A 57,671-nucleotide genomic window follows, 5' to 3' on the forward strand; every position below is an offset into this window, starting at 1 on the left:
TTTATTTGTCCTTATTTGCAACAAAAACTTTATAATTATCAAGCTATGAATAAATATAAAAAAATCTTATTGTCAATTAGTTTTGGATCGATTTTATCAACAGTTTTAGTATCAGCTGCATGCTCAAAAACCAGTCCAGAAAAACAACTTGAAAATCCAATCGAAAATACTAATAAACCAAATGAAGAAAAACAACCTGAAAACCCAACTGAAACCATTTCTGAAAATAAAGATAAAGAAAACGAATCAACTAAAGATACAAATAATGATAACAACACAAAAGTTAATAACTCAGAAAATTCAACATCAAACAATGAAAAATCAAATACAGTCACTCCCGAAAACAAAGCTACTTTATTAAGTGATCGTAAACAATTTTACGATTTGTATTTACACTATAGAAAAGAAGTGCAAGCAAATGCTTTCTTTGATCAAGAGTGATGAAACTCTTTTGCTACTCAAAAATATCCTCTTGATTTAATTAAAGATCAATCTAAAAAAATGCTCGCAATTAAAAGTTTTATTTTGGACTATCCAAATATTAATATAACAAATGACAAAGAATACGAAAACTCAGCAATGTTTACTTTTGAAACTTTATACATCAATTCAACAGAAGCGGTTCTTGAACTTTTAAAATACAGAAGCTACTATTATTTAGAAATGGATAAAATGCTAAAAAATAGCTCTATTTCTTTAGATGAGTTTAAAAAAGAAATATTCCAGTATTTACCTTCTACTCCTTCAACAGCAAAAATTGCTCTAGAAAAATTTAAAACATTTGAAGGTGAAAAAAAACAAAAATTAATTGGTTATTTCAATATGTTTAAAATTAATTTAGATTTAGTCACTAAAATGCTAAAAAATCACGTGTTAGAAGTGTCTAAGTTAGATCCGAGAGTTAGAAGGGCGATAGGTTTTGGAACTGAAAGTGATTTAACTGCTTATAAATTGCTGTTTAAAGCTTATTTCGAAGCTCTTAAGCATTACTCAGAATTGATAAAAAGTTTAAATTAAAAATGGCGCTTTGCCATTTTATTTATAACTTTCTTGGTATTCGTTTAATTTAAATTCGCTCGGATTGAAATCTTTTAGTTTATTGTAATCATATCCTTTAAATCCCTTTAAATGAGAAGATATATTTGAAATTATGACTTTATTTCTTTTTAAATCGACTAAATCTAAGATTATGTCAAGAGTGCCTAATTGCGAATTGTCAGCGTTAAAGCTTTTAAGTTTTAGCATCATCGGAGTAAATCCATTTTGATTTTCATACTCAAATAGATATGAATTAATTAAAACGGAAACTTGCAATAAAATTCAATTAATTGGATTCTCTTCTAAAAATGAATTTTCTAATTGTTGTGGTTCAAATTCTGACATTTTCATACCGTTTCAAATATTTAAATTATCCTTATTTTGAAAAATAAAATAATTTAAAATTTGTTGAAGATTGTTATTAATGAATTCTTCTAACTTCAAAGATGATTTAATTTGCATTTTGTTTTCTGATTCAAATAAATCATATTTTGATAAAGTAAAATCAAATGACTTATTAAAATCAAGATTATTTTGAATATAAAATCCGTTTAATACATGTTTATGTTTACTGAAATCAATTGAATATCATTTAAATTTTTGATTGTCTTTTTCAACAATTAAGGGAGCTACAATTCCTGAATTTTTTAATGGTAGATCATGTAGTGACGAAAAAGTATCCTCTCAATTTACTTTGAAATCATTTGTAATTTGAATGTATTTATTTAAATAATTAAGTAAAACAAACAACCCCTTTATTGAAATTTTTTTTAAAATACTTGAATTTTCAATAATATCTTCAAATGAGGACACCAGTAAAGGGTTACTTTTTAAAGAAAAATCAGCATCTTTGAATTTTTCATTAAATAAAATTTCATTATCAGTTATTTCAAGCTCAAAATTCCGATTTCAAGTTTTTCTACGATTATAATTTTTAAAATCCGGCAAAACAAATTTAATTTGCTCTCAATTTTTGTAGATAGGTCTATTTTCAGAATCCAGTAAGTTAATAGAAACGGTTTGATCATCATGAAAGTTTAAATATGCTTGTGAAAAATTGGGAATATCAAAAGCTTTCAAATAAAAAGTCATCAATTTATTTCAATAATTTTGTTGCTCAATATTTTGTTTAAATGCAATAAATCTTATATCGGTTAAATCTATTAAATTTGGAATTGAATTTTTGAATAAATCTAAATTAACATAAATATCAAATAATGCATATTGCAAATTCGGAATAAATTCTTGAGATTTAAATTTGTTTGCTTTTATTTGTTTTAAATAACTTTTAGAAAATAAAGTTTTAAGCTCTTGAAGATCAATTGTGTTTTTTGAATAAAAATCTTCTATATTTTGATTTACTAGTCCTATTGAAGAATCATTTTTTTGCTTTAGTAAATCAGAATTTTGCTTAGGATTACTGTGAATATCGTCTTGAAAGAAAAACATATTGTTATCTAATAAATAATTTAATTGATTTTTATTAGATGTTCAATCAAAAAGTTCGGTTAAATATTTATTTTCTTTGTTGTTGGTTTGATAACAAGATACCACCATTAAAGGTGTTATGGCAGGCAAACACACACTTATAAATCATTTAAATTTCATATATTCCTTATCGGTAATATTATAGCAACAATTATTTTTCATCTCTTCATAAAAGCATAAAAAAAGATGCTTGAAGCATCACTATATATTAATAATGGTGCGCGAGGAGGGACTCGAACCCTCATGCCGGAGGCACTAGAGCCTAAATCTAGCGTGTCTGCCAATTTCACCACCCGCGCGGTAAAAAATTTATAAAAAAAGGCACTTTATTGCCTGGTGCCGTCTATAGGACTCGAACCTACGACCTACTGATTACAAGTCAGTTGCTCTACCAACTGAGCTAAGACGGCAATGGTGGAGAATAAGGGACTCGAACCCATGACATTCGCCTTGTAAGGGCGACGCTCTCCCAACTGAGCTAATTCTCCATAAATGGCAGTCTGTACGGGGATCGAACCCGTGTATGCATGGATGAAAACCATGTGTGTTAACCGCTTCACCAACAGACCATAATGGCGCCGATTATTGGGATTGAACCAACGACCAACTGGTTAACAGCCAGCTGCTCTACCGCTGAGCTAAATCGGCAAATACATTCAGCTTACTAATTATAACAATAAAATTAGTTTTACAAAATATTTTTAATAATATTTTTTTGGTTCTTGTACAACGCCCGTCGATTTCGTTGCTGTATTATTATAATACAAATTAAAAAAATATCCAAAATTATTTTAAGAAAATTTAAATTTGTAAATATGGCAATAATTCTTAATTATTTTTTTGCTGTTTCTGTTTTGTAAATTTGTATCAAATTATATGTTTTATTATTTTAGACATAGTGTTAAGATATAAATAATATTTTATATTCAAGGAGGTCAAATGACAATTAAAGGTATAGGAGCTTCACAAGGTGTTGCAATTGCAAAAGTGTTTAAAATTGAAGAAATACATTTAAATTACAACAAATCAACAACAAATGCTGAAGCATCATTGAAAAAATACGAACAAGCTAGAATTCGTGTTATTGAAAAAATTCAAAAAGCTAAAGAACTTTCTAAAGATCCAGAACACGCTGGAATTTTCGATGCTCATTTAAATTTTGTAACTGACGAGTATGCGATCACAACTATTAGCGATTTAATAAAAAATGAAAATTATTCTGCTGAATATGCCGTTGAAACTTTTTACAATCAATTTGCTGAAATGCTTTCTGGTTTAGATGAATATATGAGAGAAAGAGTTGCTGATGTTTATGATGTTTCTAAAAAATTAATTTATGCAATTGCAGGAATTGAAGAACACGATTTAACTTCTATTAATGAAGAAGTTATTATTGTCGCTGAAGATTTATCTCCTTCTCAGACTGTTCAATTAAATAAACAATTTGTTAAAGGTTTCATTACTAATATCGGAGGGACAACCTCACATACCGCAATTATGGCTCGTAGTTTAGGAATTCCTTCTGTTGTAGGAACAAACGTTATCATGGATAAGGTTCAAAATAACGATTTAGTTGCTTTAGATGGAAGCAAAGGGATTGTGGTAGTTTCACCTACTGAAGAAGAAATTCAACAATTTAAAGAAGCAAAAGTAAAATATGAAGAATATCTTGAAAGATTGTCTAAATTAAAAGGACAACCTTCAGTGAGTGTTGATGGACATCATATTGAAATTGCGGCTAATATTGGTACACCAAAAGATTTAGAGTCAGTTTTAAACAACGATGCTGAAGGTATTGGACTTTTTAGATCTGAATTTTTATATATGGATAATGAAAATTGACCAACTGAAGAAGAACAATTTGAAGCTTATAAAAAAGTTGTTCAAGGGATGAATGGAAAAAGAGTTGTAATTAGAACTCTTGATATTGGTGGAGACAAAACCTTAAAATACTTTAAATTCCCAACTGAAATGAACCCATTTTTGGGATATAGAGCAATTAGATTTTGTTTGCAAAATCCAGAAATTTTTAAAACTCAACTTAGAGCTTTAATTAGAGCAAGTGAATATGGTAAAGTTGCTATTATGTTCCCAATGATTACTAATGTTCAAGAATTTTTAGATGCTAAACAAATGTATTATCAAGCTTATGATGAAGTTTATGCAACTAACAAAAATATTGCATCAAAAGATCAAATAGAAGTTGGATTAATGATGGAAACACCAGCTGCTGCAGTTTTATCAGATCAATTCTGTAAATACGCTGATTTTGTGTCAATTGGTACAAATGACTTAATTCAATATTCAATGGCAGCTGATAGAATGAATGAAAATATTTCATATCTTTACCAACCACTTAACCCTTCAATTTTAAGATTGATCAAAATGGTTATTGATGGAGCCCACAAACATAATAAGTGAGCTGGTATGTGTGGAGAAATGGCCGGTGACTCAAGAGCATTGCCTTTATTGCTTGGACTTGGTCTTGATGAATTTTCAATGTCTGCTTCAAGTGTGCTTCAAAGTAGAGAATTAGCAAGAACTTTAAGTTATGAACAAATGCAAAAAGTAGCTCTTAAAGCTATTGAATTAGATACTCAAGAAGAGGTTTTAGAATTATTAAACCAATCATTACAAAAATAGGCAAGTCCTATTTTTTGTTTTATAATTTCAATAATGAAAACATCCTTTACTAAAATAATTAAACAAGAAATAGTTAATGTTAAAAAACCAAAGGAAATTGATTCTTTTTTGAGTGGTTTTTTATTAACTGCTGTTGATTTTGACACCGACGAAGAGTTTGTGAATTTTGAATTAAAAAATCCAGTTTTTAGAAATGAAGTTCTAAGAATGTTTAAACGCTTAAAACTTGATTATTTTTCAGAAGGTGAAAGTAAAAGTAAATTCAAAATTCACGTTTTTGAAGCTTTTCCTAATGGAATTGACGATATAGCAGATTTAATTATAGAAAATGATCTAACTAAATTATTTGCTGGATTTTTCTTTGGAGGAGGAACGATTTCAAACATCGAATCCAAATCATATTTTTTAGATCTAACAGCTAAAAACAAATTTGTGTTAGACATTGTTCAAGAACTTCTTAACAGTTATGAGTTTGGATTCAAGTACAAATTCAAAAATAATAAACACACTTTATATATTCGAAGTATAGATAAGATTATTGAGTTTTTATCTGCTATTGAAGCTAAAAAAGCTTACTTTGAATTTTTAGATTTAAAGATTAAAAGAGATATGCAAAACATGGTTAATCGAATAAATAATTTAGATTATGCGAATATGAAAAAAGTAGCCACCTCTTCTATTAATTATGTTGAGTTAATCAATTATGTTTATAAACACAATTTAGAATCTAATTTTAGTGAAAATGAATTGGTTTTTCATCGTTTAAGACTAGAAAATCCCGGATTATCTCTTAGTAATTTAGTTCATATTTTAGAAAATGAACATAATATTTACATAACCAAAGCCGGATTGAATCATTGAAATAGAAAACTTAAAAAAATCGTTGAATTACATCTTGGAAATGACAAAAAACAATAAAAAAAGCCCTTAATTTATCTTTGTTTAAAAAATAGTTTTTTAGTATAATAAAAGAAACAATTTATAGCTTTAATGAGGAAATTATGAATGAAAAATTAAAAAAATATGAAAGTGCTTATGATTTTCATAAAAAGAAAAAAGTAGAAAATCCAGTTCTTCAAAAATACACAAGATGAGAATTAATTAAAAAACTTAAATATGTAAATCCTTATTTTGTTGAAGAAGCAGAGCAAGAACAAGAAACTGTACAAGAGAAGAAAAAATTAAGCAGAGTTTGATGAATTATTTTAATCATAATTGTTATCATTTTACTTATTTTACTTGCAATTTTAATTGCTTACTTAGCAGATTTCTTCATTTATAAAGATACCGATCTTGATGGATTATTATTAACAAAAGCTCAAAGATATCACGGAGTTCTTTGAAGACACTTCTAATAATTTTCAAAGCAGAATTTTCTGCTTTTTTATTTTGCAAAAAGCATCAAAAAAATCAGCTGATCAGGCTGATTTTAATTATTATGCTAAACCTTTATTTTTTAATGTTTTAATAGTTTTAGCTGAAACTCTAAGTGTTTGTTTACGTCCGTCGATAACAACTTTAATTTTTTGTAAGTTCACGTTGAATTTACGTTTTGAAGCGTTCATTGCGTGTGAACGTGTGTTACCTGACAAAGGACCTTTACCGGTTAAAGCGTCTCTTCTTGCCATAAATATTCCTTTCTAATTAGCTAATTATGTAAATAAATAAGTAAAATTATTATACTAAAAAAACATAAAAACGAAATATTTTTTATTAGCCCCAAATAAGGAATGGTTTAATTAGTTTTTTGTGCAAAAAGACCGGCTTTAAAATTGTTTTGCTATAATTAAAAAATAATAATACTTATTAAATTTCATTAAATAATATTTTTTAAGGAGACTGATGCATCAAGTTAATATATTTGCTCTTGGTGGGCAAGACGAAAACGGAAAAAACTGTTATATTTTTGAACACAACAATGATATTTTTATTATCAACGCTGGTGTAAAAGTACCGATTAACTCAAGTAATGGGGTTGATGCTTTAATTCCGGATTTTTCATATTTAGAAAAATATAAAAAGAGAATTAAAGGAATTTTTATTACTGACATTAAAAACGAAAGTTTTAGTGCTTTACCATGATTGGTTATGAAAATTCCTGGTATTAAAATTTATACTAGTGCGTTTAATAAAATTTTAATTATTGACCGTTTACAAAAATACAAAATTGACGAAAAAGATTACAAAATTGAAGTTATTAATAACGAAATTTCTTTTGAAAATTTAAAAGTTAAACCTATTAAATTGGCTGGTAGCATTCCGGAATCTTTGGGGTATAACTTTGAAACTTCCTCTGGAAGCTATTTATTTATGTTTAACTTTGTTGAAGGAAATTTAGGACTATATGGAAATTTAAACTTTCAAGATTTAGCTTCGCAACTACAAAACACCCAAGTGAACGCTCTTGTTTGCGACGCTGGTAAAAGCAACGCTAAAGGAAGAGCTATTGACAAGTTAGATTTACCAATATTTATTAAGGATGTATTTTACAAAGCAAGCGATGATGAAAGAATTATTATTGGTGCTTACGACGAAGATATGGTTCAATTACAGCAAATTTTAAATTTGGCCATTGAAACAAAAAGACCACTATGTGCATATGGTAAAACTTATGGACAATTAATTTATTTAATTAGCAAAATATCAAAAGACTATCCTCTTCCACAAATGTTTGATTACCGCCAAATTAGCAAATACAAAAATGCAATTGTGCTTGTAACAGGATCACTTGAAAGATTGTTTTTAAGATTTGTTCGTATTACTGGTAAACGTGATGTTTATTTAAAATTAAAAAATACCGATAATGTAATTATGATGGCTCACCCAGTTAATGGTTTGGAGTCTTTTGCGGCTGCAACAATGGATGAAATTGCAAAAATTACTTCAAAAATTTATGATATTAGTGAAAGTCAGTTTTATAAACACAATCCAACTAAAGAAGATATTGCTAATTTAGTTGAGGCTTTAAAACCAAAATATTTAATTCCAGCCCAAGGTCTTTATCGTTACTTAGTAGATGCGGCTAATTACATAAATGATGATGCCGATTTATCAAAACACACTAAAACCTTAATGCTATTAAACGGAAAGATAGCGCATTTTGTTGATGATCGTTTATTTAGTCAAAACGGGAAAATCAACGAGGTAGGAGATACCATTATTGATGGTTTTGGAATTGGAGATATTTCTTCAGAAGTAATTGCCGAAAGAGAATCTCTAGGTAGAGAGGGAGTAGTTATTATCAACTTACTTTATTCAGCAAAACAAAAAAGAATTGTTAGTGAACTTTTTATTGATTACATTGGAGTAATTGATGAAAATGATAAACCAGAAATAGATGCATTAATAAAATCGGTGTTAATTAATGTTTTAGAAACCAAAGAGTTTACTTCAATGAAAGATCTTAATGAAAAAGTAAGAAAAACTATTCGTAAGAAAATTTATAAACTAACTGAAAAAGACCCTATGGTTGTCTTAGGAATTAACAACATTTAATTATGAGCAAACAAAAATTATCTAAACATAAAATTCATTCACTTTTAAATTTATCTTGAATTGAAACCAATCCTAATGACGTAGTGTTTATTAACTCTCTAAAACGGAAAATTTTACTTATTGTATTGCCGATAACATCGGCGATTTTACTTTTGTTTACTTTAATAACATTAATTGCTAATAACTCGCATTTAAATGTATTTTATAAATACACATTCAATATTACTCTGGGTAATTTGGTATTTATTTTGCCATTGTTTTTAATGCTTTGATGGGCATTGTTGCTAGTTGAAAAAAAATGATACAATCATTCTTTTAGTTGGTTTGACAAAACCATCAAATTTTCATATGAGAATTTCAAAAAACAACTGCTAAAAGTTTTATTTTATGCTTTCGTAGTCATTGTATTAATTGATCATATTAGCTTATATTTTGCTAATGATATTTATCAAAGTTTTGAATTTCAATTTAGCAATACCAAAAATCTTTTCAATGGTGGTTTTTGAAAAAACACTGCTCTAAATGAATATTCAGAATTTAACTTCAAACATGTAGGTTTTATCATTGAGCCTCTTTTTAATTTATTGTATTTGCTTGGATTTTCTTCTCTTTTTCCTATTATTGCTTGTATTGTTTTAATTGTGATTTTCGCTTTAGATGTTTATTATGTTAATATCATAAAAAGACCTTTGGTTAAATTAACAAAATTATCACTACCTGAATTTATTCAAAAGGTTAAAAATCAAGAACAATGCGTTGTTTATGGTCAATCATTAAAAAAATATCTTGACTTTCTATTTGCAAGTGCTAGAGCTTTAAAAATAACTTACCAAAGTCTTTCAATAAGTAATTTAGAAAAATTAATTTTTAAATCACTAGAAAATACTCAGAATGCATCTAAAATAATTACTCAAATAAATAAAGAGTCACAAATAAATAAAAATCATTTAAAAGAGGAAAATAAATTCACTCAAGAACCTCAAGTTACTCAAGAAAACTCTCAAAATTTAAAACTAAATCACCAAAACAACATAAAATCAGTTTTTGATACAGCAGAATTTAGTTATTCTGATACTAAAATAAAAGTTCCTCAAGAAAACAATCTTGCTTCTTCACAAGTTGAGTATAATTTAGAAGAAAAAACAAAAAGTAGAAAATTTAGCGAAAAAAGTCATGAAATTGATGATTTTTCGCCAATTTGAGAGGATAAATAATGAAAAAAATGCTTTGAAAAGATGCTGAAGAACTAATTTATCAAAACAGCAAAAATAATTTGATTTTTTTAGCTTTTACTGTTAATTGATGTGGTGATTGCAAAATGATGGCTCCTTTAATTAATCGTTTAGCCGCTAAATATGAAGATAATAAAAAAATTACTTTCATTGAAGTAGATGCTGAAGAAGCTAATTTATTAAGAGACCCAGATACCAAATGAAAAGTTCTAAAAGTCCCAACATTCATTTTACTTCAAGGAACTACCATTACCGAAAAAGGCTATGAGTACATTCCAGAAGAGATTTTAGTGGAGTGAATAGAAAAAAGATTATCAGTTGTTCAATAAGAGCAACTTTTCTTTTTTTCTATTATATATAAGAGCCGATTTTAAATAAAATTTGCCTGATACGCAAAAAAGCGGGGTATTTTCAAAAATGGTGAGTTTTTTGTTTTGATTTTTTATTTTTCTCTTTATAATTTAAAAGCAACTATAACTATGATCTATAAGGTTGTCAATGTATCAACGTTGTCAAGGATGCATTGAGTTTTTATAGGGAGTTAAGTTCAATAAAAAGAACAAAGGAGACAACATGAGTAAATTAAACATCAAGGTTAAGGGATTTGACCACGCTCTTGTTGATGATGCTGCTAAAAAAATCTATCAAACAGCAAAATCAGTAAATGCAAAAGTTAGTGGACCAATTCCTCTTCCTACAAAAAGAGATGAAATTACCATCTTAAGATCAGTTCACGTTAACAAAAAATCTCGTGAACAATTCGAAAGTAGAACACACCAAAGACTTGTTGTAGTTTCAGGTGCTACTGAAGAATTTACAGACAAATTAAACAGACTCGAACTTCCATATGGAGTTGCAGTTCAAGTTAAAGTTTCAAAATAAATCAAAACTATTTTAAGGAGAAAACATGAAAGGAATCTTAGGCCGTAAAGTTGGAATGACCCAGATTTACACTGACCAAGGAAAATCAATTCCAGTTACTGTAATCGAAGTTCAACCAAATGTTGTATCAAAAGTCTTAACACAAGATAAAGACGGTTACGTTGCAACACAACTTGCTACAGTTGAAAAGAAAGCTTCACGTGTTAACAAACCTGATGCTGGACAATTCAAAAAAGCCGATACAACACCTAAGCGCTACGTAAAAGAAGTTCGTAACATGTCAGGATACGAACTTGGACAAACAGTTACAGCTGACATTTTCAAAGCTGGGGAACTTGTAGACATTACAGGAACTTCAAAAGGAAAAGGGTTTGCTGGAACCATTAAAAGACACAACCAACACATTGGACCTAAATCACACGGTGGAGGTGGAGGTAGTCAACCAGTTAGACAAACAGGATCTCTTGGGGATATTTCAGGAAACCGTGTTTACAAAGGTATGACAATGCCAGGGCACCTAGGTAATGTTAAAACAACTGTTCAAAACTTAGAAGTTGTTAAAGTTGATGTTAAAAACAATTTATTGTTAATTAAAGGTTCAATTCCAGGACCTAAAAAATCACTTGTTGTTGTTAAAGAAGCTGTTAAAGGACTTCCAAGTAAAGAAGCAACAGTTCTTGTTGATGTTAAAGAAGTTGTTCTTATGAACGAACTTGTTGAAAAAGCTAAAAAATACCACATTGAAGTTACAGTTGGTATGCATTCAAGCGAACTTGCACAATTAATTGCTGATGCTGAAGCAAAAGAAGAAGGAGATAAATAATTATGGCTCAAGTAAAATCAACAGCTAAAAAAGCTTCTTCAAACAAAGTTGCAGTAGCAAAAGACTCTCAAGTACAAAAAGTACAATTTGAAGCTAAATTACCAGCAAACTTATTTGCAAGCGAAAAAATTTATGAACAAGCTATTTTCGACACAATTCTTTCAGATAGAGCATCAAGAAGACAAGGAACACACCAAGTTAAAAACCGTGCTGAAGTTTCAGGTTCAGGTAAAAAACCTTGAAGACAAAAAGGAACTGGTAGAGCACGTCACAGCTCAATGCGTTCACCAATTTGAGTAGGTGGAGGTAGAGCTTTTGGACCTCAATCAGAGAAAAATTATTCACTTAAAGTTAACAAAAAAGTTAGATACAATGCATTTGTTTCTGCGCTTACACTTTTAGCTCAAGACAAAGCGGTTCTTGTAGATGACTTAAAATTAGAAGCTATTTCTACTAAAGCATTAAATGAGAAACTTGCTCAATTAAATGTAAACAACTTAAAACGTGTTCTTGTTGTAACAGAAGATGTTGTTGTTTATAAATCAGCTAAAAACTTACCAAATGTTCAAACTTCAAAAGCTAACTCACTTAGTGTTGAAGAACTTGTTGGTGCAGATGTTATGATTCTTTCACAAGAAAGTTTATCTATTTTAGAAGGGAAGGCTAAATAATGGAATTAACAAAAGTTATTAAAGCTCCTGTTTTAACTGAAAAAACATATCAACAAATGGCAAATGGAGTTTATACATTTAGAGTTGATTATCACGCAAACAAATTTCAAATTGCAAACGCAGTTGAACAAATTTTCCAAGTTAAAGTAGAAAAAGTAAACACAATTAAAGTGGATAAAAAACCTAAAAACGTTGGACGTTTCCACGGATTTACAAACAGATACAAAAAAGCTATGGTGACCCTAGTAGCTGGTCAAGAAATTAACTTCTTCCCTAATGAAGATGTTAAAAATGATAAAGACCAAGCTTCAAAAGAAGAAAAAAGAACAATGGCTTCAGATGTTGAAAAACGTGTTGCTGCAAAACTTGCATCAAAAAAACAAACAGCTACAAAATCAGCAACATCAACTGCTAAAGTATCAACACACAGAAAAGTTGGTGGTGGAGAATAATTCTCTTTATCAATTTAATATAAATTACAAAATAATTAATATAAGCGGAAATATGCTTGCTTAAAAGAAAGATCCGCAACTATTTTTAAGCAAAGGAGAAATGACATGGCTATTAAAAAACACAAGCCAACTACCAATGGTAGAAGAAACATGTCTTCTCTTGATTTTAAACAAAATTTATCTGGACACGCTCCTGAAAAATCACTTCTTGTGATTTTAAAAAATAATGCAGGACGTAACAACCAAGGTAAAATCACTGTTAGACATCACGGAGGACGTGTAAAAAGATTCTACAGATTAGTAGACTTTAAACGTAATAAAGACAATATTCCAGCTGTTGTTAAAACAATTGAATATGATCCAAACAGATCAGCAAACATTTGTTTACTTGCATATGCAGATGGAGAAAAAAGATACATTATTGCTCCTAAAGGAATTAAATTAGGACAAAAAGTTATTTCAGGAGAAAAAGTGGATATCGTTGTTGGAAACGCACTTCCACTTGCAAATATTCCTGAAGGTACATTCGTACACAATGTTGAAATGCAACCTGGTGGAGGAGCTGTTATTGCTCGTTCAGCTGGAACTTCAGCACAAATTCTTGGTAAAGATGACGATGGTAAATATGTTGTTTTAAGATTAAAATCTGGAGAAACACGTCGTATTTTAGCTCGTTGTCGTGCAACAATTGGTTTTGTTGGAAATGAAGAACACTTACTTGTTAATGTTGGTAAAGCCGGAATTAATAGACACAAAGGAATCAGACCTACAGTTCGTGGTTCAGTTATGAACCCTGTAGACCACCCACATGGAGGGGGAGAAGGTAAACAACCAGTTGGACGTAAAGCTCCTCTTACACCATGAGGTAAAAAAGCTCTTGGAGTTAAAACAAGAAAAACTAAAAAATCTTCAAATAAACTTATTTTAAGAAGAAGAAAGGATGCTAAATAATGGCACGTAGTCTTAAAAAAGGTCCATTCGCAGATGAGCACTTACTTAAAAAAGTAGATGCAATTCTTGAAGGTAAAGCACCTAAAAAACCAATCAAAACTTGATCAAGACGTTCAACTATTTTCCCAAGTTTTGTTGGTTTAACATTTGCAGTTCACAACGGTAAAGTATTTAATGAAGTTTATGTAACAGATGACATGGTTGGTCACAAACTTGGAGAATTCTCTCCAACAAGAACCTTCTCAGGTCATGGTGCAGATAAAGGTAAGAAAAAATAATGCAACAAGCTAAAGCACACGTTAAATTACAAAGAGTTAGCGTTTCAAAAGCTAAACTTGTAGCAAATCTTTTCCGTGGAAAAGATGTTAAAGTAGCTCTTGCTATCTTACACAACACAAGCAAAAAATCTGCTCCAATCTTCCTAAAATTACTTAACTCAGCAATTGCAAACGCTACAAACAACCATGGAATGGATGCATCTAAATTATTCGTTAAAGAAGTTTATGTAAATGAAGGTCCAACACTTAAAAGATTCCAACCAAGAAGCCAAGGTAGAGCATATTCTATCTTTAAACGTACATCAAACTTATCAATTACATTAGAGGAGAGAAACTAATGGGACAAAAGGTTAATCCAAATGGATTCCGTTACGGAGTTACAAAATCACACAATTCAACATGATTTGCTGATAAAGCAGACTTTGGAAACCGTCTTGTTGAAGATGCTAAAATCTATAAATTCTTTGATAAATATGTACGTGAATATCAACTTGGAAAAGTAAATGTTCAAAGAAACCAAAAAAATAAAGTAAATGTTGTGCTTCACACAGCTAAACCTGCTGTTATGTTAGGAACAGAAGGTAAAAACATCCAAGAATTAACTTTAAAACTTAAAAAAGCACTTGCAAATAAAAACCTTGATGTTAATTTACAAGTTGTAGAACTTAAAAATCCAGATCTTAACGCAAGATTACTTGCTGAAATGATCGCGCAAAAATTAGAAAACCGTGAAAGCTTCCGTTCAGCTCAAAAAATTGCTATCAGAAGCGCAATGCGTAATGGAGCAAAAGGAATTAAAACTGCTGTTTCAGGACGTCTAAACGGTGTTGATATGGCTCGTACTGAAGGATATTCAGAAGGAGAAATGAAACTTCATACTCTTAGACAAAATGTTGATTACGCTACCGCAACAGCTAGAACAACTTACGGTGCTATCGGAGTTAAAGTTTGAGTATCATTAGGTGAAATTTTGGAAGGAGAAAATAAATAATGCTTCAACCAAAAAGAACAAAATACAGAAAACCTTTTTTAGTTAAACACGACAAACGTAAAGCTACAAAAGGAAACACAGTAGCATTTGGAGAATTTGGTCTTCAAGCTGTTACAAGTGCATGAGTTGATGCTCGTCAAATCGAATCAGCTCGTATTGCTGCTACAAGAAGCATGGGACGTGAAGGGGATGTTATTATTCGTATCTTCCCACATTTCTCAAAAACTTCTAAACCTATTGGAGTACGTATGGGATCAGGGAAAGGTGCTCCAGAAAAATGATACACAGCTGTTAAAGTAAACACTGTTATGTTTGAAGTTGCAGGAGTTTCTGAAGAAGTTGCTCGTGAAGCTTTAAGACTTGCTGGTCACAAATTACCTGTTAAATGAAGAATTATTACAAGAAACCAAGAAGGGAATAACTAATGCTATACAAAGATTTATTAAACAAATCAGTTGAAGAACTTCAAGCTTTAGCTAGAGATCTTAAAGCTGAACTTTGAACAATTAGATTCCAAAACACAACAGGTTCTCTTGATCAAACACACAAGATTGATGCTATCAAAAAAGATATCGCTAGAGTGCTTACTGCACTTAATGCTAAAGGAGCTAAATAATTATGCAAAGAAACACAAGAAAAACTTTAGTTGGTACAGTTGTTTCAGCTCACAAAACACCTAAAACAATTATTGTTGCTGTTGACACATACAAAAAACACCCATTATACGCTAAACGTTTTAAATCAACCAAACGTTTTGCTGTACATGATGAAAATGAAGTTGCTAACTTAAACGACTCAGTAGTAATTATGGAAACTCGTCCACTTTCAAAAACCAAACACTTTAGACTTGTTTCAGTTAAACAAGTTGCAAATGAAGGAGACAAATAATGTTATTGGAACTTTCAAAAGCAAACGTTGCTGATAACTCAGGAGCCAAAGAAATCGGTGTTATCCGTGTTTTAGGTGGTTCAAAGAAAAAAGTGGCAAAAATTGGTGATGTAGTAGTATGTTCAGTTAAAAAAGCAATTCCAAATGGTGGAGTTAAACAAGGTCAAGTTGTAAAGGCAGTTATTGTTCGTTCACGTTATGGTATTTCAAGAGAAAACGGATCATACATTCGTTTTGACGATAACGCTGTAGTACTTTTAAAAGAAGATGGAACACCAAGAGGAACACGTGTTTTCGGGCCAGTTGCTCGTGAAATTCGTGAAAAATATCCTAAAATCGTTTCTCTTGCACCTGAAGTTTTATAATAAGGAGTTTTTATGAAAGTAAAATTCAAGAAAAATGATGAAGTTATTGTAATTGCAGGTAAAGAAAAAGGAAAAACAGGAACCATCTTAAGAGTACTTCATGACAAAAACGCAGTTATTGTTAAAGACTTAAATATCGTAACCAAACACAACAAACCTTCACAACAAAACCAAGATGGTACTATCACAACTAAAGAAGCTCCAATTCACGCTTCAAACGTAGCATATCTTGTTAAAAAAGAAACAAAAGATAAACCAGCAGAATATTCAAAACTTGGATACAAAGTTGACAAAAACGGTAAAAAAGTAAGAGTAGTAAGAAAAACTAAGAAGGAAATTTAATTATGTTAAAGAATGTTTATTTAGAAAAAGCAGTTCCTGCACTTAAAGAAAAATTTAATTACTCTTCATCAATGCAAGTTCCAAGAATTGAAAAAGTCGTTCTTAACATGACAGCCGGAAAAGAAGTTTCAAACTCAAAAGCAATTGAAGAAGTTTTAAATGAACTTACATTAATTGCAGGTCAAAAGCCATTTCAAACTAGAGCTAAGAAATCAAACGCTTCATGAAAACTTCGTGAAGGAATGCCTATGGGAGGTAAAGTAACTCTTCGTAGAGACAGAATGTGAGAATTCTTAGACAAACTTATTAATGTAGCAATGCCACGTATTCGTGATTTCCGTGGTGCTAATCCTAAAGCATTTGATGGAAGAGGAACATTTGCTCTTGGTATTAAAGAGGAAATTATCTTCCCAGAAATTGAATTTGACAAAATTCGTCGTATTAAAGGACTTGATGTCATTGTTGTAACAACCGCAAAAACTGATAAAGAAGCTAAAGCCTTACTTGAATTAATTGGTGTTCCATTTGAGAAAAAAGGAGATAAATAATGGCAAGAAAAGCACTTATTGAAAAAGCTAAACGTCACCCTAAATTCTCAACTCGTGCATACACACGTTGTGAGTTATGTGGACGTCCACATGCGGTTTTAAGAAAATATAAAATATGTCGTATCTGTTTTAGAAACCTTGCACACGAAGGTAAAATTCCAGGTATCAAGAAAGCGAGCTGATAATTATGTTTATTACAGATCCTATTTCAGATTTAATTGTTCGTATTAAAAATGCGAATGCAAGAAAACACAAAACCGTAGAAATTCCTTTCTCAAATAAAAAAGAAGCAATCGTTAAATTAATTCAAGAAGAAGGTTATGTTTCATCTTATTCAGTTGAAGGTGAAGGAATCAACAAAAAACTTGTTGTTGCTCTTAAATACAAAGGTTCACAATCAGCAATTATCGGAATTAAAAGAGTTTCAAAACCTGGGCTTAAGGTTTATGTAAAATCTTCAGAAATTCCTACCATTTTATCAGGATACGGAACAGTTATTATTTCAACTTCAAAAGGATTAATGACTGGTAAAGAAGCTAAGAAAGAAAATGTTGGTGGCGAAGTCGTTGCCTACATTTGATAGGAGATTGTTATGTCACGTGTTGGAAATCGTATTTTAACAATTCCTGCTGGAACTACTGTTACCGTTGAAGGAACCAAAGTTACTGTTTCAGGTAAATTAGGAACTCTTTCAAGAGAATTTAGTTCAAAAATCGCCGTGTCTGTAGAAGATGGGAAAGTAACCACAGTTAGAGCAAACGAAGAAAAAACAACTAAACAATTACACGGAACAACTAACGCTCATATTGCAAATATGATCACAGGTGTTTCACAAGGTTTCAAAAAAGAATTAGAAATTAAAGGGGTTGGGTACAAAGCTGTTTTAAAAGGAAGCGAATTAGTAATTTCAGCTGGATACAGTCACGATGTTACTTTAGCTGTTCCTTCAGATGTTACCGTTACATTAGCTAAACCTACTGAAGTGGCAATTTCAGGAATTGACAAACAAAGTGTTGGTTCATTTGCTGCTATTGTTAGAGCTGTGAGAAAACCAAGTGTTTACTCAGGTAAAGGTATTTCATACAAAGGCGAAAAACTTAGACGTAAAGAAGGGAAAACATCTTCTAAATAATTTAGAAGGTAGGTGAAAATTATGGCAAAATTATCAAGAAATGATGCTAGAAAAGTTAAACACGTTCGTATTCGTCAAAGTGTTAGCGGTACAGCACAAAAACCTCGTTTAAGCGTATTTAAGTCACACCAAAACTTTTACGCTCAACTTATTGATGATTCAAAAGGAGTTACACTTGCTAGTGTTTCAACACTTAAAGATTCAACATACGGTGGTAATGTAAAAGCTGCCGCAGAACTTGGAGCTAAAATGGGAGATGCAATTGTTGCTCTTGGAGTAAAAGAACTTGTATTTGATCGTTCAGGTTACATTTACCACGGAAGAGTAAAAGCTTTTGCTGATGCTGTTAGAGAAAAAGGAGTTAAATTCTAATGGAAAATCAAAAAGAACAAAAACAAGTAGCAGGGACAAAAGAAGTTAAAGCTGTTCGTCCAAGAAGTGAAAAGGCTGCACTTCCTGTAGAAGAAAGAAGAAACTTCAGAAACCCTAAAGCTAAAACTGACAAACGTCCTAACAGAGAAGATCGTCCAAGAAGAGCAAGAGGATTTGACCAACAAGTTTCTGAATATTCAGAAAAAGTTGTTCACATTGCTAGAGTTACTAAAGTTGTTAAAGGTGGAAGAAGATTCAGTTTTAGTGCATTTGTAGTTGTAGGGAACAAAAAAGGAAGTGTCGGATTTGGACACGGTAAAGCAAATGAAGTTCCTGATGCAATTAAAAAAGCTATTAAAGATGCACAAAACAACTTAATTGATGTACCTCTTGTAAATGGAACTGTTCCTCACGAAATTCAAGCTAAATTCCTTGCTTCTAGAGTTATGTTAAAACCAGCTCCTAAAGGGAAAGGACTTATTGCTTCAGGAACTGTTCGTGCTGTAACTGAACTTGCAGGATACACTGACATTGTTACAAAAACATACGGTTCACGTTCAAAAGCAAACACTGTTAAAGCAACATTAAAAGCTCTTTCTCAACTTAGAACTGTTGAACAAATTGCAGAAATTAGAAATAAAGACGTAAAGGATTTAATTTAATCATATGGCAATTACATTACATACATTAAAAGCAACCGAAGGTTCACGTAAAGACAAACACCGTAAAGGTCGTGGACATGCTGCTGGTAAAGGAAAACAAGCTGGTAAAGGACAATCTGGACAAAACAAACGTAAAGGACACAGATTAGGATTTGAAGGGGGTCAAACTCCTTGATTCCGTAGAATCGGAAAACGTGGATTTACCAATGTAAATCACCTTGAATTCCAAGTAGTAAATCTTAAAGACCTTGAAGCAAGATATGAAAATGGTCAAGAAGTAACAATTGAATCATTATTTGCAAACAACCTTGTAAAAAGAACCCTTCCTATTAAAGTTTTAGGAAATGGAACCTTAACTAAAAAATTAGTTGTTAGAGTTCACAGAGTATCAGAATCTGCTAGAAAAGCTATTGAAGCTGCTGGCGGAGAAGTTCAAGACTTATAATTCAATTTCTAATACAGCTCCGGCTGTATTTTTTTATACAATTGAAGTACACTATATTTTAAGACTAGTATATCCATTAATTTCACAGAACAGATTAATGATAATGTTTCCTTGTTTTACTATACATCATATATATATATATATAAGATTATGAATTACAATTTATTTGATATAAACAATAAAATATTAGGAGAACAAATGAAAAGTAAAAAAATCATCATGTCTTTAGGGACAATTACTGCTTCATCTTTAGGTTTAATTGCTGTTTCATGCGGTAAACAAACTACTGAACAAAAACAACAAAGCTTTCTTGCTAACAATGATGTAAATCTTTCAAGAGCAAAACTAAAAGCTTACTTTAAAACTTATTTTGAATTAACTGTTGAATTAAAAGATAAACCTCAAGAACTCGCTAAAGTAATGAAACACTTTGCTGATTACAGTGTTGCTTTATTAGGAACAATTGGACAAAACCCTTCGAGATCTTCAGATATTGTATATGCCTTTAAATCTATTGATGAAGTAGCAAATGTTGATGCAAGTATTAAAGAAAGTGTTCAAAACGCAATAAAACTTGCAGAAGCATCAAATAGAAATTAATTAAAAGAATAAGATTTATTTTTCCTTTAGATCCAATTCGTATCACAACACGGTTCTTCAAAAGAAGAATCGTTTTTTTAATGTTTATTCTTGTATTTTGAAAATTGATTTTAGTAAAAAACTCAAATATTTTATTTAGTTGTAATAAGGCATTTTGCTTTTAAGTATATCTATTATTGCTATTGGATTAAGTAGTAAGATAATTTTATTTTTTATTTTCAAAAAACTCCAAGACATTAAGAAATAATTAAGAGTAAAATATATATGATAATAAAATTGCATAGGAGAAAAATGAAAAGCAAAAAATTTATCATGTCTTTAGGGACAATTACTGCTTCATCTTTAGGTTTAATTGCTGTTTCATGCGGTAAACAAACTACTGAACAAAAACAACAAAGCTTTCTTGCTAACAATGATGTAAATCTTTCAAGAGAAAAACTAAAAGCTTACTTTAAAACTTATTTTGAATTAACTGTTGAATTAAAAGATAAACCTCAAGAACTTGAAAAAGTAATGGCGCACTTTGCAGAATACGAAATTTCCTTAGGAAATTCGTATATGACAAACCCTTCAAGGGTATCAGATTTAATATATGCTCTTAAGTCTGTTGAAGAAGTACCCAATGTTGATGAAAACATAAAAACAAGTGTTCAACAATTGATTAAACTTACCGAAATACCAAAACTAAGCTAATTCCAAATCATTAGAACAAGGACAAGATTATTCTTGTCTTTTTTTATGAAAAAACACCTCAACAATGTTAAGGTGTTTTGATCATTTGTTATTTATCCTTGTTTTTTTGTTTAGTGTAAACGTAAATTTTTTCTGCTAATTCTTCTTTTGTTAGCTTGTCATATCCATAAATTCCAAGAATTTGAGCCATTTTGTGAAGCTGCGAATTTTTAAGTTGTAATAATTTGTTAATTTGTTGTTCTTTTTCCAATTCTTGTGGAGTTTTGCTTTGAGTTGTATTTGCTTGAGAATTGTCGGTTGCTTGTTTTGAATTTTCATAGAAAGTTTGAGGATTCATACCAGTGAAAGGATATCCAAATGGTGAACCTGACTCGGATTGTTGATTCATTTTCGAAAATTCTTCAAAGAACTTTTGTGAAGCTTCAACTCTGAATGCTCTAGCAAAAGCGCCTTTAATAACGAATAAATGTCAAGAAACAAAAATAACTGTAATTAAACTAAATAATAACATTGCAATCATTAGAGCAAAAATCGGAACGAATGGCACTTCAGTTACAATTTTTCCTAAAACAGCTAATCTAGTCATTCAACTAAAAGAAATTATTGAACTAACTCCAATAGCGATATTACTGGTTGAAAGTCTCATTAAATTATTTTCTTTATAGCTTAAATAAACTGAACGAGCAAAAAAGATATTTGTTGCCAATAAAAATGCAGTTGGTCATATATTACTTCAAAATAATTCTTGTCAGGCTTTATTTGAGGCTGCCTGAAGGTTTTCTTTAATACCATTGGCGACCAAAATTTGTGAGAATTGATCAATTATTTGGGTTCTGTAAACAATTGATAAAATGTTAATAGTAGCTGAGACTAAAAACAAAATAAAAATAGCAATTCCGTTTAAAATAATAAATTTTCTGAATTTAGATTCTTTAGCTCAAAGCTCAGAAATGGAATTTATATTTCTAAAACTACGATCGTATATTCCGAACATTTTACTCCTTAATAAATAGTTGACTATAATCATAATCAGCTACATCAAACTCTTTGGGTGGTTGAGCAAACAACACGATTTTTTCTTGTGTTATTGGATGCACAAATGATAACTTATAAGCATGCAACCTTTGATTGAAATCATCGACCTTTTTCCCATAAACCGGGTCACCATACACTGGATTTTTAATATAAGCTAAGTGAACTCTAATTTGATGAGTTCTTCCAGTTTCTAATGTGCATTTTACTAATGTTTTAGGTAAACCATCAACGTAAAAAGTATTTAACATTTCAACATGAGTGATTGCGTGTTTTGAATTATTATTAGTCACACACATCATTTGACGATTTTTGACATCCCGACCAATAGGGAGGTCTAATTTTAATTTTTTATCTTCAAGTACACCATCAACAATGGCTACATATTCTCTAGAAATATCATGGGTTTTAAAATTGTCAGATAATAATTTGTGAATTTCATTGTTTTTAGCAATAATTAACAATCCACTAGTGTCTTTGTCAATTCTATGCACAATTCCAGGCCTTAAAAGACCGTTTTCATTAGATAAATTGTTTTTAAAATGGTACAGTAAACCATTTACTAATGTTTGATCTAAGTGACCAGGCGCTGGATGAACAATTAACCCAGAGGGTTTATTAATTACAAATAAGTGTTCATCTTCATAGATGATATCAATATCCATTTGTTGAGGCTCAAGCTTGATTTCTTTATCTAATAGCTTAACTATTTTAATATCTTGCCCTTCACGAACAATGTATTTAGGCTTAATTACGTTGTTCCCATTCACATAAACTGCTCTTTGTTCAATTAGTTGCTTTATATCATTACGTGAAATCTCAGTATGAGTGCTAATGTATTTGTCAATTCTTTCTTTATATGTTACTTTTAGTTCTATCATGTTATGCTAATTATACCGATTTTGCAAAATAAAAAAGAAAATTTAGCAAAATAATAAAGACTTTGCTAAATTTAAGAATGTTAAATTTTAAACGAGTTTTAAGGCAAATTTAACTATTTTTTATACTAAAAAAATAAGGGAAAGTGCTTTAGTTTTGATTAAAAAAATTTAACTTTATGCGGGCGTTAAAATGTTATTAATTTATAATTAAACTATCAAGAAAATGAACATAAGGGAGTGTAAGGTGAATTCAAAAGACAGAAAAAATATTCTTAAAAATATTGAGGTATGAAAAAATAGATTACTTGACTTAAGTATGAAAAGTCAATCTATTAATTACCGTAAAACCAAATCTCAAACTGTGGAAATTATTAACCCAAACATTGAGGTGTTTTTAAACAGATTATATGGACTTAAAAACCTTCAATTTGCTAGTTTATTTGGTAATGTAGCTGATGATTTTGAAGTAGAAGTTCAACCAAAAAGAGTTAAAGGTAAAAGGGTTTCTTTTGGGATTGAACTTGAACAAAAAGATAAATATTTCAAAAGCGAAATCACACCTTTAATTAATGCTTTTACAAAAAAATATAAAGGAAACTACTTGTTTTCAAATTTATATGATGCAGTCCAAAATCGTAATCTTTCTAACTTAATGAAAAAGTCTAATCTTTTTAAAGAAGAAAACGGTATTAACGTTTTATATTTTGCTGTTGGTTTTTTAGAATGATATGAAAATGCAGAATCAGAAGATAAACACGTTGCAACTATTTTGTTTATTCCGGTTGAGTTATCTAAAGACGCTTACAACGCACCTTATAAAATTAATTTTTTAGATGATGAATTTTTACTTAATGAATCATTTATTCAAAAATTAATTAACGATTACAACGTTGATTTAAACTTTAAATTTGAAAATGATAAATCAAATTACGATCTTTACAAAGATTATAAAAATTTCATTAACACACAAATTTCAAAAGTAAACGACAAACGTTGAAAAGTTATTGATGAAATTGATTTAGGAATTTTCTCATTCTCAAGAATTAACATGGTTAAAGATCTTGAAGAAAATACAGAAAAAGTAATTAACAATCAGTTTGTTCAATTAATCTCTGGAGTTGAAAGTCCAGTAGAAAACATTAAATTTACCGATGCTGATATTGATGATGTTGTTAATCCTGCTGAATACTTCCATACCTATAATGCTGACTCTTCTCAAGAAATTGCCATCCAAGCAGCTGTTGATGGTAAAAGTTTTGTGTTGCAAGGTCCTCCAGGAACAGGGAAATCACAAACAATTACCAACATTATTACTGAATTAATTGCCAGAGGTAAAAAAGTGTTGTTTGTAGCCGAAAAACAAGCTGCTTTAGAAGTGGTATATAACAACTTAAAGAGAATCGGTTTAAATGATTTTGTTTTACCAATTCACAACACCAAGTTGGATAAAAAAGTTGTTTTACACGAACTAGCTTCTACACTTGAAAAAGGACAAAACAGCATTTCTATTGAAGACAATTTCCATAAAGATGCCATTAATAAATTTACAATTTCACACCAAGAACTTCTTAATTATCCTCAAGGTTTACAAAATATTTTCCAACCAATTAATAAATCAATTTATCAACTTTATGGAGCATTTTTAAAATATGCTAAACATCCAGAGATTATGTTTGATATTCAAAACGTCGAAGAAGTTTCTGAACAAGAATTGCTCAAAAGAAGAAAATTGATTGATTCATTCCATAATGCTTTAAATATTAACGATTTTGATATTTCCAAAAATGATTGATATGGTTTAGTTTATGAAGAAATGTCATTAGAAAAAAGAGAAAAAACCGTTGCAAACTTAATGAAGTTGCAACAAAAAATGCATGAAGCTCTTAATTTTGCTAATGATTATCCTTTCTTAAAAATAAAACAAGATATTTTCTTAAAAAGCGCAACCATCTATAAACAAGTGCTTGATCATTTGACTGTTATTCCTTCAATTAATTCGACCATTATTGATAACCCTAACATTGAAATTGATGCAGTGCATTACAAAACATTAGTGGAAATTAGAGGAGAAATTGAACAATTAAAAGGCAAAATCAAAAATAAATATAACCTTAAAGTTGTGGACTTAAATGTAGAAGAGTATAAAAATGACTTAACTCAACTTAACAGCGCTTTTAAAAGAGGAGTATCTCCACTTTATAAAAAGATCAAAAACAAAGTATCTTTATACAAAATTACAGCTGAGAAACTTACTTACGAAGAATTATTGAATTTATTTAATGTAATTAGCGAAATTCAAGAAAAAGAAAAAGAATTTGACAGTGTTGGTAAACTTGTTAGCTATAGAGTGCCACTTAATGAATTTTCATTCTTAAAAAATACTCATTTATACATTGATTGATTTAACACTTTTAAACAATTAACTTATTATTTAGATTGAGATAAAAATTATATTTATCACTTACTTTCATTTGCATTACTTCAAAAAGACAAAGCTAAAGAATTAGCGCAACAATATGGTGCTATTTTTGAAAAAATGCAAAAATATTTAAGCATTCTTAAAAGCGATTTTGACAATGAATTATTTAACGCTGATTTATATACTTTCGCAGAGTTAGATAATCGCTTAACTCGGGCAATTGCAAACAATGAACACTTAACTACAATGCTTGAGTTTAATCGTGTGTATAAATTGATGAAAGAAAACAATCTCCAAGAATACGCTAACGCTTTAATTGAACGTAATATTAAGCAAGATTATTTTGGAATTTACTTAAGAAGATTTTACTTATTATTAATTGAAAAATACCAAAGTGAATTATTCCCTGACTTTAATGGTGAAGTTATGGACTCAATTAGAAAGACTTTTGCTGAATCGGATGCTATTATTCAATCTATGGCAAAAACTAAAGTGGAAATGTCAATTATTGAAAAAATCCCTAACTACAACAGTATTGAAGGACTTAACTCAGAAGTTTCTATTTTAAGAACAGAAGCTAATAAATCAAGAAAAATCATGCCATTTAGATTACTGTTTGACAAAATTCCAACATTAATCACTAAATTAAAACCTTGTTTAATGATGTCGCCTTTATCTGTATCATCATTGCTTAAAAATTCAAACCTAGAATTTGATGTTGTTATTTTCGATGAGGCTTCACAGGTACGTCCTGAAAATGCTATTGGAGCTTTATCAAGAGCAAATCAATTTATTATCGCCGGTGATAAAGAACAACTTCCTCCAACTGACTTCTTTGCTCATTTTGATGAGGATGATAGCATTGAAGATAATGCTTGAGATACAACAGCATTTGACTCTATTTTAGAAGTGGCTAATATTGTGCTACCAACTATTAAATTAAAATGACACTACAGAAGTAAATTCGATGAACTTATTCAACCTTCAAACAAAGAAATTTACAATGATTTAGTTACCTTCCCAGCCTCAAAAATTCCTGCTAAATTTGAAGGGGTATCTCACGAATATGTTAAAGGTCAATTTATTGATTCAGTTAACCAAGTTGAAGCTGACAAAGTAGTTGAACTTGTTGTTGAAATCATCCGTAAATATGGTACTAGAAGAACAATTGGTGTTGTAACATTTAACACTCAACAACGTGATTTAATTGAAAGAAAAATTAATTTACTCAGACGTAAGACAACAGAATTTGAACATTTCTTTAATGCTTATGAAATTGAAAAATTCTTTGTTAAAAACATAGAAACTGTTCAAGGAGACGAAAGAGATATTATCATCTTATCAGTTGGATATGGTCCAAACGCTAAAGGAATTATGTCAATGAACTTTGGACCACTTAACCAACAAAATGGGTACAGACGTTTAAATGTTGCTGTAACTCGTGCTAAAACAGCTGTAATTGTGGTTTCTTCATTTAATGAATCTGATATTGATTTATCTAGAACTAACGCTCGGGGAGTTAAATTCTTGAAAAATTACATCGCTTATGCATCTAATCCAGGCAAATTCAGACTTGAAGCCCCACAATATGTATCTGAATTTGAATCTCCATTTGAAGATGATGTGTACAATGAGTTAAAAGCTCTTGGATACAACGTTCACAAACGTATTGGTTCTTCAGGATATAAAATTGATTTAGCCATTATGCATCCTAAAAAGCCAGGACATTACATTTTAGGTATTGAGTGTGATGGTTCTGTATATAAAACTTCTAAATCAACTCGTGACCGTGATATTTTACGCCAAAGAGTTCTTGAAGGAAGAAACTGAAGTATTTATCGTTTATGATCTGCAGATTGATACAAAAACAAAACCAAACAAATCCAAAAACTTACTCAATTCATCGATCATATTATCATTAACAAAATCGAACTTAAATCAACACTACAAAATGCTGATCCACTAAAAATTGATATTCCAGTCGAAGTGCAAGAAAAACAAATTGAAAAAGTCGTTTTTGATGCCTATCCAAATTATGAAGCTCTTTACCGTCGGATTCAATCAAGTTCTCCAATTAATGAAAGTGCATTTATTTGAGCAATTATTAGTGAACTTAGTCCAATACATTATGACGAATTGAAAAAATTTGTACCTCGTATTTTCAACCGTAAAACATTCACCAATCTTCTTAAACAAGAGTTTGATGATATTTTGACTAACTTATCACAAAAAGATTTTATTGATTTTGAAGGTGATTTCATTGTGGCTCGTGATCAAATAATTGAATTTAGAGAACATACAAAAGATTCAACCAAACGTGATTTTGGAAGAATCCATCAAAAAGAAGCTGAATACTTTATTGAAACATTTATTGCTAAAACTAAAACATTAAGCGTTAATGATGCTATGTTGACATTTAGTAATTATTGTGGATTCAACAGCATTACTCCAATTTCAAGTGATTTGATTTTAAAAGCAATTGACTCACTTGTAAATAAAGATTTAATTTATGTAGATCAAGATGTTATTTATTTAAAATCAGCTCAACAACAATAGTAATTCAACAGGTATAATGCCTGTTGTTTTTTATGGGAAAATTTTTCAAAAAAACAAAGATTTTTCACTGTATCAACGCACTAAAAAACAAAACAATGTAAAATTAAAATATACTAATTAAACATGAAAAAAAGGAGGAATATTTATGTTAATTGGAAATTCAAAAGTAGCAAAAGATGCTATCGAAAAATATGATTCAATTGTTATTTTTCACCACATCCGTCCTGATGGAGATTGTTTAGGTTCTCAACATGGACTTGCTGAATTAATCAAAACAAATTACCCAAACAAAAAAGTCTATTGTGTGGGAGATAATGTTGGTGTGCTTGATTTTATGAGCTATAACTTCACCAATGAAGAAGATATTGATTACAATAATTCATTAGCTATTGTTGTTGATGCTTCTTCTGGAGATAGAATCGAAAAAGCACATTTACTTTATGAAAATAGAACTACTGCTAAATTAAGAATTGACCATCACCCAAATGATAGTGATATTAAATACGATTATTTATGAGTTGATGAACACTATGTTGCTGCAGCGGAAATGATTGCGATGTTAGCTTATGAATCAAAATGAGAAGTAACTCAAAAAGCATCAGAATATGTGTATTTAGGAATTAATACTGATTCAGGAAGATTTTTATATCCAGATACCAGTGCTAGAACTCACAAGTTAGTAGCGTTTTTAATGGAAAATGGTTTCCATCCACAAAATATCTTAAGAGAACTTTCAAAACGAACATTTAAAGGAATTAAATTTGTCGGAGAAATTCTTAGTGGATTCAAAAAACAAGGAAGAGTTCTTTACTACGAAATTACTTCTGAAGTATTAGCTAAACATAACCTAACTTCTCTTGAAGCAGCAATGTATGTAAATGAATTAGCAAACATTGAGGATAATTCATGTTGAGCATTATTTGTTCAATTAGAAGATGGAAAAGTAAGAGGAAGACTTCGTTCAAATGGCCCACTTGTAAATAAAGTAGCTAAAGAATACAATGGTGGAGGTCACGATAATGCCGCTGGAATTACTGTTGACTCTTGAGAAGAAGTGCCTGGCGTATTAGAAAGATTAAATCAAGAAATTCAAACTTACGAAAGCGAAAAAAAATAATGCAAATTGGTACATTAAAAGAAGCTTTCAAAGTTATTTTAGAGCACGATTCAATTGTTATTTTTCACCACATCCGTCCTGATGGAGATTGTTTAGGTTCTCAACATGGACTTGCTGAATTAATCAAAACTAATTACCCAAACAAAAAAGTATATTGTGTTGGTGATGCAAAAGGTTCTTTTAGTTTCTTAAACATTAAAATGAATGAATATCCTAGTGATGAGATCTTAGCTAATTCTTTAGCTGTTGTGGTAGATGCCAACTATAAAGAAAGAATTGAAGCTAGAGAATTATTAGATAAAAATCTTTTTAAAGCTGTTTTAAGAATTGATCACCACCCTAATGAAGATGATTTAGGTGAAGAAACTATTAGATGAGTTGACAGTTCATATGTAGCAGCAGATGAGATGATAACTCATATTGCTAAAGATCAAAACTTAGTTGTTTCACCAAGAGCAGCGTTATTCTTATATTTAGGAATGAACACTGATTCAGGTAGATTTTTATATAACAACACTAGTGCAAGAACACTTGAATTAGCAGCCTTTTTATACAATAATGGTTTAGATGCTGATTTTATTCATTCAAATTTAGCTAAAACATCTTTACAAGATTTACAGTTTCAAGCTTGATTAACTTCAACTCTTAAAACCAGAGATGGGGTAGCATATATTCAAAATTCTTACGCTGATACAATTGCACGTGGTAAAACTCCACAAACTTCAGTTAGACCTAACTTAATTGCCAACATTGAAGGATATCCAATATGAGTGCAATTCACTGAAGAAGAAACCGGTAAAATTCGTGTTGAGTTCCGTTCAAATGGACCGATTGTAAGAAATGTAGCCGTTAAATGAAACGGAGGAGGACACGAAAGAGCTTCCGGATGTATGATTGATTCTTTTGATAATGTTGAAGCGGTTATTGATGATTGTGCTGAAGAAGTAAAACGTTATTATCAAAAATAATTTATGATGTTTTGAAAAGATACAAAAGGTACTTTAGAAGTTATTACAGGACCAATGTTTGCGGGCAAAAGTGCAGAATTAATTAAAAGATTAACTATTTTAAAAATCGCTCAAGTAAAGTTTTTGGTATTTAAACCAGAATTTGATACTCGTTTTGGAGATGATGTTATTGTTAGTCGCACTGGTTCAAATCTTAAAGCCATATCACTAAAACAACCTTCTGATGTTTGAGAATATCTAACCAAAGATATAAAGGCAGTAGCTTTTGATGAAGTTCACTTTTTTGATGAATCTATTTTTGAAGTCATCAATCAATTAATCTCCAAAGGAGTTAGAGTTATTGTTTCAGGATTAGATATGGATTTCGCAGGCAAAAGTTTTGCTATAACTGCCGAATTACTCGCACAGGCCGATTATGTTTCAAAACTTAAGGCAGTTTGTATGAAATGTTACGAACAAGCTTCTTTATCTTATCGTAAGGTAAAGTCGCAAGAACGCCATCTTTTAGGCGATTCTGAATATGAAGCAAGATGCCGCCAATGTCATAGAGTTAAATAATACAAAAACACAACGCTGAGTTGTGTTTTTGTTATTTATATCCAAATTTAGCTAGTTCTTTTTCGTTATCGTTTCATTTATTAGCGATTTTTACTTTTAAATTCAAAATAACTCTAGTATTAAATTGTTTCATCATTTTGTATCTAGCATTCTGTCCAATTTGTTTAATTTTTGACGCCTTAGCTCCAATAACCATTCCTTTTTGAGAAGGTTTTTTCACGTAAATAATTGCTTCAATTTCGATTAAATCTTCTGATTCTATGAATTCATTAACCTCAATGGCAATTGAGTGTGGCAATTCTTCATATAAAGAGTTAATAGCTGATTCTCTGATAATTTCTTTAGCTAAAAAACGCATTGATTTATCTGTAATGTAATCTTCATCATACTGAGGTTCTCCCTCGTATGTATATGATTTTATTAACTCAATCAAATCATTTACTGATTTAGGATATTTAACTGAAACAGAAGTAATTTCAGTGAAATTATATTCTTGTAGCTCTTGAATTTTTTCAAGCATTTTTTGTGGTTGTTTGTGATATTTGTCAATTTTAGTAATTACTGCAACTTTATTTTTAGCACGAGAGATTTTTTCTAAAATCATTTTATCTCCAGGACCGATTTTTTCATCAATTGGAGTTAAAAATAAAACGACATCAATATCTTTGACAGTGCTGTAAGCGTTCTTGTTTAAAATTTCTCCAAGCTTGTTTTCTGGTTTATGAATACCAGGGGTATCAGTAAAAATAATTTGATAATCTTCATCGGTATATACACCAGTAATTTGATCTCTTGTTGTTTGAGCGACATCAGTCACAATTGATACATCATAATCTAATATAGAGTTCATTAAACTGCTTTTACCCACATTTGGACGACCAATAAATGAAGCAAAACAAATTTTCATTATTTAATATCACTTTCTAAAATGCTATATGGGACAAGCTCTTCCACTGTGTTTACTCTAACTTGAGTTCCATCGTTTGAGTATTGATAAACTTTAGCATTTGCAGGCATAAATTCAGTCATAACTTGTCTACAACCAGCACAAGGACTTATAATACCTTCTTTTTTACTAATAATGTGAATTTCTTTAAAAGTACCTACTTTTCCACCATAAGCAACAGAACCAAATAATGCACTTCTTTCGGCACATAATCCTGAAGGATAAGCGGCATTTTCAACATTAACACCGTAATATTCTTTATCATTTTCATCAATAGCACAAGCAGCTACTTGAAAATTTGAATATGGAGCATAAGCTTTTTTTAATAATTCCTTTAATTTTAAAATATTCATACATCCTACTTTCTAGTTATTTTTAAGGGTTTAAAAATTTTATCAACAATTTGATTCATGATAATTCTTTCATCTTCTTGTTCGTGATCGTATCCAGCTAAATGAACTAAACCATGAGTAAAAAGATAACAAAATTCACGTTTAATTGAGTGGTTGAATTCTTCTGCTTGTTCAAGCATTTTATCATAGCAAATTACTAACTCACCAAGCAATAAAAAGGGCATTTGTTGATATAAATGTGGATCTTGAGTTCCAAAAGATAATATGTCAGTAACGTAATCTTTATTGCGATACTCTTTGTTCAATTGCTTGATTTTACGCTTTGATACGATTTTTACATCAACGATAATTGGTTTTTTGATTTTGAAATACTTAGCGAAGTTTTGCACTATTTCATACATTTCCTTTTCAAAATCAATTTCATGTTTTGTTTTATTTTCAAAAGAAATTTCATGTTCAATAAGTTTCATAAAACAATTATAAACTTTTATAAAAAATGTATTTTAAAATGTATTTGAGAAAGGTCGTAAAATCACTACTATAAGTGCATTGAATTTCGAAGATGTTCTTTTCTTTTAATTTAACTAGTAGCTCAGGAGAAGTGATTTTTATGTGTGAGTCTTGCAATTGGTATTTGAGTGTGTAATTTTGAATCTCACCATCAATGCTAATCTGTACATGTGAACCTTGGGTGAAAGTATTTTTATCATATTCTATTAGGTACATTGTTTCATACTCTCGTTTGATCAAACCCTTATGATAGTCTTGTATTGGATAAAACATTAATACATACACAAAAAAAGCGACCGTACATATAAGAAACAATAAAAATGTTCCTTTTTTAATGTTGATAAAAACTTCCTTCAAGGTGTACCTCCTTTGAATGATCAAATAAGTAATTTTGATTATGGCTAACTTCAATAATCAAAGAATTCAATAATATATTTTGACTTAATTGTTTAACTTCTTTAAATAGATCAGGACTTAGATTATCAAAGGCTTCATCAAAAACAACTAAAGAGTATCTTTTTTCAAAGCTTTTGAGAAAATTGACAATTTGTTTTTCACCGTTTGAAAGATCTGAGACATTTTTGCTGTATATTGATTTTATTTTTTGAGGTAGTTTCTGTAAATTTAATTTTTCAGATATTTCAAATAAATGAGTTGTGTTCAAATCTTGCAAATACTCTGAAACTTTTATATTGCGCAAATTTAACTCCCCAGATAAATAAAGTGAGGCTCTTTTATATGCAATACACTCTGTTGGTTGGATTGTTTCGTCGTTTACTTTAAAAAGACCATTTTGATGCTTTAAATTACCTGTCAAAATACCACATAAAGTAGTTTTTCCGCTTCCATTTTCACCGGTTAAATGTGTATTTTGATCTATTATCAAGTTTTGAATATTTAGATTTTTATTATTACTATTTTGAATATATGAAAAATCTAAATAGGACAATTGAATTTCTTTTATTTCAATTGTATTATGAGTGCACATGTAATTCGAAGAGGATAAATTAAAGGAGAAAAAACCCAAAAGTTGTTTTGCAATTTTAAATTGATTGTATAAGTTCAACATTGGTCAGAAACTTTTTGTTGCTCTAATTAAGATACTAGAAGCTGTCAAAACGAAAATAAGATCAACTAAATTTAGTTTGTTTGACCAAATTTGAAATGCTCCAAGGCTAATTATTATAATAGGACCTAATATTTCTATTACATTACTTAGGTTTTCGACAAAAGTAAAAAAAGAATGTGTTTGCACATTAATGGTTGCATTATTTGCGGTCTTTTGAATGATTTTATTTTTTAATTTCATTTCAAAGTCCACATGTGTATAACCTTTAACATAGTTAAAGAAATCTTCAATTAATGCATTTATTTGAATATTATTTTGAATTTGAGTTTTGTAAAAATAATCATATTTATCTAAAATAAAAAAATTAATAATTAGTAATATTGCGCAATAAAAAACAATAGCTAATAATAAGAAAATATTGGTCTTAAACAATATCAAAATTCCGATAGTTAAAAATAGTAAATTTTGCATCAAAAGAGGACCAAAATTACTTTTAAACAGAAGAATTGTGTCAACCGAATTAATCCTATTGATCAATTCGGTTGAATTTATTTGATTTATTTGAAAGAAATTGCGTTCTCTTAAAGTGGTTAAAATTTCCAATTTTTTCTCGTTTGCCTTTTTGAGAAGATGTTCGAAAAGAATTTTTTCACCAATATATTTAAAAATGTGTTGAACAACAATAAGTCAACATAATGTTCCTGTTATAAAAATTAAATGTTTACCTAAATTAAAAGGAATTAACTCAGACAAAATAAATCTATTAACTATAGGAATTAGCAATATCAATATTGACTCAATTAATTTATTTAAATACATAATAATTTGTATTTTATTGTGTTTAATTTTAAGTTCACCAAATTGTGCATGATTTTGGGTATCTGGTTTTTCGTTACTCAAAGAAAAAGATACTAATATTTTTAGAAATAATTCAAAAAATTGCTCTCAGGTATATTTAATTTGTCCTTGAAAAGGATCGATGCAAAAAATGTGATTTTTGTCAAATTTAGTTATAACTATCATGTGTTGATTATTGTCTTTAGCAATTACTGCAGCAAGTGGAAATTCACTTTTTTCAAGTTTTTTGAAAGTCTCTGGTTCACAGTTAAACACATCCATTTTTACATTATATTTTGCAAGTAAGTTTTTAAGCGTTCCTAATGAAATTCCTTCATTTTGATAACTTACTTGCATTTTTAAATCATTTATTGAGACCTTATGGTCGGTAAGTTTGTTGATAAAAAATTCTGCTACAACTAAGGAACAATCTTTTGAGTCATACTGATATTTCATTTGTTTATTTAATAAAAAATTAATATAAAAAAGAACAAAAAAGAACTTTTGTGGATTTTGTACCATCTTAAAAGGATTTTGAGTTTTTAAAAAGAAGTTTATAATTGATATACTAATTTTAAGGAGTAAAAATGAAAAAAGTTGTTGCTTTTGCTAGCGATCATGCTGGATTTAAGCTTAAAGAGGAACTTGTTCAATATATCCAATCATTAGGATATGAAACAGTGGATTTAGGACCTGACAATGACAAAGAATCAATTAGTTATGCCACACAAGGAAAAGAACTAGCTGAATATGTTGACTCTCGTCAACCAGATTTCGCAATCGGAGTATGTGGTACAGGTTTAGGAATTTCTTATGCTCTAAATAGACACAAACACATTAGAGCAGCCCGTGTTACTTCGGTAGAAGATGCGAAATACGCTAAATTACACAACAACGCAAACGTGTTAGTGTTTGGTGGTCGTCAAGTATCATTGGAAGATGCTAAAAAAATGGTAGATGAATATATTGCCACTGAATTTGAAGGTGGAAGACACCAAAAAAGAATCGATCAGTTAGACGAATAATAACCTTTGTTTATTAAAATTTAATTACAAAACACACCTGATTTTGCAGTATGAAATTTTTAAAATACATTTACTGAACTCATTTTTTATCGTGTGTCATTTTTATTTGTAATTAAAAAACGAAAAAAATATTAAATTTGTTATACTTTTAAATATATATTTAAAAACACAATATTTTTAAAGTTAGGAAAATTATGAAAAGAAAATTAGCATTATTATTTTCAGTGTTTGGAGGAGTAACTGCTCCTTTAGCAATTGCTGCTTCATGTTCACAACAACAAAGTGTTACAAAATCTGAAAATTCTACAACAACAGCTGCTACAACAGAAGAAAAAACTCTTTCACCTGAAGAAGTTGCAAAAGTTGCTTTAGTTAAAGAATCTACAGCGGCTAATGAAAACTTAATTAGAATGTCAGAAAACGTTTTAGTTCTTTTAAAAGAATCAGCTAAAATGAAAAATTCATCTGAAGCTTCTAAAGAAGATGTTTATTTAGAATTTGGTGAATTATACTTTGATATGTCTAAATCAGTAAAACAAGAAATTACATTAGTTTCAACACAAGGAACCGCTGCAAAATTTGTTGTTCAACTTTCTAAAACATTATCAAATAACACAGTTGTTTCAGTATCTAAAGAAGTAGAAGTCAATGGATACAAAGAAGCAGAAGCTGCAGAACAATAATCAACCTATAAGAAAAAAACAGGGATTCCTGTTTTTTTCTTTGATTATTTTAAACTAATTTGTCAAAAACATCGTCTCCGGTTTCAACTACAATTTCAGCTCCAAAGTTGCGAGCAACAATATTACCTAGTGTTCCAAGACCATTAAATGTTTCCAAAACTTTTGGTGATTTGAAAGATTTTGAGTAAATTGTTGCTGGTAAATATTCTCTGGTGTGGTTAAATCCTGGGTATAATGGATCGTTACCGTGATCACTGGTCATAATTAATAGATCATCTTCTTTTAAGCAATTAATTAATTTAGCTAATTTCACGTCTAAATCAGCTACGTTTTGAGCAAAACCATGAACGTTTCTTCTGTGACCATAATGTGAATCAAATTGCACTAAATTAGTAAAAATAAATTTGTTTTCAGTATCTTCTAAAGCTAATTCAATTGTTTTATCCATACCGACTGCATCGCTACCACTTGGAATGTGTCTTGAAATACCTTGCCCTACAAAAATATCATTGATTTTTCCAATAGAAATAACTTCTACTCCCTTATCTTGTAGAGCGTTTAAAATTAATTTTGGTGGTTTATTTGCATAATCATGGCGATTAAAGGTACGGGTATAATTTCCGTTATCTCCTACATAAGGTCGTGCAATAATTCTCCCTACGTTTCATTCAGGTTTAGAAGAACAAATTTCTCTTGCGGCTTTAGCGTATTTATAAAGATTGTCTAAACCAGTTCATTCTTCGTGGGCACAAATTTGTAATACTGAATCCATTGAGGTATAAACAATAATTGAACCGTTAGCTTTTTCTTCGTGAGCTAATTCATTAATAATTTCAGTACCACTGCTAGCTTTATTTCCGATAATTTTTCTTCCATCAAAAGCTTTTTCTAATTCAGCAATTAAATCAGCTGGGAATCCGTTTTCAAAAAAGGTTGGGAAAGGTACTAATGTTTTAATACCCATCATTTCTCAGTGTCCAGCTAAAGTGTCTTTAGCGTTTGATACTTCTTGGACTTTTGCCATGTAAGCAAGTGGATTTTTTACATGATAGTTTCCTTGTAGATCTGTAATGTTACCAATACCTAATTTTTTTCAGGTATCAATTTTAAATTCTTCAGCCATAGATGCTGATCTAATAGTATTGGCTCCAGCATCACCAAATGCTTTTTGATCACGATCAGGACCTATTCCAAGTCCGTCTGTAACAATCATGAAAACTCTTTTAAATTTTGGCATTAATTCTCCTTAACAGCAAAATGTTGCTATTTTAATTTTAAACATTTTTAAATAAAAAAGATAAAAAAGACTTTAAAGCTAGTATAATTATTATGCTGTTAAACAGCCGGTTTTTCTGTCCGACAACAGAAAATGGGTTATTATTAATATTATATTATCAATTTAAAATCGGTTATGCCTCTTAGCAAAACTGAAATCGTTTTATTTTCGTTAGTCGTTATTTTTTAGAATATTGCGATATTGTTATTTGTTTATTTTATTTTTTTGCTTTCTGTGCCCTCAGCAAAGCAAGACTCCTTATTTTTATAATTATTACTTTTTAGAAATCGCCCTTTCTTTTCTTTTAAGTTATTTTTATTTTTCTTTCATATATCGCTAAAAAGTTTTATATTTGTTTTATTTGTTTTTTCATTTAAATATTAAAACTTCAATAAATAATCAAAAAGCAGCATAAAGCTGCTTTTCTTTTTTGTTATAAAACGATTATTCTTTGATCAACATCTAACTTTTCTTTTGATTGTGGTGCAGAAGAGATTGCTCCAAAAGGCATTTGACCTAACAATTTTAGTTTGCTAAATTTTGGATTATTTTTAAAATAATCGTTAACCGCATCATTATAATGTTGTAAGTTTGCTCCTAAATTTAATTCTGTTAAAGCATTTCATACATTTACTTGTAAAATGGCTGAATCCTCACGAGCAAAGTTTAATACTTCTTGGTAAGGTAATTGAGTTTTTTGAGTGTAAGGTTGTAATATTTCTTCATCTACATAGAATAAAACAGTTCCTTGGGCATTTAGAAAACCAGGAAGTTTATGAGGAGCAATTTTTCCTTGAGTATACTCTTTTACGTGTTCTCATAATTTGTTTGATTCTTTATCTCAAAGTAGCACTACTTTAGTTGATTGTCCATTAAAAGAAGTTGGAGAAACGTGGATTATCTCTTTAAGCATCTTAACTATTTCATTTTTAGATAATGAAGCATCCTTATTTATGTCAAAAACACTTCTTCTTTGTTTTAATAAATTTACATACATATGTAACCTCCATGAGAAAGTTTAACAAAAAAATCAGTTTTATCCTGATTTTTATTGATTTTTTTAACTTTTTATTAAAATAACTCTTTTTGTTGTTTAGTTAATTTTGGGTATTTAATAACCACAACTGCTTCAGGACCTGTATGAATGGAAATGACAGGAGGAATAATAGATAAGCTTGCATTCAAATTATATTTTTGCTTTGCATATTCCACGTATGAATTAATTTCACTATTTTGAGAATGTAAAATAATTAGTTCATTTTCATCGCTGCTTGAGTTTTCAAATTTTTGATCAATAACATTAAAAACCGTTTTAGAAAACACTCTACCCTTACCTTCTTTTTCAAGTTTTCCATTTTCAAATTTAATAATAGGTACAATTTTAAATAAGTTTGCAATTGCAGCGGCACTTGGAGTCAATCTTCCACCTTTAACTAAAAAATCATTATATTTAGGCATTAAAGAAACCGATACACGTTCATCTCAATTTTCAATGATTTTAATAGCCTCTTTTACACTTGTCCCAGAATTAATTAAGTTCATAAATTCCATTGCTTTTAAAGAAATAAGTTGAGCTACAAAAAGTGATTCTATTACATATACATTTGTAAATTCCCTAGCAAAATTGCTTAAATTTTTATTTTGTCCAGATAAGTATTTAGAAATAGGAAAAACAACTACATATTCAAATTTGTTTGATAATTCCTTGAGCAAATCTAAAGCATAACCAATGTTAGTTGATGAAGTTTTAGCACCTTTTGAATCCTTTGAAAATTTTTCAAATAAATTTTGGCTTGTTAAATTAATTCCATCTAAATAATTATGTTGGTCGATTTCAATATTTAAAGGTAAATAAAATCAACCTTTCAGTTGAGCTTGTTCCTTGGTCAAACCACATGATGAATCTACGACAATAGCTACATTTTTCATATATTTGATTATTATATATTACTTATACTGTTTTTACTGTAAAATACTAATATATTATGATTATAGTACACAAATTAAGCGACAAATTTGCTAATTGCGCCATTTTAACAATCGATTCTCAAGTTAAAATTACCAATAAAATTAGTGATGGTAATTGACATTTTTTTGTTGATCAAAATAACAATGTTCATTCAATTAATGTTTTTGATGATCAAGAAATTTTACAATCAAGCACTCGTGTATTTTCGATTCTTCCAAAATTTTTGGAAGAAAAAATTCAGAATAAAGCCAAAGCATTAGATTTAATAATCAAGTCTACAGCTAAATTTGTTTATGCTGAAGTTTCTCAAAGAGAAGTGCATCCAAAATCAGATAAATTATTTGTGCTTAAACTTAATCTTGGAAATGAAGAAATTCAAGTTGTCACCAACACTTTAACTTCAACTGTAGGAAGTGTGTTGGTAGTGGCGCTGCCTGGAGCAATAACAGCAAGTGGATTAGAAATTATTCCTGGAAAAATGCTTGACGTTCCAAGTAACGGAATGCTTATCGGATATGCTACCTTAGGTATTGAACAAGAAGGTTTAATTTTTGGAACTAAAGAACAAATTGGAAAGGAATTTAATTTTTAAAATGAATATTGTTGAAGAGTTAAAACAAAGAGGTGTTTTTAAACAAATATCAAATTACGAAAAATTTTTAAATCTTCCAAAGGGTTCTGCAGTTTATGTTGGATTTGATCCAACAGCAGATAGTTTACATTTAGGAAATTACATTCAAATTCTTAATTTACTTAGATTTAAAAAATATGGTTTTAAAATTGTGGCTATTTTAGGTGGAACTACCGGAATGATTGGAGATCCTTCATTTAAAGACGCTGAAAGAGTTTTGTTAAATGAAGAGCAAATTAATTTATACAAAAACAAAATCAGACAACAACTTGAACATTTTGGTTTTGAGGTTATTGACAATTATGATTTCTATAAAGATATGAATGTAGTAGATTTTTTAAGACAAGTAGGAAAGTTAGTTAATATTTCATACATTCTAGCTAAAGATACTATTGCATCCAGGGTAAGCAAAGGACTCAGTTTTACAGAATTTTCATATCAATTAATTCAGGGTTGAGACTTTGTGCATTTATATAAACATCATAATGTCAAATTACAATTTGGTGGATCAGACCAATGAGGAAACATTACAACTGGATTAGACATGATCTCTACAATTTTTGGAGATAATCATCAAGCGGTAGCTTTAACATCTCAATTGCTCACTGATGCAAACGGTAAAAAATTCGGTAAATCAACTGGTGGTGGAAACAACTGATTATCTAAAGAGAAAACCAAACCGTATGACTTATACCAGTTTTTATTTAACCAACCTGATTCAGAAGTTGAAAAACTACTTAAGTGATTAACTTTTTTAGAAGTTGATGAAATTGAACAAATTGTACAAAAACATTTTGAACAACCATCATTAAAATTAGCTCAAAAAACATTGGCCTTTGAAGTAGTTAAAGATATCCATTCAGTTGAGGATGCACAAAATAGTGTTAATATCAGCGAAATATTGTTTAACAAAAAGGTTGATTTATCATCGTTTAGTGTTGAAGATATTCAAAAAATTCAAAACGATCTTCCTTCAATTGAGTTGAAAGAGCAAAAGAATTTAGTCGAACAATTAATTGAGTTAAATTTAATTAAATCAAAACGTGAAGCTCGTGAGTTTATTCAAAATGGTTCTTTAAAAGTGAATTTACAAACAATTGACGAACAATTTCAAGTTTACTCAGATCTTTTTGAAAATCAATTTGCTTTTTTAAATATCGGAAAGAAAAAATTCTTCCTTGTGAAAATTATTAAATAAGATTTGCTTAGGCAAATTTTTTTTATGTTAAAATAATCATATTACTAAATGGTAATATATAGGAGAAGTATGAAAAAAATCGTTTACTTTTTATCATTAGGATCACTATCACTTTTAAGTGCAGCTACAGTAGTAAGTTGTGCTCAAGAAAACAACTCTGATAAAGATTCTAAAGACATAAATTATTTAATGTCTAAAATTTCAATTAACAAGATTAACAAACTAGATAATAAAGAAAAAAACCTATTATTAACTCTCAAAGAATTATTAGAATCAAACAACAGTTTAATTAATAAGTTTGACTCATTAAAAAGCCAATCAATTTTTAAAGTTGGTGGAAAGTTTCAAAGTTTACTGAATCTCATTGACGGACCTAACAACTCAGATTCTCTAGTAAAAATTGTTACAAAAATTGCAAACAAAATAGGAGAAGATCAATCAAAAGGAAGAGAAGTTTTAAGTTCTTTAAACAAAATATTTGAGCATGTTGTTTTCAACAAAATTGCTGATTTAACAGAAGATTTAAATGTTGTTTTAAGTGGTTTTTCAAAAGAAAAACATTTTGAAAATTCACTTAGACTTGTTCAATATATTCTTCAAAGAAGCGACAATAAAAATCAAATTTCATTTTTAAATGAAACTCTACCTTCGTTGCAATTTTTAGATAAAACTTTAAATTTACTCAATCAAGAAATTTCAAATACCTATTTTGATGAGAATTATTATAACAAAACACAAAAATCAGCAACTCCTGAAAGTATTTTAGAAAAAGATTTTAGCGAAGGTTCAGAACACCATCATGATCATGAACATGAAACTGATGAAGAAAGTCATTCACACTCACACTCGTTAATGAATTTACTTTATAACTTTTACCAATCTGTAGAAATTTTGGTCAAAAAAGTAGATCAAAAAGATTTAATTCAAAAGTTAAATGACTTAAATAAAGAACTTCCAAATGACAAACAAATTACACAAGAAATACAAATATTAAATCAAACTCACACTCAGTTAAAACAAGACTTTAGTAAATCACTAATTGAAAGTGAAAACGAAATTTTTAAAAGAACTGTTTTAGATGTGCAGTCGTTAAAAAATCTTTTATCCCAAAGTGCACAATTATCAGGGATAACACTAAGAGAAACCATTACAAAAATAGGTTAATCTTATAAGAAGAAAAAAACGCATAGGTTTTAGCATTTTTTCATTCTTGTGGTAAAATTTAAATGCTAATTTCAAACGGACAGGTTCTAGTTGAAAGACTAGACTTTGGTGGTTTTAGCGCTAAAACATTCGTAAATTTACTTTTACGTAATTTATTAAAATAAAATTATTAAATATAAAAACTATAAATACAAATAGAAAGGATATTATTATGGCAAAATTAGATTTTGATCGTAGTAAAGAACACGTTAACGTTGGAACAATCGGACACGTTGACCACGGTAAAACTACATTAACTGCTGCTATTGCAACTGTTTTATCTAAGAAAGGTCTTTCAGAAGCTCGTGATTATGCTTCTATTGACAACGCACCAGAAGAAAGAGCACGTGGAATTACAATTAACACAGCTCACATCGAATACCAAACAGAAAAACGTCACTATGCACACGTTGACTGTCCTGGTCACGCTGACTACGTTAAAAACATGATTACAGGGGCTGCTCAAATGGACGGAGCTATCTTAGTTGTTGCTGCAACAGATGGACCTATGCCTCAAACACGTGAACACATTCTTTTATCTAAACAAGTTGGTGTTCCTCGTATCGTTGTTTTCTTAAACAAATGTGACATGCTTGAAGGTGATGAAGAAATGATCGAACTTGTTGAAATGGAAATTCGTGGACTTCTTTCAGACTACGGATTTGATGGAGACAATGCACCTATTATTCGTGGATCAGCTCTTAAAGCTCTTCAAGGTGATGCAAAATACGAAGAAAAAATTATGGAACTTATGGATGCTGTAGATACATACATCGAAACTCCAGTTAAAGAATTTGAAAAACCATTCTTAATGGCTGTTGAAGACGTATTTACAATTACAGGTCGTGGTACAGTTGCTACAGGTCGTGTAGAACGTGGAAAATTAACACTTAACGAAGAAGTTGAAATCGTTGGTCTTAAACCTACTAAAAAAACAGTTGTTACAGGAATTGAAATGTTCCGTAAAAACCTTAAAGAAGCTATGGCTGGAGACAACGCAGGTCTTTTACTTCGTGGAGTTAACCGTGAAGATGTTGAACGTGGACAAGTTTTAGCTAAACCAGGTTCAATCGTTCCTCACACAGAATTCGAAGCTGCTATTTACGTTCTTAAAAAAGAAGAAGGTGGACGTCACACACCATTCTTTAAAAACTACAAACCTCAATTCTACTTCCGTACAACAGACGTAACAGGTGGAGTTGAATTTGAAGCTGGACGTGAAATGGTTATGCCAGGAGAAAACGTTAACTTAAAAGTTAAACTTATTGCACCTATCGCTGTTGAAGAGGGAACAAAATTCTCTATCCGTGAAGGTGGACGTACAGTTGGAGCTGGATCAGTTACAAAAATTATTAAATAATAATTATTACAATAGTTATTTTACACTCTCGTTTGAGAGTGTTTTTTGTGTTCAATGTGGAAACTTTTTCCATATTTGAACATTTGATATCTTTTAGCAATATAATTAAAGTGTAGAGGTTAAAATCAATCCTACAGAAAGGAGGTTTTGATGATATCGATAAAGAATTTAACAAAAGTTAAAGATTCTAGAAAAATCATCGATAATCTATCAGTAAATTTTCCGTCAAGGAAAATAACGTTTATAACAGGAAAATCCGGTTCAGGTAAAACAACTCTCTTGAACATGATTTCTAAAATTGAAAAACCTGATTCTGGAGCAATTGATTACACAATTGATTCTCAAATTGTTAATATTGACAATAAAATGATTGAAAACAATATTGACATTATGTTTCAAAATATTAATTTGCTAGAAGACCATAGTGGAATTGATAATTTAAAACTTGCTTTACAAGGAAGAAATTTATATATCCCAGAAGCTGAAATAATCGAAAAAGCTCAACTAGTAAATTTAGACAAGGAAACACTGAAAAGACCTGTTAAAAATCTTTCTGGAGGAGAAAAACAAAGAATCGCTCTTTTAAGAGCCATATTAAGGGGGTCGACCTTTTTGCTTTGTGATGAACCTACAGGTAATTTAGACGAAGAAAACGCTCATGATTTATTAAAATTGATTTCAACACTAGCTAAAGATAAGACTGTTTTGATTGTTAGTCATGACCTCTCTTTGGCAAAAGAGTTTGGTGATTATATTTACTATCTGCAAGAAAATAAATTAATTAAAAATTCCTCAAAATTATCTTCAAACACTTTAAGAACTTCAGAAAAACCAACGATTTCAAGAGCTAATTTGAATTTTAAATTAAGAAACTTATTTAAGTTTTCATTTGTTAGTTTGAAAAGCAAATGAGCACAATTTCTTTTAGTTTTATTATTTATGATAACATGTGTTTTGTCGGTTGGATTGAGTATTAATATCTCAAATATAAATAAAATCACTGTAAGTAAAAACTTAAAGAAAACAAATTGAGATTTATATTATGCCCGCAAAAAAGATAAAACTGCATTATATCCAAATGAAATTGAAGAACTTTATAAAACAAACGATTTTAAACATATAGCAAAAACATATTTACCAGGTGATGCATTAGGAAATTTAACTATCCAATATGAATCAAATAAAATAGATTTTTTTGGAAGTGAATTGCAAGGAATTGATAATAGCAATTTCATGAAGGATAGATTACTGAATGACACAAAGATAGATTTGAGTGACCCCTTCAGTATAATTATCTCTAAGAAGTTTGTTGAAAAATTGAAAATTAACAATCCAATAGGCAAAAAAATTTCTCTTACTTTTAACGATTTCTTTGATTCTCCAAAACATGAGTTCACAATTAAAGGAATTAATCCTTCAAATGCAATTGATGAACCTGACAAAATGTTTATAAATCGAGAAGTTTTAAAACAAATTTATGATTCGGAAAAAGTACGCACTAGATATTTTTTAACTTTTTATTCTAATGAGTTTGTAGGAAATTTTGAGTTCGGTGAACTAATTTTAGAAAATAATGTCAAATTAATTGATGGCTCATTAACTAAACTTCCTAATGAAATTTTGATTTCTTCAGCTCTTAATAATGAAATTAAAAATAGTTGAAAACAATCAGAAATTCTTTTAGAGCATTATTTTGGAAAATACAAAGTTAAAGTTGCAGGAATTTTCGAATCTAACGAAAAATTAATTGCAACCTCACAGGACAACTATAATTTCTTCAATGTAGCACCAGTATATAATGTTGTGATTTATTCAGATAATCAAAATTTTGTGAGTGATCATAAATCATTAACAAACACGCTTGAACTTCAAAGAAAAGTTGGGGAAGTCTTTTCTTCAATAATTGAGCAAAACTTAAATAACTTATCATTAATTAAAAATCTCTCAATAGCTATATTTGTGTTTTCAATTTTCGCCTTATTAGTAATTTTTAAAATCCTTTCTGATAATAAACGGAAAGATTTAGGGATTTTTAAAATTTTGAATTACAAATTCAAAGATATCATGGTTTATTTTTGTGTTCCATTTTTAACATTGATTTTTGTTTCCTTAATATTAACGGTAGCTTTGTTTTATCCAATGGAAAACCTTATTTTATCAGGTTTGAAAGGGTTTGAAGATCTTCAAACTACATTCAAAGATTCCCTAATCAATTATTTATTTGTGTGAGGATTAATTTCAATAGTTTCATTTTCAATTTATTCTATATTCCTAACCAGAATTTTTCTTATAAAAAACTATGACTTATTTAAGTCAAATTAAAGGAGAAAATATGAAAAATAAAATTTTTTCAAATAATTTCTTAAAAAAAGTTTTGACAGTTTCATCAATAGCTATGGCTGTGTCAATTCCTACAACATTAAGCCTTTCTTTAAATAAAAAAGAAGCTTCTGCTTGGGTGCCATATGAAACTAACACGGTTCATGTAGGTCAAAAGAAAAAAGAAGGAATTGATTTTACTGTTGGATATGAAGCAAACATTTGAAAAAGAAAAAATGTTTTTTCTTCAGATGAAGCATTTTGAAGAGGTAATTCATGAACTCATCATAACTGACGTAGAAATAATCTGTATTATATACCTAAAGCAAATGCTGATAAGATAAAATTAGTTGATACTATCTTTGTGGATGAAGGTGCTTTTTCTGGAGGTGTTTCATTTTCGGGAGGAGTTGATGGAGGAATGCCATCTGCTATGTTAGATGTGTCGTTTAATGCTTCTTTTACAACAAATAGCTATACATCGGAATATCAAGTACAAGATGCATGACAATTTAACAATTACTATAGTTATTATGGTAGAGCTTGAAGCATAATAGGACAACATCAAGCCACATCAGCTACATACATTTTAAAAGATAGAAAGGCCATTTTTACAGTACATACTGAAGTTGATAAAATAAATCCAAGTAAGATATATGAAAATATTTAAATTCAAAAATAAATACTTAATTGTTTCTTTAATTGCATTAGGAAGTTTAAGCATATCTGTACCATTGATTATTCATTTTTCAACTTCACAAAGTTATAAAAATTTGAATTTTAGTGAAAATTTAACTAGTTACACAAATAATTTAAATGTGAATTTGCCTGAAAATACTTATGAAAAAAAGCAATACTACGAAAATGGAAATTTAGTTTATTACACTGATCGAATAGAATTGTTATCTCCAGTGACTGCTTACGAAATATCTTTATATGCTCAAAAATTAAGTGCAAAAGAAAAACAGTTTGTCTCAGAAAGTGTCGACTGGGAAAAATATTTAAAACTTAATTCTATAAATTATCTAATCAATTTGTTAAATCCGTATTTTGTTTTTAAAAATCAAACAGAAGAAAACTTAAAGATTATTGAAAATTATCTAGATAAGTATTTTGATAAAGAAACAAAAGAATTTAATTTACAGACCTTTGATCTTGATATTTGAACAGTTTTCCGATTTGTCGAATCGTTCTATCTTAATGAAAATGCAAGACATTTACTTAAAAAATATAGCTTTAAAAATTCTCTACAATATCTTATATCAAAGATACAGGATAAAGACCCTTTAAGCACTAACAAAATCTTTTTATATCAATCTTTAGTGTATACCGATAATTTGAGTCTTATTGATTTGAAAAACAATTCAGATTTTGTCGAGTATAAAAAATATGTTAAAAAATGAGAAGAATCTTATAATTCGAAAAAAGGTTATAGTGATATCGGAAAAATTAGTGATTTGATTGTATTGCTTAGACAATCCAATCAGATATCTGAAAACGAATATGACGATCTCATTAATAAAGTTTTATTTTGAAAGGAAATGATATTAGAAAAAGGAACTTCTTGATTACTTGTGAATTTAAGAGACTATTTTACTACAGAAGAATTAACCAAAAGATTTTATAATGATATTTCTAAAATTGAACCAGTAATTCGTTTTGATAGTAAATCAAATTTTTATTGAAAAGTTTTATTTCAATTTGATAACGAGCATAATCCTGATTCAACAACAATTGTTAGAGAAGAAATTTTAAAAGCGCTTAATGATAAAAAGGCATATGTTGAACCAGAAGACTTTTTATACTTATTAAAATATTCTGATAACTTTGATAAAGAGTTTATTGTCAAAAACTATTTATTACTTGAAACATATTTTCAAAATATGGTTAAATACAGTTCTGCTGGTTATAAAACAATTGTAAAAATTGCACTTATTTTATCAACTTATGCTAAAACTCCAAAAAATATACCTTTGCAGATATATAATTATTTAAAAGAACTAGTTTCTGAGTCGAAATTAAAGGAAATAAATAAGATCCCTCCTAATCTTTTAGCTGATTATTTTTTCCTCAATAGCATTATCGTTGACGATATAAGTAAATCAGATAAAGAATTGATATTAAATACTATACGAAAACAAAACTTAGAATTTTTTCTTTCTTTAGATGAAGAAGTATTGAAATTTCTACACTCAAAAAATCCTAAAATTTTTGATAATGTACAAATCAAAGAGAATTTCGGTACTTTTGACAAATCAGAAAAAATTTATAAAACTTTTTTAATTAAGTCTTTAAAATCGAATGCATAAAATCCCAAAACGAAAACATTGGTCATATATTTTAATTTTAGTTATTTGTTTATTGATCATAACCATTGTTATATTGTTGTTTAAAATTAATATTTACTCCATTGACGGAGATTCGATGCTTCCAACGTTTAAAAATAAAGAAAATTATTTAATTTGAAAAACCAAAAATGTGTCGGTAGGAGACGTAATTGTTTTTTCTAAAAGCGACCATGTAGTAATTAAAAAAATCGTTGCAGGACCTCATGATGTAATAGAAATATCAGAAAATAAAATTTTAGTGAACTCAATTGACATTAGTGAATATTTTATTTTTGATAATTTAAAACAAGATCATTTACAAATAAAAGTACCTGAAGATAAATATTTTGTTTTAGGAACAAATTTACCTAAAAGTATAGACAGTAGAAGTTTCGGGTTTCTAACACAACAAGACATAATTGGCAAAATTATGTTTAAAGTTAGCTAAGAAATATTTTGAATTTAATAATTTCAACACATCATCATTTGTATGATGTGTTTTTTGATAAATAAAAATCACACCAAGGAAATTAATAGTGTGATTGATTAATGGTATAGAAATTGTTAAGTTCAATTAAAACATTCCACCGAATCCACCGTTTTTAAATTTGGTACGCATTTCGGTCATTTTTTTAGACATAGATTCAAAATCAGAAAGTAATTTATTGTATTCTTGTGCACTTCTTCCGCTTCCTTTTAGAATTCTTTCTTTACGAGAAGCGTTTTTTAGCAATTTAGGATTGTTTCTTTCTTTTTGAGTCATTGATGACATTAAAATTTTATATGTTTCAAGTTTTTGTTCGGCATTATCTAAATCTTCTTCTTTGATTTTATTTGATAATTGTCCAGGCATCATTTTAAGAATTTTAGAAAACTTACCTAATTTTTTAATTTCTGTAATTTGATCTAATAAATCGTTTAAATTAAAGTTACCTTTAAACATTCTTTCGATCATATTAGCAGCTTTGTTAGTGTCGATGGTATCTTCAACTTTTTCAATTAAGCTAAGCACATCACCCATTCCTAAAATTCGATCAGCCATCCGATCTGGGTGAAATAAATCCAAATTAGACACTTTTTCCCCAGTACCAATAAATTTAATTGGTAAGTTAAGAACTTGTCTGAGTGATAAAGCCGCCCCTCCACGAGCATCAGAATCCAGTTTGGTAATAATTGAACCGCTTAGTTTTAAATTATCATTAAAAGTAGAAGCTACATTAATGATATCTTGTCCCGATAAAGCATCCGCAACAAAGAGAATTTCGTTTGGATTAGTGAGTTTTTTCACCTCTACAAGTTCATTCATTAATTGTTCGTCAATGGATAATCTACCGGCAGTATCAATTATAATTAAATCATTTTTGTTTTCTCGAGCGTATTCCAACGCTTCAGTAACAATATCTTTAACTGGATGTGTGGTTCCTTTTTCAAAGTAATCTACTTGAATGCTTTTAGCTAAAGTAACTAATTGATCAACAGCGGCTGGACGATAAATGTCAGCAGCAACTACAAGTGGTTTTTCAATAAATTTCTTTTTACGTAAATAATATGCTAATTTAGCAGTAGCAGTTGTTTTCCCTGACCCTTGGAGTCCGCACATCATAATAACATAAGGTTTTTTGGTGATGTTAATTTCTTGAGTTTGTCCACCAAGAATTGAAACTAATTCTTGGTGAAAGATTTTAACCATTGTTTGGGATGAGTTTAATTTACCAATTACTTGACCTTCTTCAAGTGCCTTTGTTTTAACGTTATTAATAAATTCCTTAACAACTTTTAAGTTAACGTCAGCTTCAAGAAGAGACATTTTTACTTCACGAATTACTTCTAAAATATCTTCTTCACGCAATTGTGTTTTTTTGGACATTTTAGCTAAACTTTTTTGTAATCTTTTTTCTAAAAAACTAGTCATGTTTTAATTATACTCAATGCAATAAAAAATACAATTATTTAAAACACTGTATTTGTTAAATTTGTTAAAATATACTTATTAACTTATTTAGAAAATATTTAATTTTAAAAGGAAATAATATGCGTAAAATTGTTAGAAGAAAAAACAAAGAACGTGCAGAAAAACGTGCACACAAATTAGCTCTTGAACTTGCTAGAGCAAAAAGAAGAGCAGAAAGAGAGCAAAACAATTAGTGATCTAATTGTTTTTTTAATTTATGTTTACAAAAGGTTTTTTTCATTGATTTGGATATTCGGTAAAACCTTTGCATTATAAAGGAGATATTAACGGCTTTAGTGCTACTCCTTCAGATATTTTAATTACAACTAACTTAAAGTTTGCATTAATTATCATTATTTTTGCGACCATTGTTGCTTTATGACTTTCAAAAGTAGTTATTCATCAATCTTACTCTCAGTTGCGTAAAAGCAATCCTTTTAAAGTTGCTATACTTAATCAAATCTCTGGAGCAATAGTACTTATTTTTGTGTTATTAAGAAGTTTGATGCTAGTTTTAGATAAATATCCAAACGCTTGGGAATCATTGCCGTTGCAGTATTGCCGAATTATGATTGTAATTCTTGGAGTATTGCTTCTTTTAAATAAACCTAAGTTAGTCAAATATATTGCTGTAGCTTGTGTGTTTGGTGGTTTAATTGCTTTAATTATTCCTGATTTATCAGTTAAGTACTTTCATAATGGCCCACAAACACATTATGACAATGTTGCAATACACACTGGAGAAAATATCTTTATTTTTTCTTGAAAACAATATTACTTTTATGATTATTTCTTAGCACATGGTTTTGTTATTATTGCACCTATTTTATTAAGTATTTTTTATCCTTTTAAAATTACACTCAAAGAAAACTTAAAGATTATTTTACTTTTTGCAGCACTTATTTTATTGTTTTATTTAATTAATTATTTAAGCGCAAAATATTCAACCACCAATGCGTGAGTTACTAATTATTTTTACTCTGGAAGAGCAGGAGTAAATACCAACAATAAAACAATTAAAGCAATTACTTCTCCTAAATTTATTTTAATTACCGAATTGGTGGCTTTAGTAGTTTATGTATTTATTTCATCGTTATTTTACGGACTACAAGATTGTATAAAAATTAATTGAAACAAAAATAAGTTTATTAAGATTGCTTATAGCAATCGCTTATCTGAATACTTTGATTCGTTTAAAATTAAAAAGCAAACTCCAAAAAATTAAGTTTGCTTTTTAATTTCATTTGAAAGTTTTTCAATGTCATTTGCACTACCTGAAATAACAGAATTTATTAGATTTTGTTTTTGAATATCATCAAATTTAGAAGAACGATTAATTAAATCAATTAATTGGTTTTTAGAGTTTATTAACTGTGAAATTTCGTTACTTAACTCCAAAAAATGTTCCTCAGCTTGAGTTTCACTAAAATAATTTGTTCCGACTTTAATTTGATTTAGCTTATTCAAGTATTCTTTTTTAAGCTGATCGCTTAAAACATTCGAATCTTGTATAGTTACGGATAAGTTCAAGACTTGATATTTTTGCTTGTTATCTGAATCATTTTGAGAAGTGCTTTGATATTTACGCATAATTGTAGAATATACAACAATAGAAGAACCTAATGCCAGGCAAGAAAAAGTCACTAAAGCTAGAATTCAAAATTTACTTTTTTTAGTCATAGTGAAATTTTATTATATTCGTTAAATAAGCTGAATATTTTTTTAAAGATCTTTAAAGATTGTTTTGTGAAAATGAATTCAAAAATATACTTAAATTTATATATTTTTATCTGAAAAATGTGTTAAAAAAACTTTTAATATAAAACCTATTTTTTCTAACTTAATGATAAAATTAAATAGCAATAAAATAATTTAATTGCAGAAAGTAGAATCACTTCTCACCTGATGGCCAATAGCCTTGGGTTTTGCTACAATTAAATGTATCAACAATAATCAAAAGAGATTTTTGATACCTTTTTTAGTAGAGAAGTGGGCAACCACTTTATTTTTATTTAAAAGGAGTTAATTATTCAAAGTCAAAGAAAACAAAGAAGACCTGCTGCAGAACACTATGTTGATTCAGCAATTCCATTTAAACAAGTATTTTTAATTGGGTCAAACGGTGAACAATTAGGTGTTCATTACACAGTAGATGCTATAGAAAAAGCAAAAGAAGAACGTAAGGATTTAGTTTTAATTGCAACTGAACCTAAACCAATTGCAAGAATTTTGGATTACGGTAAATTTAAATATGACCGTAAGAAAAAACAAAAAGAGATCAAAGAAAAACAAACTAATGTCCAAAATCGTGAAGTGCGTTTAACACCTCTTATTGGAGAAAATGATTTAATGGTTAAAAGCAAAAAAGCCAGAGAATTTCTTCTCAAAGGAGATAGAATCAAAGTTTCTCTTAAGTTAAGAGGTCGTGAAATAGGAAGAAAAGATTTAGGTTTAGCCACTTTAGAAAAGTTTTTCAAAACTTTAGAAGATATCGCTGAAATCACTAAAGAAGCTAAATTAGTTAATGATCGTTTCTTAGACATGAATCTCCAGCCAAATAAACAAAAAATCGCTAAATACTTAAAAGAATTAAATTCTGACAAGCAAAAAGAAGCTAAAGAAGGAGAAAACAATGCCAAAGATGAAAACTAAAAGCGCTCTTAAAAAGCGTATTAAAGTTACAGGAACAGGTAAAGTTTTAAGAGAACAAGCTTACCGTTCACATTTAGCACAAAATAAATCAACAAAACAAAAACGTCATGCAAGAAAATCAGTTCTAATGTCAAAAAGCGACCTTAAAAGATTTAAACAAATGTTCTAATTTTGATTGTTTTATTTATTTTAATTCACATATGAAATTTATAAATCATACAGAGAAAGGAAATAATTATGGCAAGAGTTAAAGGTGGAACAGTTACAAGAGCAAGACGTAAAAAATGAATAAAATTAGCTAAAGGATACTTTGGACACAAATCAATTGGTTACAAAGTTGCAAAACAAGCAGTTGTTAAATCATGAACATATGCATTTAGAGACCGTAAACAAGTAAAAAGAAACTTTAGAAAATTATGAATCGCTCGTATTAATGCGGCAACAAGAATGCACGGAATGAGCTATTCACAATTTATTAACGGACTTAAAAAAGCAAACGTTACAATTAACCGTAAAATGCTTTCTGAGTTAGCTATTAACCAACCAAACACATTCAAATCATTAGTTGATTTAGCTAAAAACTAATAATTGAAGCGCCAAAGCGCTTTTTTATTTACAAATATTTTTTATAATTCTTTTATGCAAACTCTCTTGAAAAAACTTCAAAAAGTCAATCGATTTAACTTTTTATCTATTTTAGCTTCAAATAATGAAGCAAAAATTTTGAAATATTTTGACTCAAATAGATTAATTTCATTTGATCAAATTATTTACAAATTTAAAATATCAATTTTAACCATTATTTCGTTAATCGCTTTGTGAAATTCGGTCTTTTTATTTTTCTATATTTTTGATTTTCAAAGTAAAACTTATCATACCGTTGAAATAGTTTCAATAACTATTATCTCACTTATTGTAGGAGTTATTGTTGTGTGAAATATATTTGATTTACTCATTTTGTTTTGAGAACATCATGTCCAAAAAAGTAAGTTTAAGTTTCTTAAAACAACAATAAAAAAAGAAAGTGAAAAAATTGAGTTTTTAAATGAGGTTTTTGATAGTGAAAAAGCTTCTAATGCTCTTTTATATAAGTCAAAAGATTTTAATCAATTAATTATTAATGTTGAGCTTGTCAGTTTAAATTTAGCTTCAGATAAACAAAAAGCGCTCGCAACCTTACAAAAAGTGACAAAATTAGAAACAAATATTTTACAAATTATTAGAAGTCGAACCTTGAAAAAAGTGGCTGTGCCATTATTTGTCAATTTGCTATTGTGATTTTCGATTTTTATTTTAATGATTTTATTAACATTAATTGTGTCATATAAATTACTTGAATTGCCCGAAGGAATTAGAATCACAAAAAGTATAAATGAAGGATCGTTTTGAGATATTTCATCAATTTTTGTGACTTTTGCTTTTATTAAAACATCAAACTACTTTAAAGAATTTCAAGCCCAAAAAGAACAATATATTCAAACAATTTTACATAATAACCAAAATGCACAAAATATGCTTGCACAACTTTCTATAGAAAAGCTTAATTATCAGCAAATCATTGAAATCTTGATGAATTTAACTTTTGTAAATGATAAAAAGTTTATTAAACTTTATAGAAGACAAACCAAAATTAACAAATACAAGATAACCAACATTTTAAAAGAAATAACCAAAGAATTTCAAAACCAAATTGAAAATTAAAGGTTATTTCTTTTTCTATAATTTAACTAAAAATTTGTATTATTAAAATATGGTAAAAAAGATGTTGATGTTAACTATGGTTTTCTCTGGTTCTTTATTAACTTCTTGTTCAAGTGTGCAAGTTTATGTACATAAAGAACCAAACAAAAAGGAAGAGTTATTTAAAATACAGCAAAATCAATTAATTAAAGCTCCGATTTTAAAAGTAATTGATGGCGACACTATTTTAGTGAAACTTAAGAATTCGAACCAATCAGTTCGTTTTTATGGGATTGATACTCCTGAAACTTATAAAGAAAATCATAAAGAAATGTTAGCTAAATACGAAAATTTCTATGCTCAAAAAGCAAAAGAATATTTAAGTAATTTACTTGAAAAACATGAATATGTTTATCTTTATGAGCAAGGAACAGATGTTTATAAACGAATGATAGCAGTAATTTATTTACCTGAAGAGCAAGTCAAAATAGATAATTCAGTTAATAATAATTTAATTGAAAATGGATTTGCTCGAGTGGCTTTTATTTGTGAAAATAACTGTCGTTATTATCAAGTTAAAAATGAATTTCAAAAAGAGTTTTTACACACATTAAATGACCAAGAAACCAAGGCAAAAAATCAACATCTTAATATTTGAAGTAAAAATATTCATGAAGTTTTTCACAAAAGATGACCTTAAAAAAGTCATTTTTTATCACCTTTAGGTACTCTATTTTTAGTAAAAATAGAGTAAAATTAAAACAATGAAAAAGGATTTAAAAAATAACTTAAACTTCCCTAAAAAAAGTTATTTTTGATTAGGACCCAAATTTCGTGATTTGGGACTTTTTCAACGTTGAACTATTAAGAAGATGGTGGTGGTGGCAATGTTAATTGCTATTTCAGTAGCTTTTACTATTATCTCTTCTCAAATTGTGCCATTGGCTTCTATTCCTACTTATAAAATTGCTTTTATTGGTTTACCAGTGAAAATCACAGGGTTTATTTTTGGTCCGATAATTGGGTTTTTTGTTGGTTTAATAGCTGATTTAATTTCGCTTTTATTTATTCCGCCAGCCACTTATCATTTTCTTTATACAATTGCAACTGCTATGAATGGTCTTATTGCTGGACTTGTTGGGTGATTTTTTATTAGATTTTTAAACTATTCATTTAGCAAAGAGATTAAGGCTAAAAATTATGATTATAAAATTTGATATTTAAGTTTTAAATTAGAAAAAGCAATTCAAAAAGATAATTCAAAATTAGCGGCTAAAATTTCAGAAAAAATTATTAAATATAGAAATTTAAGAGATTTTGTTTTAAGATACGGAACCACTGAAAAACTCAAAAACATTTATATGATAACTTCATCTGTGATTATCATGAGTATCATTATTACCATTGTGGCTATTATTTTTCAAATTCCAGCTCATGAATTCTCAAAAGTAGCCTTTTTAAAAGGTCGAATTCCAGTTTTAATTTTTATGGTTACTGGTTATTCAGTTATGTGTGGTTTTGTTATTTTAGGACGTTATTATATGAGTGCAACCAAATACTTTATTTTCGCTCCAATTATTGTTTTTTCTTCATTATTGGAATTTGTCAATTTACCAATTTTATCATTGGCAGATTCAATTGGATTAGGAAACGGATCTCAAGAAATTCTTTTTTGAATTATCTCAAGAACAGTATTTAGCCCTATAAAAATTTGATTTAATATTTTTGTTATTTACTTCTCGTATTCAGTTATTTACAAACTTGTTAACAAAAACAAAAACAATACTTACAACTAGATGCTTATGAAAAAACAGAATTTACTTTTAACAATGGAAAACATTTTTAATTATAAATCAAAAAACGGTGATTACCGTTTTTTGAACATAGCTAAAATTGATATCTTTGAACAAGTTCCAACCGTTTTTTACATAAATTCTGAATATAATGATTTTTCTTATTCAAGTTTTTGGAATTCTTTAATTGAAAAAAACGCTACAACCTTATCTCTTTGATTATCTGCTGAAGAAGACAAGTTTCGTAAAATTATTTTTAATAAATCAGAAGTTAACGACCACATTGATTATCTAAAATTAAAAAATGTGGTTAAAAAAAGTGATCATAATTTACCAATATATACTGTTTGAAAGGATTGTCTAAAAGAGTATCCTAACACCACCGAAACTCGTGAAGAAATTAAAAAGTGATTTAATAATTTTGAAATTTCAACAAAGAATGCTTTTTATAATGTGCTCACACAAAATTCCGAGCAAATTGTATCTGCTATCAATGAATTCACAAAAGAGATTTCGTTATTAGAAAATAAAATTAAATCAAAAAGTGTTGTTTTATCTGAGTCTGATATTGTTGAATTTTTAGAAAACTTCAACAAAGAAACATTAAGAATCCAAAATAACATTTTTGAAAAATATTTGGAAGTGTTTCAAAAGTTAAGTACAAGATATGAATTTTACTCAAAAAATCAATTAATATTAAATGGTACAGCACAAGAGCAACAAATCAAAGAATACAAAATTCAACTAAAGTATTTAGATGACATTTCTAAAAGTTCAATTCACAAAGTTTATAATGATTTGAAAATTCGTGACATTTTAAGTGAAATTGAATTTTATAAAAACTATCGTAATAAACTTTCAACTCAGTCGTTGCAACAAATAGATTTATTTAAAACTAGATTAAAAAATCAAATTACAACATTAAAAAGCGAAATAAAGAAAATCCCAGGAATTAATCCAAATAAAGAACAATTATACAAAAACTACTTTTATTTAAGATCGTTGCTAAAATTGTGGTTTAAAAACAAGCAATACTTTAAATACTCTTCAATTGATACTTTAGAAAAAGTTAACAAAAATTTAATTGCAGAAAAAATCTTCTTTAATATTGGAGACAAAAAAAGTATTTATAAGCTCTCACCAATAAAAAAATTCTTTATGTATAAAGAACTTGAATTAGACTTTGATGAAAAAGCCCAAAAAGCTTATGAGGAATCAGACAATCAAGCTCTCTTAATTCAAAAAACTATTGATAAACTCCAAAAGAAACTCAAAAAGATTACTAAAAATTCTTACAATCAAATTACCATTAAAAAAAATATAGTTAAGTATCAAGCTCTCGAACAAAGAATTAAACTCGCTGAAGC

General features: G+C 29.0%; 63 protein-coding genes, 5 tRNA genes and 2 pseudogenes (1 of these 70 running past the window's edge). 51 read left to right on the forward strand and 19 right to left on the reverse strand.

Annotated elements, in window-relative coordinates; genetic code table 4:
* Positions 1–45: 45 nt before the first annotated feature.
* Positions 46–1,017 carry a hypothetical protein gene (locus EXC45_RS03005; RefSeq protein WP_036434409.1) on the forward strand — a complete coding sequence of 324 codons (972 nt, stop codon included), beginning with the start codon at positions 46–48 and terminating at the stop codon, positions 1,015–1,017.
* An 18-nt stretch (positions 1,018–1,035) separates the two neighbouring features.
* Here EXC45_RS03005 and EXC45_RS03010 read toward each other — a convergent pair whose 3' ends face one another.
* The 6 genes from EXC45_RS03010 to EXC45_RS03035 all read right to left on the reverse strand — a co-directional run bounded on the left by EXC45_RS03010 (position 1,036) and on the right by EXC45_RS03035 (position 3,174).
* Entirely contained in the window at positions 1,036–2,646 is a 1,611-nt protein-coding gene (locus EXC45_RS03010; RefSeq protein WP_036434406.1) for an MAG3240 family lipoprotein, read from the reverse strand.
* A 95-nt stretch (positions 2,647–2,741) separates the two neighbouring features.
* A tRNA-Leu gene (locus tag EXC45_RS03015) sits at positions 2,742–2,825 on the reverse strand.
* A 35-nt stretch (positions 2,826–2,860) separates the two neighbouring features.
* A tRNA-Thr gene (locus EXC45_RS03020) sits at positions 2,861–2,936 on the reverse strand.
* A gap of 2 nt (positions 2,937–2,938) precedes the next feature.
* A tRNA-Val gene (locus EXC45_RS03025) sits at positions 2,939–3,014 on the reverse strand.
* 5 nt (positions 3,015–3,019) lie between these two features.
* Positions 3,020–3,095: transfer RNA gene (locus EXC45_RS03030), tRNA-Glu, on the reverse strand.
* Between the two features lie 4 nt (positions 3,096–3,099).
* A tRNA-Asn gene (locus EXC45_RS03035) sits at positions 3,100–3,174 on the reverse strand.
* A 291-nt stretch (positions 3,175–3,465) separates the two neighbouring features.
* Between EXC45_RS03035 and ptsP the strand changes: the two genes are divergently transcribed.
* The 3 genes from ptsP (at position 3,466) to EXC45_RS03050 (ending at position 6,524) form a co-directional block, all read left to right on the forward strand.
* Positions 3,466–5,169, forward strand: a complete 1,704-nt coding sequence (ptsP, locus tag EXC45_RS03040; RefSeq protein ID WP_036434405.1) for a phosphoenolpyruvate--protein phosphotransferase — start codon at positions 3,466–3,468, stop codon at positions 5,167–5,169.
* A 33-nt stretch (positions 5,170–5,202) separates the two neighbouring features.
* Positions 5,203–6,087: a DNA-binding protein WhiA gene (gene whiA, locus EXC45_RS03045; protein ID WP_036434403.1), complete on the forward strand. Its 885-nt coding sequence runs from the start codon at positions 5,203–5,205 to the stop codon at positions 6,085–6,087.
* An 83-nt stretch (positions 6,088–6,170) separates the two neighbouring features.
* Positions 6,171–6,524 (forward strand): hypothetical protein, encoded by a 354-nt coding sequence (locus EXC45_RS03050; protein WP_129693793.1) that lies wholly within the window; start codon positions 6,171–6,173, stop codon positions 6,522–6,524.
* Positions 6,525–6,605: 81 nt separating this feature from the next.
* On the opposite strand, the gene rpmB is transcribed toward EXC45_RS03050, so the two are convergent.
* A complete protein-coding gene (rpmB, locus tag EXC45_RS03055) occupies positions 6,606–6,797 on the reverse strand; it encodes a 50S ribosomal protein L28 (protein WP_036434399.1) in 192 nt (63 codons plus the stop codon).
* Positions 6,798–7,011: 214 nt separating this feature from the next.
* Between rpmB and EXC45_RS03060 the strand changes: the two genes are divergently transcribed.
* The 25 genes and pseudogenes from EXC45_RS03060 (at position 7,012) to EXC45_RS03180 (ending at position 20,991) form a co-directional block, all read left to right on the forward strand.
* On the forward strand, positions 7,012–8,664 hold the full coding sequence (locus EXC45_RS03060) for a ribonuclease J (RefSeq protein WP_129693794.1): 1,653 nt from the start codon (positions 7,012–7,014) through the stop codon (positions 8,662–8,664).
* A gap of 2 nt (positions 8,665–8,666) precedes the next feature.
* Positions 8,667–9,878, forward strand: a complete 1,212-nt coding sequence (locus EXC45_RS03065) for a hypothetical protein (RefSeq protein ID WP_036434394.1) — start codon at positions 8,667–8,669, stop codon at positions 9,876–9,878.
* Complete coding sequence (locus EXC45_RS03070; protein WP_318024081.1) at positions 9,878–10,225, forward strand: thioredoxin family protein; 348 nt, start codon at positions 9,878–9,880, stop codon at positions 10,223–10,225. Before EXC45_RS03065 ends, EXC45_RS03070 begins: the two co-directional genes overlap by 1 nt.
* A gap of 244 nt (positions 10,226–10,469) precedes the next feature.
* Entirely contained in the window at positions 10,470–10,778 is a 309-nt protein-coding gene (rpsJ, locus tag EXC45_RS03075) for a 30S ribosomal protein S10 (protein WP_036434391.1), read from the forward strand.
* Positions 10,779–10,803: 25 nt separating this feature from the next.
* Complete coding sequence (rplC, locus tag EXC45_RS03080; protein ID WP_036434389.1) at positions 10,804–11,601, forward strand: 50S ribosomal protein L3; 798 nt, start codon at positions 10,804–10,806, stop codon at positions 11,599–11,601.
* Between the two features lie 14 nt (positions 11,602–11,615).
* Positions 11,616–12,272 (forward strand): annotated as a pseudogene (gene rplD, locus EXC45_RS03085) (50S ribosomal protein L4); the annotation flags it as partial.
* Positions 12,272–12,724: a 50S ribosomal protein L23 gene (gene rplW, locus EXC45_RS03090; RefSeq protein WP_036434385.1), complete on the forward strand. Its 453-nt coding sequence runs from the start codon at positions 12,272–12,274 to the stop codon at positions 12,722–12,724. The pseudogene rplD and the gene rplW, both read left to right, overlap by 1 nt.
* Positions 12,725–12,829: 105 nt before the next feature.
* On the forward strand, positions 12,830–13,675 hold the full coding sequence (rplB, locus tag EXC45_RS03095) for a 50S ribosomal protein L2 (RefSeq protein WP_036434383.1): 846 nt from the start codon (positions 12,830–12,832) through the stop codon (positions 13,673–13,675).
* Positions 13,675–13,953 (forward strand): 30S ribosomal protein S19, encoded by a 279-nt coding sequence (rpsS, locus tag EXC45_RS03100; RefSeq protein ID WP_036434380.1) that lies wholly within the window; start codon positions 13,675–13,677, stop codon positions 13,951–13,953. The genes rplB and rpsS overlap by 1 nt, the downstream gene beginning before the upstream one ends.
* The gene (gene rplV / locus EXC45_RS03105; protein WP_036434377.1) at positions 13,953–14,291 is read left to right on the forward strand and encodes a 50S ribosomal protein L22; all 339 of its coding nucleotides are present in this window, start codon (positions 13,953–13,955) and stop codon (positions 14,289–14,291) included. The genes rpsS and rplV overlap by 1 nt, the downstream gene beginning before the upstream one ends.
* Positions 14,291–14,990: pseudogene (rpsC, locus tag EXC45_RS03110) on the forward strand (30S ribosomal protein S3). The gene rplV and the pseudogene rpsC overlap by 1 nt, the downstream one beginning before the upstream one ends.
* Positions 14,944–15,369 carry a 50S ribosomal protein L16 gene (gene rplP, locus EXC45_RS03115; protein WP_036434373.1) on the forward strand — a complete coding sequence of 142 codons (426 nt, stop codon included), beginning with the start codon at positions 14,944–14,946 and terminating at the stop codon, positions 15,367–15,369. The pseudogene rpsC and the gene rplP overlap by 47 nt, the downstream one beginning before the upstream one ends.
* Positions 15,369–15,560 (forward strand): 50S ribosomal protein L29, encoded by a 192-nt coding sequence (gene rpmC, locus EXC45_RS03120; RefSeq protein ID WP_036434371.1) that lies wholly within the window; start codon positions 15,369–15,371, stop codon positions 15,558–15,560. Before rplP ends, rpmC begins: the two co-directional genes overlap by 1 nt.
* A gap of 2 nt (positions 15,561–15,562) precedes the next feature.
* Positions 15,563–15,832: a 30S ribosomal protein S17 gene (gene rpsQ / locus EXC45_RS03125; RefSeq protein ID WP_051616953.1), complete on the forward strand. Its 270-nt coding sequence runs from the start codon at positions 15,563–15,565 to the stop codon at positions 15,830–15,832.
* Complete coding sequence (gene rplN, locus EXC45_RS03130) at positions 15,832–16,197, forward strand: 50S ribosomal protein L14 (RefSeq protein ID WP_036434366.1); 366 nt, start codon at positions 15,832–15,834, stop codon at positions 16,195–16,197. Before rpsQ ends, rplN begins: the two co-directional genes overlap by 1 nt.
* A 12-nt stretch (positions 16,198–16,209) precedes the next feature.
* Positions 16,210–16,539 (forward strand): 50S ribosomal protein L24, encoded by a 330-nt coding sequence (gene rplX, locus EXC45_RS03135; RefSeq protein ID WP_036434364.1) that lies wholly within the window; start codon positions 16,210–16,212, stop codon positions 16,537–16,539.
* 2 nt (positions 16,540–16,541) lie between these two features.
* The gene (gene rplE / locus EXC45_RS03140) at positions 16,542–17,087 is read left to right on the forward strand and encodes a 50S ribosomal protein L5 (RefSeq protein ID WP_036434362.1); all 546 of its coding nucleotides are present in this window, start codon (positions 16,542–16,544) and stop codon (positions 17,085–17,087) included.
* Complete coding sequence (locus EXC45_RS03145) at positions 17,087–17,272, forward strand: type Z 30S ribosomal protein S14 (RefSeq protein WP_036434361.1); 186 nt, start codon at positions 17,087–17,089, stop codon at positions 17,270–17,272. The genes rplE and EXC45_RS03145 overlap by 1 nt, the downstream gene beginning before the upstream one ends.
* A gap of 2 nt (positions 17,273–17,274) precedes the next feature.
* On the forward strand, positions 17,275–17,670 hold the full coding sequence (rpsH, locus tag EXC45_RS03150; protein WP_036434359.1) for a 30S ribosomal protein S8: 396 nt from the start codon (positions 17,275–17,277) through the stop codon (positions 17,668–17,670).
* 9 nt (positions 17,671–17,679) lie between these two features.
* A complete protein-coding gene (rplF, locus tag EXC45_RS03155; RefSeq protein WP_036434356.1) occupies positions 17,680–18,219 on the forward strand; it encodes a 50S ribosomal protein L6 in 540 nt (179 codons plus the stop codon).
* A 21-nt stretch (positions 18,220–18,240) separates the two neighbouring features.
* The gene (gene rplR / locus EXC45_RS03160) at positions 18,241–18,591 is read left to right on the forward strand and encodes a 50S ribosomal protein L18 (RefSeq protein WP_036434354.1); all 351 of its coding nucleotides are present in this window, start codon (positions 18,241–18,243) and stop codon (positions 18,589–18,591) included.
* Positions 18,591–19,253, forward strand: coding sequence for a 30S ribosomal protein S5 (gene rpsE / locus EXC45_RS03165; protein WP_036434352.1), 663 nt, complete (start codon positions 18,591–18,593; stop codon positions 19,251–19,253). Before rplR ends, rpsE begins: the two co-directional genes overlap by 1 nt.
* 4 nt (positions 19,254–19,257) lie before the next feature.
* Positions 19,258–19,698: a 50S ribosomal protein L15 gene (gene rplO / locus EXC45_RS03170; RefSeq protein ID WP_084272203.1), complete on the forward strand. Its 441-nt coding sequence runs from the start codon at positions 19,258–19,260 to the stop codon at positions 19,696–19,698.
* Between the two features lie 198 nt (positions 19,699–19,896).
* Complete coding sequence (locus tag EXC45_RS03175) at positions 19,897–20,298, forward strand: variable surface lipoprotein (RefSeq protein WP_129693795.1); 402 nt, start codon at positions 19,897–19,899, stop codon at positions 20,296–20,298.
* A gap of 291 nt (positions 20,299–20,589) precedes the next feature.
* A complete protein-coding gene (locus EXC45_RS03180; RefSeq protein WP_036434348.1) occupies positions 20,590–20,991 on the forward strand; it encodes a variable surface lipoprotein in 402 nt (133 codons plus the stop codon).
* 88 nt (positions 20,992–21,079) lie between these two features.
* On the opposite strand, the gene EXC45_RS03185 is transcribed toward EXC45_RS03180, so the two are convergent.
* Both EXC45_RS03185 and EXC45_RS03190 read right to left on the reverse strand, forming a co-directional pair.
* Positions 21,080–21,985, reverse strand: a complete 906-nt coding sequence (locus tag EXC45_RS03185) for a hypothetical protein (RefSeq protein ID WP_036434346.1) — start codon at positions 21,983–21,985, stop codon at positions 21,080–21,082.
* A gap of 1 nt (position 21,986) precedes the next feature.
* Positions 21,987–22,904: an RluA family pseudouridine synthase gene (locus tag EXC45_RS03190; RefSeq protein WP_036434344.1), complete on the reverse strand. Its 918-nt coding sequence runs from the start codon at positions 22,902–22,904 to the stop codon at positions 21,987–21,989.
* A 244-nt stretch (positions 22,905–23,148) separates the two neighbouring features.
* Here EXC45_RS03190 and EXC45_RS03195 point away from each other — a divergent pair, with 244 nt between their 5' ends.
* The 4 genes from EXC45_RS03195 to EXC45_RS03210 all read left to right on the forward strand — a co-directional run bounded on the left by EXC45_RS03195 (position 23,149) and on the right by EXC45_RS03210 (position 30,522).
* Entirely contained in the window at positions 23,149–27,879 is a 4,731-nt protein-coding gene (locus EXC45_RS03195; RefSeq protein WP_036434341.1) for a DUF4011 domain-containing protein, read from the forward strand.
* A gap of 145 nt (positions 27,880–28,024) precedes the next feature.
* Positions 28,025–28,996, forward strand: a complete 972-nt coding sequence (locus tag EXC45_RS03200) for a DHH family phosphoesterase (RefSeq protein WP_036434338.1) — start codon at positions 28,025–28,027, stop codon at positions 28,994–28,996.
* The gene (locus tag EXC45_RS03205; protein WP_036434335.1) at positions 28,996–29,964 is read left to right on the forward strand and encodes a DHH family phosphoesterase; all 969 of its coding nucleotides are present in this window, start codon (positions 28,996–28,998) and stop codon (positions 29,962–29,964) included. The genes EXC45_RS03200 and EXC45_RS03205 overlap by 1 nt, the downstream gene beginning before the upstream one ends.
* 6 nt (positions 29,965–29,970) lie before the next feature.
* The gene (locus EXC45_RS03210; protein WP_036434447.1) at positions 29,971–30,522 is read left to right on the forward strand and encodes a thymidine kinase; all 552 of its coding nucleotides are present in this window, start codon (positions 29,971–29,973) and stop codon (positions 30,520–30,522) included.
* 31 nt (positions 30,523–30,553) lie between these two features.
* Here EXC45_RS03210 and era read toward each other — a convergent pair whose 3' ends face one another.
* The 5 genes from era to EXC45_RS03230 are packed head-to-tail and all read right to left on the reverse strand — an operon-like array spanning position 30,554 to position 34,693.
* On the reverse strand, positions 30,554–31,429 hold the full coding sequence (era, locus tag EXC45_RS03215) for a GTPase Era (RefSeq protein ID WP_129693796.1): 876 nt from the start codon (positions 31,427–31,429) through the stop codon (positions 30,554–30,556).
* On the reverse strand, positions 31,429–31,821 hold the full coding sequence (gene cdd, locus EXC45_RS03220) for a cytidine deaminase (RefSeq protein ID WP_036434329.1): 393 nt from the start codon (positions 31,819–31,821) through the stop codon (positions 31,429–31,431). The genes era and cdd overlap by 1 nt, the downstream gene beginning before the upstream one ends.
* Positions 31,822–31,826: 5 nt before the next feature.
* Positions 31,827–32,291: an rRNA maturation RNase YbeY gene (gene ybeY / locus EXC45_RS03225; protein ID WP_036434327.1), complete on the reverse strand. Its 465-nt coding sequence runs from the start codon at positions 32,289–32,291 to the stop codon at positions 31,827–31,829.
* Between the two features lie 7 nt (positions 32,292–32,298).
* The gene (locus EXC45_RS04135; RefSeq protein WP_408634224.1) at positions 32,299–32,742 is read right to left on the reverse strand and encodes an MAG1140 family protein; all 444 of its coding nucleotides are present in this window, start codon (positions 32,740–32,742) and stop codon (positions 32,299–32,301) included.
* Positions 32,663–34,693: an Mbov_0121 family peptidase domain-containing ABC transporter gene (locus EXC45_RS03230; RefSeq protein ID WP_165163210.1), complete on the reverse strand. Its 2,031-nt coding sequence runs from the start codon at positions 34,691–34,693 to the stop codon at positions 32,663–32,665. The genes EXC45_RS04135 and EXC45_RS03230 overlap by 80 nt, the downstream gene beginning before the upstream one ends.
* Before the next feature lie 131 nt (positions 34,694–34,824).
* Between EXC45_RS03230 and EXC45_RS03235 the strand changes: the two genes are divergently transcribed.
* Positions 34,825–35,262, forward strand: a complete 438-nt coding sequence (locus EXC45_RS03235; protein ID WP_036434321.1) for an RpiB/LacA/LacB family sugar-phosphate isomerase — start codon at positions 34,825–34,827, stop codon at positions 35,260–35,262.
* Between the two features lie 194 nt (positions 35,263–35,456).
* Positions 35,457–35,945 (forward strand): hypothetical protein, encoded by a 489-nt coding sequence (locus tag EXC45_RS03240; protein ID WP_036434318.1) that lies wholly within the window; start codon positions 35,457–35,459, stop codon positions 35,943–35,945.
* Positions 35,946–35,994: 49 nt separating this feature from the next.
* Here EXC45_RS03240 and EXC45_RS03245 read toward each other — a convergent pair whose 3' ends face one another.
* The 3 genes from EXC45_RS03245 to EXC45_RS03255 form a co-directional block, all read right to left on the reverse strand.
* Complete coding sequence (locus tag EXC45_RS03245) at positions 35,995–37,182, reverse strand: phosphopentomutase (protein ID WP_036434316.1); 1,188 nt, start codon at positions 37,180–37,182, stop codon at positions 35,995–35,997.
* A 472-nt stretch (positions 37,183–37,654) separates the two neighbouring features.
* Positions 37,655–38,218, reverse strand: a complete 564-nt coding sequence (locus EXC45_RS03250) for a nitroreductase family protein (protein WP_036434313.1) — start codon at positions 38,216–38,218, stop codon at positions 37,655–37,657.
* Positions 38,219–38,292: 74 nt separating this feature from the next.
* The gene (locus EXC45_RS03255; RefSeq protein WP_036434311.1) at positions 38,293–39,150 is read right to left on the reverse strand and encodes a DegV family protein; all 858 of its coding nucleotides are present in this window, start codon (positions 39,148–39,150) and stop codon (positions 38,293–38,295) included.
* 56 nt (positions 39,151–39,206) lie between these two features.
* On the opposite strand from EXC45_RS03255, the gene tapR reads away from it, so the two are divergent.
* From tapR to lepB, 8 genes are all read left to right on the forward strand, one after another.
* Positions 39,207–39,782 carry a TyrS-associated PheT N-terminal domain-related protein TapR gene (gene tapR / locus EXC45_RS03260; protein ID WP_036434309.1) on the forward strand — a complete coding sequence of 192 codons (576 nt, stop codon included), beginning with the start codon at positions 39,207–39,209 and terminating at the stop codon, positions 39,780–39,782.
* A gap of 1 nt (position 39,783) precedes the next feature.
* Positions 39,784–41,019 carry a tyrosine--tRNA ligase gene (gene tyrS / locus EXC45_RS03265; RefSeq protein ID WP_036434307.1) on the forward strand — a complete coding sequence of 412 codons (1,236 nt, stop codon included), beginning with the start codon at positions 39,784–39,786 and terminating at the stop codon, positions 41,017–41,019.
* A gap of 69 nt (positions 41,020–41,088) precedes the next feature.
* Positions 41,089–42,183 (forward strand): hypothetical protein, encoded by a 1,095-nt coding sequence (locus EXC45_RS03270; RefSeq protein ID WP_036434304.1) that lies wholly within the window; start codon positions 41,089–41,091, stop codon positions 42,181–42,183.
* Between the two features lie 211 nt (positions 42,184–42,394).
* Complete coding sequence (gene tuf, locus EXC45_RS03275; protein WP_036434301.1) at positions 42,395–43,582, forward strand: elongation factor Tu; 1,188 nt, start codon at positions 42,395–42,397, stop codon at positions 43,580–43,582.
* A gap of 150 nt (positions 43,583–43,732) precedes the next feature.
* Positions 43,733–45,904, forward strand: a complete 2,172-nt coding sequence (locus EXC45_RS03280; RefSeq protein ID WP_084272199.1) for an ABC transporter ATP-binding protein — start codon at positions 43,733–43,735, stop codon at positions 45,902–45,904.
* Positions 45,905–45,914: 10 nt separating this feature from the next.
* Positions 45,915–46,571, forward strand: coding sequence for a hypothetical protein (locus tag EXC45_RS03285; protein WP_129693797.1), 657 nt, complete (start codon positions 45,915–45,917; stop codon positions 46,569–46,571).
* Complete coding sequence (locus EXC45_RS03290) at positions 46,558–48,210, forward strand: hypothetical protein (RefSeq protein WP_036434295.1); 1,653 nt, start codon at positions 46,558–46,560, stop codon at positions 48,208–48,210. Before EXC45_RS03285 ends, EXC45_RS03290 begins: the two co-directional genes overlap by 14 nt.
* Positions 48,203–48,676, forward strand: coding sequence for a signal peptidase I (gene lepB, locus EXC45_RS03295; protein WP_084272198.1), 474 nt, complete (start codon positions 48,203–48,205; stop codon positions 48,674–48,676). Before EXC45_RS03290 ends, lepB begins: the two co-directional genes overlap by 8 nt.
* A 126-nt stretch (positions 48,677–48,802) precedes the next feature.
* Here the strand turns inward: lepB and ffh are convergent, their stop codons facing one another.
* Entirely contained in the window at positions 48,803–50,140 is a 1,338-nt protein-coding gene (gene ffh / locus EXC45_RS03300) for a signal recognition particle protein (RefSeq protein WP_036434291.1), read from the reverse strand.
* A gap of 256 nt (positions 50,141–50,396) precedes the next feature.
* On the opposite strand from ffh, the gene EXC45_RS03305 reads away from it, so the two are divergent.
* Entirely contained in the window at positions 50,397–51,404 is a 1,008-nt protein-coding gene (locus EXC45_RS03305) for a TMEM164 family acyltransferase (protein WP_036434287.1), read from the forward strand.
* Here EXC45_RS03305 and EXC45_RS03310 read toward each other — a convergent pair.
* Positions 51,401–51,859, reverse strand: coding sequence for a hypothetical protein (locus EXC45_RS03310; RefSeq protein ID WP_129693798.1), 459 nt, complete (start codon positions 51,857–51,859; stop codon positions 51,401–51,403). The two genes, EXC45_RS03305 and EXC45_RS03310, sit on opposite strands and share 4 nt — an antisense overlap.
* Positions 51,860–52,207: 348 nt before the next feature.
* Here EXC45_RS03310 and infC point away from each other — a divergent pair, with 348 nt between their 5' ends.
* The 7 genes from infC to EXC45_RS03345 all read left to right on the forward strand — a co-directional run.
* Positions 52,208–52,831, forward strand: a complete 624-nt coding sequence (gene infC / locus EXC45_RS03315) for a translation initiation factor IF-3 (RefSeq protein ID WP_084272197.1) — start codon at positions 52,208–52,210, stop codon at positions 52,829–52,831.
* Entirely contained in the window at positions 52,812–53,000 is a 189-nt protein-coding gene (gene rpmI / locus EXC45_RS03320) for a 50S ribosomal protein L35 (RefSeq protein WP_036434280.1), read from the forward strand. Before infC ends, rpmI begins: the two co-directional genes overlap by 20 nt.
* A 68-nt stretch (positions 53,001–53,068) precedes the next feature.
* Positions 53,069–53,416, forward strand: a complete 348-nt coding sequence (gene rplT / locus EXC45_RS03325) for a 50S ribosomal protein L20 (RefSeq protein WP_036434278.1) — start codon at positions 53,069–53,071, stop codon at positions 53,414–53,416.
* A 54-nt stretch (positions 53,417–53,470) separates the two neighbouring features.
* A complete protein-coding gene (locus EXC45_RS03330; protein WP_036434275.1) occupies positions 53,471–54,532 on the forward strand; it encodes a hypothetical protein in 1,062 nt (353 codons plus the stop codon).
* A gap of 49 nt (positions 54,533–54,581) precedes the next feature.
* On the forward strand, positions 54,582–55,211 hold the full coding sequence (locus EXC45_RS03335; protein WP_084272196.1) for a thermonuclease family protein: 630 nt from the start codon (positions 54,582–54,584) through the stop codon (positions 55,209–55,211).
* A 64-nt stretch (positions 55,212–55,275) separates the two neighbouring features.
* A complete protein-coding gene (locus EXC45_RS03340) occupies positions 55,276–56,307 on the forward strand; it encodes a folate family ECF transporter S component (protein ID WP_036434272.1) in 1,032 nt (343 codons plus the stop codon).
* A gap of 6 nt (positions 56,308–56,313) precedes the next feature.
* Positions 56,314–57,671, forward strand: partial view of an MAG1360 family OppF-related protein gene (locus tag EXC45_RS03345; protein WP_036434270.1) — the 5' portion only. It continues 1,063 nt past the right edge of the window; 1,358 of the gene's 2,421 nt are visible here — the first part of the coding sequence; the start codon lies at positions 56,314–56,316; its stop codon lies off the right edge, out of view.

This window comes from Mycoplasmopsis columboralis (assembly GCF_900660675.1).
Classification (GTDB): Bacteria; Bacillota_I; Bacilli_A; order Mycoplasmatales; family Metamycoplasmataceae; genus Mycoplasmopsis; species Mycoplasmopsis columboralis.